General features: G+C 63.4%; 43 protein-coding genes (1 of these 43 only partly in view). 18 read left to right on the forward strand and 25 right to left on the reverse strand.

From position 1 onward, the window contains the following. The 4 genes from phoR to IG627_RS05285 all read right to left on the reverse strand — a co-directional run. Positions 1–773: the 5' portion of a phosphate regulon sensor histidine kinase PhoR gene (gene phoR / locus IG627_RS05270; protein ID WP_193190695.1), read on the reverse strand. It extends 523 nt beyond the left edge of the window; 773 of the gene's 1296 nt are visible here — the first part of the coding sequence; its start codon is at positions 771–773; its stop codon lies off the left edge, out of view. Positions 774–858: 85 nt separating this feature from the next. Then, positions 859–1563, reverse strand: a complete 705-nt coding sequence (gene phoB, locus IG627_RS05275; protein WP_193190697.1) for a phosphate regulon transcriptional regulator PhoB — start codon at positions 1561–1563, stop codon at positions 859–861. A gap of 112 nt (positions 1564–1675) precedes the next feature. Continuing rightward, the gene (gene ubiA, locus IG627_RS05280) at positions 1676–2563 is read right to left on the reverse strand and encodes a 4-hydroxybenzoate octaprenyltransferase (protein ID WP_226864741.1); all 888 of its coding nucleotides are present in this window, start codon (positions 2561–2563) and stop codon (positions 1676–1678) included. Between the two features lie 21 nt (positions 2564–2584). Next, the gene (locus IG627_RS05285; RefSeq protein WP_226864742.1) at positions 2585–3193 is read right to left on the reverse strand and encodes a chorismate--pyruvate lyase family protein; all 609 of its coding nucleotides are present in this window, start codon (positions 3191–3193) and stop codon (positions 2585–2587) included. 153 nt (positions 3194–3346) lie between these two features. Between IG627_RS05285 and IG627_RS05290 the strand changes: the two genes are divergently transcribed. Next, a complete protein-coding gene (locus tag IG627_RS05290; RefSeq protein ID WP_193190704.1) occupies positions 3347–4651 on the forward strand; it encodes a dicarboxylate/amino acid:cation symporter in 1305 nt (434 codons plus the stop codon). Positions 4652–4720: 69 nt separating this feature from the next. Here the strand turns inward: IG627_RS05290 and IG627_RS05295 are convergent, their stop codons facing one another. The 4 genes from IG627_RS05295 to IG627_RS05310 form a co-directional block, all read right to left on the reverse strand. Beyond that, complete coding sequence (locus tag IG627_RS05295) at positions 4721–5407, reverse strand: hypothetical protein (RefSeq protein ID WP_193190706.1); 687 nt, start codon at positions 5405–5407, stop codon at positions 4721–4723. A gap of 191 nt (positions 5408–5598) precedes the next feature. Next, positions 5599–6285 (reverse strand): hypothetical protein, encoded by a 687-nt coding sequence (locus IG627_RS05300; protein ID WP_193190708.1) that lies wholly within the window; start codon positions 6283–6285, stop codon positions 5599–5601. 159 nt (positions 6286–6444) lie between these two features. Continuing rightward, positions 6445–8547: an ATP-dependent DNA helicase RecG gene (recG, locus tag IG627_RS05305; RefSeq protein ID WP_193190711.1), complete on the reverse strand. Its 2103-nt coding sequence runs from the start codon at positions 8545–8547 to the stop codon at positions 6445–6447. A gap of 66 nt (positions 8548–8613) precedes the next feature. Beyond that, on the reverse strand, positions 8614–9537 hold the full coding sequence (locus tag IG627_RS05310; RefSeq protein WP_193190713.1) for a hydrogen peroxide-inducible genes activator: 924 nt from the start codon (positions 9535–9537) through the stop codon (positions 8614–8616). Between the two features lie 188 nt (positions 9538–9725). Between IG627_RS05310 and IG627_RS05315 the strand changes: the two genes are divergently transcribed. The 3 genes from IG627_RS05315 to IG627_RS05325 all read left to right on the forward strand — a co-directional run bounded on the left by IG627_RS05315 (position 9726) and on the right by IG627_RS05325 (position 12441). Next, positions 9726–9986 carry a GlsB/YeaQ/YmgE family stress response membrane protein gene (locus tag IG627_RS05315; RefSeq protein WP_193190715.1) on the forward strand — a complete coding sequence of 87 codons (261 nt, stop codon included), beginning with the start codon at positions 9726–9728 and terminating at the stop codon, positions 9984–9986. A gap of 253 nt (positions 9987–10239) precedes the next feature. Continuing rightward, complete coding sequence (locus IG627_RS05320) at positions 10240–11121, forward strand: NAD-dependent epimerase/dehydratase family protein (RefSeq protein WP_193190717.1); 882 nt, start codon at positions 10240–10242, stop codon at positions 11119–11121. Positions 11122–11376: 255 nt separating this feature from the next. Further along, positions 11377–12441, forward strand: a complete 1065-nt coding sequence (locus tag IG627_RS05325; protein ID WP_193190719.1) for a zinc-binding dehydrogenase — start codon at positions 11377–11379, stop codon at positions 12439–12441. 112 nt (positions 12442–12553) lie between these two features. Here the strand turns inward: IG627_RS05325 and IG627_RS05330 are convergent, their stop codons facing one another. The 8 genes from IG627_RS05330 to IG627_RS05365 all read right to left on the reverse strand — a co-directional run bounded on the left by IG627_RS05330 (position 12554) and on the right by IG627_RS05365 (position 22892). Further along, positions 12554–12937 carry a RidA family protein gene (locus IG627_RS05330; protein WP_193190721.1) on the reverse strand — a complete coding sequence of 128 codons (384 nt, stop codon included), beginning with the start codon at positions 12935–12937 and terminating at the stop codon, positions 12554–12556. A 160-nt stretch (positions 12938–13097) separates the two neighbouring features. After that, entirely contained in the window at positions 13098–15215 is a 2118-nt protein-coding gene (gene spoT, locus IG627_RS05335) for a bifunctional GTP diphosphokinase/guanosine-3',5'-bis pyrophosphate 3'-pyrophosphohydrolase (protein WP_193190723.1), read from the reverse strand. Between the two features lie 67 nt (positions 15216–15282). Continuing rightward, positions 15283–15546 (reverse strand): DNA-directed RNA polymerase subunit omega, encoded by a 264-nt coding sequence (gene rpoZ, locus IG627_RS05340; protein ID WP_193190725.1) that lies wholly within the window; start codon positions 15544–15546, stop codon positions 15283–15285. A 131-nt stretch (positions 15547–15677) separates the two neighbouring features. Beyond that, entirely contained in the window at positions 15678–16301 is a 624-nt protein-coding gene (gene gmk / locus IG627_RS05345; protein WP_193190726.1) for a guanylate kinase, read from the reverse strand. A gap of 239 nt (positions 16302–16540) precedes the next feature. Continuing rightward, positions 16541–17785 carry a sterol desaturase family protein gene (locus tag IG627_RS05350; protein WP_193190728.1) on the reverse strand — a complete coding sequence of 415 codons (1245 nt, stop codon included), beginning with the start codon at positions 17783–17785 and terminating at the stop codon, positions 16541–16543. Between the two features lie 166 nt (positions 17786–17951). Further along, positions 17952–20015: a S8 family peptidase gene (locus IG627_RS05355; protein ID WP_193190730.1), complete on the reverse strand. Its 2064-nt coding sequence runs from the start codon at positions 20013–20015 to the stop codon at positions 17952–17954. A gap of 631 nt (positions 20016–20646) precedes the next feature. Continuing rightward, on the reverse strand, positions 20647–21876 hold the full coding sequence (locus IG627_RS05360; protein WP_193190732.1) for a glycosyltransferase: 1230 nt from the start codon (positions 21874–21876) through the stop codon (positions 20647–20649). 134 nt (positions 21877–22010) lie between these two features. After that, positions 22011–22892, reverse strand: a complete 882-nt coding sequence (locus tag IG627_RS05365) for a YicC/YloC family endoribonuclease (RefSeq protein ID WP_193190734.1) — start codon at positions 22890–22892, stop codon at positions 22011–22013. A 137-nt stretch (positions 22893–23029) separates the two neighbouring features. On the opposite strand from IG627_RS05365, the gene rph reads away from it, so the two are divergent. Further along, positions 23030–23749, forward strand: coding sequence for a ribonuclease PH (gene rph / locus IG627_RS05370; RefSeq protein ID WP_193190736.1), 720 nt, complete (start codon positions 23030–23032; stop codon positions 23747–23749). A gap of 118 nt (positions 23750–23867) precedes the next feature. Here the strand turns inward: rph and IG627_RS05375 are convergent, their stop codons facing one another. Continuing rightward, positions 23868–24635, reverse strand: a complete 768-nt coding sequence (locus IG627_RS05375; RefSeq protein WP_193190738.1) for an exodeoxyribonuclease III — start codon at positions 24633–24635, stop codon at positions 23868–23870. Positions 24636–24749: 114 nt separating this feature from the next. Between IG627_RS05375 and pyrE the strand changes: the two genes are divergently transcribed. Both pyrE and IG627_RS05385 read left to right on the forward strand, forming a co-directional pair. Further along, positions 24750–25403 carry an orotate phosphoribosyltransferase gene (gene pyrE / locus IG627_RS05380; protein ID WP_193190740.1) on the forward strand — a complete coding sequence of 218 codons (654 nt, stop codon included), beginning with the start codon at positions 24750–24752 and terminating at the stop codon, positions 25401–25403. A 43-nt stretch (positions 25404–25446) separates the two neighbouring features. Beyond that, a complete protein-coding gene (locus IG627_RS05385) occupies positions 25447–26061 on the forward strand; it encodes a hypothetical protein (RefSeq protein ID WP_193190742.1) in 615 nt (204 codons plus the stop codon). A gap of 53 nt (positions 26062–26114) precedes the next feature. Here the strand turns inward: IG627_RS05385 and slmA are convergent, their stop codons facing one another. The 4 genes from slmA to coaBC form a co-directional block, all read right to left on the reverse strand. Continuing rightward, positions 26115–26720, reverse strand: coding sequence for a nucleoid occlusion factor SlmA (gene slmA / locus IG627_RS05390; protein WP_193190744.1), 606 nt, complete (start codon positions 26718–26720; stop codon positions 26115–26117). Between the two features lie 93 nt (positions 26721–26813). Next, entirely contained in the window at positions 26814–27743 is a 930-nt protein-coding gene (gene argB, locus IG627_RS05395) for an acetylglutamate kinase (RefSeq protein ID WP_193190745.1), read from the reverse strand. Between the two features lie 54 nt (positions 27744–27797). Then, entirely contained in the window at positions 27798–30185 is a 2388-nt protein-coding gene (locus IG627_RS05400; protein ID WP_193190747.1) for a phosphomannomutase/phosphoglucomutase, read from the reverse strand. A gap of 39 nt (positions 30186–30224) precedes the next feature. Beyond that, complete coding sequence (gene coaBC / locus IG627_RS05405; protein ID WP_193190749.1) at positions 30225–31436, reverse strand: bifunctional phosphopantothenoylcysteine decarboxylase/phosphopantothenate--cysteine ligase CoaBC; 1212 nt, start codon at positions 31434–31436, stop codon at positions 30225–30227. Positions 31437–31553: 117 nt separating this feature from the next. Here coaBC and radC point away from each other — a divergent pair, with 117 nt between their 5' ends. The 7 genes from radC to IG627_RS05440 all read left to right on the forward strand — a co-directional run bounded on the left by radC (position 31554) and on the right by IG627_RS05440 (position 35483). Continuing rightward, positions 31554–32228, forward strand: coding sequence for a RadC family protein (radC, locus tag IG627_RS05410; RefSeq protein ID WP_193190751.1), 675 nt, complete (start codon positions 31554–31556; stop codon positions 32226–32228). A 295-nt stretch (positions 32229–32523) separates the two neighbouring features. Further along, a complete protein-coding gene (gene rpmB, locus IG627_RS05415; RefSeq protein WP_067083837.1) occupies positions 32524–32760 on the forward strand; it encodes a 50S ribosomal protein L28 in 237 nt (78 codons plus the stop codon). A 50-nt stretch (positions 32761–32810) separates the two neighbouring features. Next, positions 32811–32966, forward strand: coding sequence for a 50S ribosomal protein L33 (gene rpmG / locus IG627_RS05420; protein WP_183460242.1), 156 nt, complete (start codon positions 32811–32813; stop codon positions 32964–32966). Positions 32967–33176: 210 nt separating this feature from the next. After that, positions 33177–33992 (forward strand): bifunctional DNA-formamidopyrimidine glycosylase/DNA-(apurinic or apyrimidinic site) lyase, encoded by an 816-nt coding sequence (gene mutM, locus IG627_RS05425; RefSeq protein ID WP_193190753.1) that lies wholly within the window; start codon positions 33177–33179, stop codon positions 33990–33992. 116 nt (positions 33993–34108) lie between these two features. Further along, entirely contained in the window at positions 34109–34261 is a 153-nt protein-coding gene (locus tag IG627_RS05430; protein WP_226864751.1) for a DUF5993 family protein, read from the forward strand. A 9-nt stretch (positions 34262–34270) separates the two neighbouring features. Then, positions 34271–34822 (forward strand): disulfide bond formation protein B, encoded by a 552-nt coding sequence (locus IG627_RS05435; protein WP_193190756.1) that lies wholly within the window; start codon positions 34271–34273, stop codon positions 34820–34822. Between the two features lie 61 nt (positions 34823–34883). Beyond that, on the forward strand, positions 34884–35483 hold the full coding sequence (locus tag IG627_RS05440; protein ID WP_193190758.1) for an amidohydrolase family protein: 600 nt from the start codon (positions 34884–34886) through the stop codon (positions 35481–35483). On the opposite strand, the gene sugE is transcribed toward IG627_RS05440, so the two are convergent. From sugE to rsmD, 4 genes are all read right to left on the reverse strand, one after another. Then, positions 35424–35747 (reverse strand): quaternary ammonium compound efflux SMR transporter SugE, encoded by a 324-nt coding sequence (gene sugE, locus IG627_RS05445; protein ID WP_193190760.1) that lies wholly within the window; start codon positions 35745–35747, stop codon positions 35424–35426. The genes IG627_RS05440 and sugE overlap by 60 nt on opposite strands. A 12-nt stretch (positions 35748–35759) precedes the next feature. Further along, positions 35760–37502, reverse strand: a complete 1743-nt coding sequence (gene ggt / locus IG627_RS05450) for a gamma-glutamyltransferase (protein WP_319024505.1) — start codon at positions 37500–37502, stop codon at positions 35760–35762. Between the two features lie 57 nt (positions 37503–37559). After that, complete coding sequence (gene coaD, locus IG627_RS05455; protein ID WP_193190762.1) at positions 37560–38039, reverse strand: pantetheine-phosphate adenylyltransferase; 480 nt, start codon at positions 38037–38039, stop codon at positions 37560–37562. 100 nt (positions 38040–38139) lie between these two features. Then, complete coding sequence (gene rsmD / locus IG627_RS05460) at positions 38140–38721, reverse strand: 16S rRNA (guanine(966)-N(2))-methyltransferase RsmD (protein ID WP_193190764.1); 582 nt, start codon at positions 38719–38721, stop codon at positions 38140–38142. 74 nt (positions 38722–38795) lie between these two features. Here rsmD and ftsY point away from each other — a divergent pair, with 74 nt between their 5' ends. From ftsY to rpoH, 4 genes are all read left to right on the forward strand, one after another. Then, positions 38796–39962, forward strand: coding sequence for a signal recognition particle-docking protein FtsY (ftsY, locus tag IG627_RS05465; protein WP_193190766.1), 1167 nt, complete (start codon positions 38796–38798; stop codon positions 39960–39962). Positions 39963–40077: 115 nt separating this feature from the next. After that, complete coding sequence (ftsE, locus tag IG627_RS05470; protein WP_193190787.1) at positions 40078–40761, forward strand: cell division ATP-binding protein FtsE; 684 nt, start codon at positions 40078–40080, stop codon at positions 40759–40761. Continuing rightward, the gene (gene ftsX / locus IG627_RS05475) at positions 40758–41777 is read left to right on the forward strand and encodes a permease-like cell division protein FtsX (RefSeq protein WP_193190775.1); all 1020 of its coding nucleotides are present in this window, start codon (positions 40758–40760) and stop codon (positions 41775–41777) included. Before ftsE ends, ftsX begins: the two co-directional genes overlap by 4 nt. A gap of 259 nt (positions 41778–42036) precedes the next feature. Continuing rightward, the gene (rpoH, locus tag IG627_RS05480) at positions 42037–42891 is read left to right on the forward strand and encodes an RNA polymerase sigma factor RpoH (RefSeq protein WP_193190777.1); all 855 of its coding nucleotides are present in this window, start codon (positions 42037–42039) and stop codon (positions 42889–42891) included. Positions 42892–43039 lie beyond the last annotated feature (148 nt).

Consider the following 43039-nt stretch of genomic DNA (forward strand, 5'->3'; position numbering starts at 1 on the left):
TCGTTCACCAGTGTGGTCATGCGCGCTGTCTGCTCGCACATCTGCGTCAGCGGTCGCTGCCAGCCCTTTGGCGCCTGGCCACTGCCGTCGAGCGTCTCCAGATAGCCGGCGATCACCGTCAGCGGTGTGCGCAACTCGTGGGATACATTGGCGACGAAATCGCGGCGCATCTGTTCCAGGTTGTGCAGTCGGGTGATGTCGCGAACTATGACGAGAGCCTCGTCGCGACCGTAGCGGGTCACTTCCAGCTGCAGTATGCGCGCATCGTTGCGCGGCGCCGGCAGGGTCAGTGGCCCGCTGGCGTCCTGGTTGTGCATATAGCGGACGAAACCGGGATCGCGTACGAAGTTGACCAGTGGCTGGCCGGCGTCGCTCGACTGCAACCCCAGCAGCTCGCCGGCGGCCGGGTTCCACCAGGCCAGGTTGCCGTCGTCCTCCAGTGCCACTATGCCTTCGCGCAGGGCGCTGGTGCTGTCCTGTACGCGGCGCAGCATCGCGTGCAGCTTCTGCTTCTCGCGTCGGTGGCGGCGCTGCAGGCGATAGAAGTCATCGGAGATGTCGCCCCAGATACCGAAGACGGTGGGGGCGGGGCCGCGGCGGCCATTGGCCAGCCAGCGATTGAAACGGCTCTGCTGCCAGAGTATCCAGCCCAGGTAGACTGCCAGGCCGATCGCGACGGACAGCAGCCACTGCCCACTGGCAAAACCGAAAATGGTGCAGCCGAGGGCGATTACCAGAAAGCGCGAAAACTCGCCGATACTGCGATCCAGCATAGAAGTGCCGTTTTATCTCACGGGTCGCAGGCGGGAATTGTGTCCCGGACCTGCGCCTTGGTGGAGTGCGGGTTTGCGCGGAATCTTACACTTTTTCCGCGGTTTGCACAGAAAAGCGGTAGCCGGTGCCGCGCACCGTCTGGATATAGCGATCGTGGCCGTCTACGGCCAGCGCCTTGCGCAGGCGGCGGATATGCACGTCCACGGTGCGCTCCTCCACATAGACGTTGCCGCCCCAGACGTGGTCCAGCAGCTGGGTGCGGGTGTAGGCGCGTTCCTGGTGGGAGAGGAAAAAAGTCAGCAGGCGGAATTCGGTCGGTCCCATATCCACCGCCTGGCCGCTGATGGTGACTCTGTGGCTGAGGGGATCCAGCACCAGGCCGCCGGCGCTCAGCGGCTCCTCCGGCGTCGAGGGCCCGGCGCGGCGCAGTACCGCCTTCAGGCGCGCGACCAGTTCGCGCGGCGAGAAGGGCTTGGTGATGTAGTCGTCGGCGCCGGTTTCCAGGCCCTTGATCTTGTGGTCTTCCTCGCCCTTGGCGGTGAGCATGATGATCGGCAGGGCCGAGGTCAGTTCGTCGCGCTTCAGGCGGCGGGCCAGTTCGACTCCGGACACGTCCGGCAGCATCCAGTCCAGCAGTATCAGGTCGGGCTTCTCGTCGATGACCAGTGCGTGGGCCTCCTGGGCGTTCTCCGCCTCGATAACGCGGTAGTCCGCCATTTCCAGTGCCACGCGCAACATGTCGCGCACCGGTGCTTCGTCGTCGACTATCAGGATCGTTTTGCTGTGCATCTGCCCGCCATACCCGCTACTTGTGTCAGTTTTTAGCCATTTATGGGTCGAGGATTAAACGGCATTTTCATGACAAATATATGACGGGTGTAAAGGGATCCCCAACGCGCTCTCACTTGAGCAGGTAGTGGAAGAAAATTCCGGCAAAGATCGACGCGCCGACCCAGTTGTTATTCAGGAAGGCGCGAAAGCAGGCGTTTCTTTCCCTATCCCGCACCAGCCACTGTTGATAGGCGAAGAGTGCGGCGGCGCCGACCAGCCCGGTGTGGAAGGCCGCGGCCAACTCGAAGCGCTGGCCGACCAGCAGCAGTGCGAACAGCACCAGCAACTGCAGGGTGCCGGTCATGGCCCTGTCCAGTTCGCCGAACAGAATCGCGGTGGACTTGACCCCTATCTTGAGGTCGTCATCCCTGTCCACCATCGCGTAGAAGGTGTCGTATGCGACTGTCCACAGCAGGTTGGCCGTGTACAGCAGCCAGGCCAGGGGCGGCACCTCGCCGGTTGTGGCGGCGAAGGCCATGGGGATACCCATGCTGAAGGCGGCCCCCAGTACCAGCTGCGGCAGGTGGGTGTAGCGCTTGGCAAACGGGTAGCAGAAGGCGAGCGCCAGCGCCCCCAGGGACAGCAGGATCGTCGGGCGGTTGGTGGTCAGCACCAGTGCGAAGGCGACCAGGCTGAGGCCGGCGAAGAGCGCCAGCGCACCGCGGGGGGTGACGCTGCCAGTGGCCAGCGGCCGCGCCGCGGTGCGCTTTACGTGGCCGTCGATATGGCGGTCGGCATAGTCGTTGACGGCGCAGCCGGCGGCGCGCATCAGCAGTACGCCGAGGGTGAATACCGCAAACAGGTGCAGCCCCGGCCAGCCGCCGGCTGCCAGCCACAGGGCCCACCAGGTGGGCCACAACAGCAGCAGCGAGCCTATGGGTCTGTCCAGGCGCGCCAGTTGCCAGTAGGGCAGTGCGGCGGGCCAGCGCTGGGATAGTTGTTGGCTGATCACGGGCAACTCTCTCCTGTCGTTTCGCTTCTACTCTGTCTCGGCGCAGGTCTCGGCTTTCGCCAGCGGTGCCCGCTCGGGTCGGAAGTCGCTGAGAAAGGTCTCGGATACCAGCAGTGGCTTGTCCCGCAGCCAGAAGGTGGAGCGGCGCCCCCAGGCGCTGTCGCCCTCCCCGGCCAGCTCAGCCAGCCGGCAGTGTGGGTTGCGGCGCAGCTGGTTCAGCACTATGGGCCCGCGGCGGATATCCGGCTCGCCGAACAGCAGTTCTCCCAATGGCCGGCTGTCGAGGCTGCGCAGGTAGCGCGACCTGCCCTGCAGACTGCGCATCGGCAATACGCTGCGGGCGTAGACCCAGGGCAGGCCACAGCCGAACAGCAGCACCTCCCGCACCAGGGCGCGGCTGCGATCGCGCAGCTCCAGTGCCCGGCGCTCCTCCAGTCGCGGCTGCTGCCAGCTCTGGCTCAGCACCTGCACGCGAAAATCGCCGGCGGAGAGCTGTTTCAGTGCCGCCGTCAGCGAGCCGGGGTGCAGCAGCCAGGGCAAGAGCGCGGCCGGTGGTTGTCGGTGCAGGGATTCCAGGGGCTGTGCCAGCCAGTCGCCGCTCGGCTCGAAGGGAGATTCAAAGGGAGATTGGTACAACGGCAGCTCCGCGATTTCGCAAAGGGGCATTGTACAGTGGTCAGTGGCCAGTGGTCAGTGGCTGTTGACCACTGGCCACTCATCACTGACCACGGCATTTGCTATAGTGCTCGGCTGCAACGAAAACAACGAATTCAATCGAGAAGCTGTCCCATGGGTCTTACCACCAGAATCCTGATCGCAATGCTGGCCGGCATTGTGTTCGGTGCACTGCTCAATTTCCTCAATGCCAGCCAGCTGCTCGGCAGCGGCGCCACCGGCGCCATCAACAGCTACCTGACCGGGGGCCTGTTCGATATCGTCGGCCGCATCTTTATCGCCTCGCTGAAACTGATGGTGGTGCCGCTGGTGCTGGTGTCTCTGGTGTGCGGCGCCTGCGCCCTGTCCGAGGGCAGCCGCATAGGCCCTCTGGCAGGCAAGACGGTGCTTCTCTACCTGCTCACCACCGCGGTGGCCATTACCCTGGCGCTGTGTATGGCGCTGATCATTCAGCCGGGCGTGGGTGTGGATGTGGCGCCGGGCGGGGCCTTCGTGCCCAAGGAGTCCCCGCCGCTGTCCGATGTGCTGGTGAATATCTTCCCCACCAACCCGGTGGCGGCGATGGCCCAGGGTAATATGCTGCAGATCATCGTCTTCGCGCTGCTGATGGGCTACGCGATTTCCCGCTGCGGCGAGCCGGGCGAGCGCATCGCCGCCTTCTTCAATGACCTCAATGAAGTGGTACTGCGCATGGTGGGGGTGCTGATGGTGTTTGCCCCCTACGGCGTCTTTGCGCTGCTGGCAAAGACTTTCGCCGAGCTGGGCATGGAATTCATACTGGATCTGGGCAAGTACTTCCTGGTGGTGCTGGCGACCCTGTTGCTGCACGCGTTCGGCGTCTACTCGCTGCTGTTGAAACTCTTGTCTGGGTTGAGCCCGATAGAGTTGTTCAAGAAGATGCGCCCGGCGCAGGTGTTTGCATTCAGCACCGCCTCCTCCGCTGCCACCATTCCGGTGACCCTGTCCACGGTGGAAAAGCGCATCGGCGTGGATAACAAGGTGGCAGCCTTTACGGTGCCCCTGGGAGCCACCATCAATATGGACGGCACCGCGATCATGCAGGGGGTGGCCACGGCCTTTATCGCGCAGATGTACGGTATCGAAATCGGGGTGATGGGATACCTGACCGTGATACTGACCGCGACCCTGGCCTCGGTGGGCACTGCCGGTGTACCCGGCGTCGGCCTGATTATGCTGGCGATGGTACTGCAGCAGGTGGGGCTGCCGCTGGAGGGTATCGCCATAGTGATGGGCGTCGACCGACTGCTGGACATGGTGCGCACCGCAGTGAACATCACCGGCGATTCGGTGGTGAGCGCTGTTGTGGCAAAGAGCGAGGGCGCCCTTTCCGAGGAAATCTTCTACGACCGCAATTACGACAGCGTGGCCAATGGCGGTGCGGTTACTGCAAGCAGTTAGTGCCAACAGGCCCTTGCGGCTTGGGGGCAGCGGCGAGTGGTCGGGCAACCGACCGCTCGCCTCTTATCACTAACCACTCAATAGATCGCGCAGCTCGCCTGCCTCCAGGTCGTCCTCGATCTCTTCGAGAACTTCCTCCACCATTTTCGACAGCGCCAGCTTGATGGCGTCCTCGGTCGTGTCCTCGGCAGAGTCGCCGTTCTTTGGCGATTTGACCAGGTATTTTTCCCGGATCTTCAGCTCGGTGATATCCAGGCTGCGCTCGCGCAGGGCGCGGTCGGCAAGGCTCCTGATCTGGTAGTGAAAATTGCCGGACAGCTCGATAGTGCCCCGCTCCAGATCGTAAGTATCTCCGGCCCGCAGGTCGCTGAAATGCTTGACCACGGTGATTTCAAGCCGGTTTTGCAGGGTCAGCAGCCCCTCCGTGTCCACCAGGGGAATCTCCTCCTCGATAAAGAATTCCCGCAGCTGGGCGCCGAGTGCCTGCTCCAGGTGCTGGCGGTATTTGCTCAGCGCTGCCTCCTTCATCGCACTGAGACCGCCGCCCTCGCCCGCCTGGGCCAGCAGCAGTGCCAGGTTGGCGCTGTTGACCGGCATGGGTACATCGAGTTGAATTTCGGTGGGGGTGATATGGAGGCTGGGATTCTGTTCGTCGCCGCCAATGCCGAGGAAACCGCCCTGGGCGTGCACGATGGAACCGGTGGAAAACAGCAGCAGGCCGGCCAGCGCCAGCCCGTGGGTAGTGGATCTCATCACCTGACTCTCCCTGAGTTCTTATAGTTGATCAAAGCGGCGAATGTATTTCGCTCTTTTACTTCTCTCTGGAACCCAAGGCTGCCACTACCGCGAGGCAGTGGCAAAAAATTCGGTGACTGATTGGTCGGATTTGTGCTTCTGTGATATCTGCCGCAGATCCCGGAGGCGATGTCTGCTGGACGGCGACTGCCTCAGAGTGCGGCCAGCTCGCGCAGTGTATCCGCCTCCAGCTGGTCCTCGATGCGATCCTGCAACCGCTTCACCACCTCGGCCAGGGCCTCGGTGATGGCCTCGTCGGTGCTGTCCTCGACCTCGCCGCCGTCGTGGGGCGTTTTTACCCGGTAGTTTTCCCGCACCCGCAGCTCGCCGATATCGATGCGCCGCTCGCGCAGTGGCTGGCCGGCGGCGTTCTGCAGCTGGTAGCGAAACTCGCCGGCCAGCCCCAGGCTGCCGCGCTCCAGCTCGTAGCGGTCGGAGTTCTTGAGGTCGCTGAGCTGCTTGCTGACGGTAATATCGACAAAACTGTGCAGTGTCAGCAGGCCGCCCTCCCGCAGCAACGGCACCTCCTCGTCCGCAAAGAATTCTTCCAGCCGGCGGTGCAGTTCGCGGCGCAGCTGGTCGCTGAACTTCTGCGCCGCCTTCTCTTTTAGCGCGCTGAGGCTGTTACCGCTGCCAGCCTGGGCCAGCAGCAGGGCCAGGTTGTTGCCATGGACCGGTGTGGGCACGTCCACGGCTATCTGCGCCGGGGCCAGGGTCAGGCTGGGCGTCTGTTCGTCGCCGCCGATACCGAGAAAGCCGCCCTGGGCGCTGGCGGAGCTGTTGAAACACAGGAACAGCAGACCGATCTGGATCAGCCTGCCCGGTGATGGGTAGTGCACGAGACTCTCCCTGAGATCCCTCATAGTTATCGCTGTTATCGGAGTGCCGGCATTTTCTTGTATTGGCGCCGGTGATATCAGGCTGCCACTGGCGGCGGCACAGCGCAAAAATATTGGTGACCAGAACTCTGGATCTGGTGCTGGAGTTCGACCGGGAGGTCAGGCTTCGGCGAAGCGCGGTTTGTTCTGTAGCCAGCGCGCCACCAGCTGGCGGCGCTGGTCTTCCTGTAGCGACGGGGCGGCGGCGATTCTCTGCACCTGCGGCAGCAGCTGCGCATCCCGTTGCAGGTCGGCGATGCGGTGCTGTATCTCGCCGGTCTGGCGGGTGCCGAGTATCTCGCCGGGGCCGCGCAGGCGCAGGTCCTCCTCGGCGATGGCGAAACCGTCGCTGTGTTGGCGCAGCGCCTGCAGCCGTGCGCGACCATTCTGGGACAGGGGCGTGCCGTAGAGCAGTACGCAATGGCTGGCGATGGAGCCGCGCCCGACGCGGCCGCGCAGCTGGTGCAGCTGTGCCAGGCCGAGGCGCTCCGGATTCTCGATAATCATCAGGCTGGCGTTGGGCACGTCGACGCCCACCTCTATCACCGTGGTCGCCACCAGCAGATCCACCTCGCCGGCCTTGAAGGCACTCATGACCCGCTCCTTCTCGTCGGGTTTGAGGCGACCGTGTACCAGCGCAACGCGAACCCCGTCCAGGGCCCCGGCCAGCTCGCTGGCGGTGGACTCGGCGGCCTGGGCCTGCAGGCTCTCGGATTCCTCGATCAGGGTGCAGACCCAGTAGGTCTGGCGGCCCTCGGTGACGGCGCCCTGCACCCGCTCCACAACCTGGTCGCGGCGCTCATTGGAGATGGCCACGGTATTGATCGGCTGGCGCCCGGGGGGCAGTTCGTCGATCACGGAGCAGTCCAGGTCGGCGAAGGCCGACATGGCCAGGGTGCGCGGAATCGGCGTCGCGGTCATGATCAGCTGGTGCGGCTGCAGCCTGCCGGTCGCACCGCTGGCGGCGCCCTTTTCCCGCAGTTCGAGGCGCTGGCGCACGCCGAAGCGGTGCTGCTCGTCGATGATAACCAGGGCCAGATTGTGAAAGATCACCTCGGGCTGGAAGAGTGCGTGCGTGCCCACTACCAGTTGCGCCTCGCCGCCGGCGACGGCGGCAAGCTGGGTGCGGCGCTCGGCGGCCTTGAGGCTGCCGGTCAACTGGGCCACCCGGATACCGAGGGGTTCCAGCCAGCCGCAGAAATTGCGCCTGTGCTGTTCGGCGAGAATCTCCGTTGGCGCCATCACCGCCACCTGGGCGCCGGCACCTATGGCTTTCAGGGCCGCCATGGCCGCCACCAGTGTCTTGCCGGCACCCACATCTCCCTGCAGCAGCCGCATCATCGGCCGCGAACGGGCGAGATCCTGCGCTATCTCCCCACAGACCCGCTGCTGTGCGCCGGTCAGTGCGAACGGCAGCCGCGCAAGGAAATCCCGCTCCAGGGCCTCGTTGGCCGGCAGCGGCGGTGCGGAAATGGCCGAGTTGCTGCGCCGCAGCTCCAGCAGACTCAGGTGGTGGGCCAGCAGCTCCTCCAGCGCCAGCCGTTGCTGCGCCGGGTGCATGCCCTCGGCCAGCTGCGCCAGGTCGGCGCCGGCCGGTGGCGAGTGCAGGTATTGCAGTGCGCCGGCGAGCGGATAGCGCATCGATTCCGGCAGCAGCTCAACGGGCAGCAGCTCGGTCACGCCGTCGGACTCCAGCATGGCCAGCGCCTGCTGCACCAGGCCGCGCAATCGCCCCTGGCTGACACCCTCGGTCAGCGGGTAGACAGGCGTCAATGTATCGGGCCTGTCCGGCGCCTCGGTGCCGACGATCTCCGTTTCCGGGTGGTACAGTTCCAGACCGGCAGCGCCGCGGCGCGCCTCGCCGTAGCAGCGCAGGCAGGCGCCGCGGGCGAAGCGATTTTTCTGCGCGGCGGTGAAATGAAAGAAACGCAGGGTAATGGTGCCGCTGCCGTCCTGCAGCCGCACCACAAGGCTGCGGCGGCGACCGAACACCACATCGGCAGCGCGCACCTCGCCCTCGATCACCGCGTCCACACCGGGCATCAGCGCGGCGATTGGAGTCACGCGGGTGCGATCCTGGTAGCGCAACGGCAGGTGGAACAGCAGGTCCTGCACCGTGGCGATATGCAGCTTCGCCAGCACCTGGGCGAACTTGTCGCCCACGCCCTTGAGGGTGGTGATCGACAGATCCGCCAGTTGCTTTACCGGTTGCTCAGTTGGCACTGGTCTCTGTTCCTCGCTCAATTGGCACTGGGCTTTTTATTCGTCGCTCAACTGGCACTGGCCTCTCTATTCCTCGCTCAACTGGCACTGGCCTATGGCCTCGCGCAGTATGTCGATGGCGCGGTGGCGCGGGAAGCTGGCGCGCCAGGCCAGGGCCACGGTGCGCCTGGGACTCGGCGGCGCAAAGGGGCGGGTCTCCAGCAATCCGCTGGCGTACTGTGAGGCGGTGGCGGCGGACAGCGGCAGCACGGTGATGCCGAGGCCGGAGGCGACCATATGGCGCAGCGTCTCCAGGGAGCTGCCGTCGGCGGCGGTGCGGATATGGCCGTTGCCGGCCTCCTTTTCGATCGACTGCTGCAGTTGCGGGCAGGCCTCCAGCACCTGGTCGCGAAAGCAGTGGCCCTCGCCGAGCAGCAGCACATTGTCCTGGGACAGCTGCTCCGGGGAGATACTCTGCTGCTCCGCCAGCGGATGGCCGGCCGGCATCAGCACCACGAAGGGCTCGTCGTATAGCGGCTGGGTGACCACATCCGGCTCGGTAAACGGCAGCGCGATGATGATCGCGTCCAGCTCGCCCTTGCGCAGCCGCTGGCGCAATGTGGCGGTATAGCCCTCCTCCACGTAGAGTGGCATATCCGGGGCCAGCCGCTGCAACTGTGGGATAAAGTGCGGGAACAGGTAGGGGCCGATGGTAAATATTGCGCCGACCGACAGCGGGCTGGCCAGCTGGTCCTTGCCGGCGCTGGCGATATCCTTGATCGCCGCCGACTGCTCCAGTACCAGCTGCGCCTGGGCGACGATGCGCTCGCCCAGCGGCGTCGCCTGAACCCGGGTCTTGGAGCGCTCGAACAGCGCCACACCCAGCTCCTTTTCCAGTTTTTTGACCGCGATGGACAGGGTCGGCTGGCTGACATAGCAGCGCTCGGCGGCGCGGCCGAAATGCTGCTCCTGGGCCAGGGTCACTATGTAGCGCAATTCATTGAGTGTCATGGTATAGACAATTAGCTGCTTGCAGGTAATAGCAATTATTCATAAATAATAGCCGCTGGCCAATGGGACGGGTGACTGCGTATACCGCCGCCAGCGATTAGGAAATTTTGCTATTAATGGGATGATTTCTGCGATAAAGGCGCAAAATTTTGCTATATGTGTAAGGACACATTGAGCGGAGTATCGCCATGGGTATTTTCTCCTGGATTATTCTCGGTCTGATCGCCGGCGCGCTGGCGAAATGGATAATGCCGGGGCCGGATCCCGGCGGTTGGATAGTCACCATGGTCATCGGCATAGTCGGTGCCTTTATCGGCGGCTGGCTGGGTTCCCTGGTCGGCATCGGTGGGCCAGTCACCGGCTTTGCACTCGGAGACATAGTGACCGCCACCGTCGGTGCCATCATATTGTTGTTCATCTATCGCATGCTGAAGCGGCGCGGTAATTAGTGTGGTTTTCAAGCCCGATACGGGGCCCAGGCCCCGTATCGGTGCCTGCAAAGCAGAATACCCGCACGAAAAAGCGGGATTAATTTTGTCGGGGATGCGGAGTTTCCGCGGACTATACTGTTGGAGTTTTTTCCTCGGGACTGTGTAACTCTACGAGGTTGAAGACTTTTTCAGCGGGGTTAATCAGGAAAAAAATAAAGGGGAATATGGCAAGGGGAGGCTGTTGCGGTTGGCACCCCCTGCCCTGACTGTTATGGCAAAAGAAAAACTTTGGATCTTTGGTTGCGGTGATCTGGGGGCGCGTCTGGCGCTGCAGCTGAATCGGCAGGAGTATGCCGTTTACGGTGTGCGGCGCAACCCGCTGGTAGCGCTGGCGAGCAAACGTCGCGCGGATGTAGTCAACTGGCGCCGCGGCGACGCCACCAAGAAGGAAGATATAGAGCGACTGCTGGGCGACGGCGCCGACGTGGTGCTCGCCACCTTCACCCCGGACGAACACACCCAGAGCGGTTACCACCGCGCCTATATCGATACCGCTACCGCACTGGCCGAGGCCCTGCCCAATTTAGCGCGACCGCCGCGCCTGCTGATCTGGGTGTCGTCGACCCGCGTTTACGGCCAGAGTGGCGACCAGTTTCTCGACGAGCAGACGCCGGCCATTCCCAGCGGTTTCCAGGGCGACATACTGCTGGCGGCGGAGGAAATTATCCGCAGCGCCGTACCGGGAACCTGCGTGGTGCGCTTCGCCGGTATCTACGGGCCGGGCCGCGACCGCCTGCTGTCACAGGTGCGCGCCGGCCGCTGCGCACCGCCGCAGCCGCCCCAGTTCAGCAATCGCATCCATGTGGACGACAGTATCGGTTTCCTGATTCACCTGATGGAAAAGCACAAGGCGGGCTGGTCTCCGGAACAGCTGTATATCGGCGCTGACAGCCTGCCGGTACCCATGTACGAACTGCAACGCTGGCTGGTCAAAGCCATGGGCTACACCGGCGCCCACCTGCGGGAAATCGTCGAGACCAGCGAGCGCCGTTCGAAGAAACTCAGCAACAGGCGCATGCTGGAGAGTGGCTACGAACTGAAGTACCCGGATTACAAGGTCGGTTACAGCGCCCTGCTGGAATCGGAGGGCTGAGTCGTGCGTTTAGCGAGCACCGCTCGCTGCGCGACTCAGCGACCGGCCAGGACGGCCGGGCCGGGGTGAGCTCCAGGGACGGCTGCTTGCGAAGAATCATCCCGCGCGCATAGCGAGCACCGCTCGCTGTGCGATTCAGCGACCGGCCAAGGACGGCCGGGGTGAGCTCCAGGGAGGGCTGCTTGCGAAGAATTATCCCGCGCGGGGAGAAGCTCTGCCCATCGAAATCCTGTTCCGCCCTTCGACCGTCTTTCCATGACTGCAAACAATCGCACCATCTGGCAAACCCCCAGGGCCGGCAATATCGCCAGGCTCAGCCAAAAAACCGAACCCCTGGGCTCCCTGGCCGCCGGCCGCATCCGCGTCGGCGTGCGTGCGGTGGGGCTCAATTTCGCCGATATCTTTGCCCTCACCGGGCTCTACTCCGCCACCCCGAGCGGTGCCTTTATTCCGGGGCTGGAGTTCGCCGGCACAGTGCTGGAAGCGGGTGCGAACACCGCCGGCTTTTCACCCGGAGATCGGGTGATGGGGGTGACCCGCTTCGGCGGCTACGCCTCTGTGATCGATAGTGAACCCGACTACCTGATACCGCTGCCGCACGGCTGGGATTTTGCCCGGGGTGCGGCCTGGCCGGCGCAGACGCTGACGGCCTGGTATGCGCTGACACGGCTCGGCGCCCTGCAGTCGGGCCAGAGAGTCCTGATCCACAGTGCCGCCGGCGGCGTGGGGTTGCAGGCGATGAAACTGGTCCGGGCACTGGGGGCAGAGCCGGTGGGCACCGTGGGTAGTGCGGACAAGGTCTCCCTACTCGGTGAACTGGGATTCGATTCAGTGCTGGTGCGGGAGAAGAGCTTTGCCCGGCAGTTGCGGCGCGAGGGTCTGAGATTCGATCTGGTCCTGGATGGGATAGGCGGAGCGGTGCAGAAAGCCAGCTTCGACGCGCTCAATCCGATGGGGCGGCTGGTGGTCTTCGGCGCGGCCGAGTTTACCCCGAAGGGGAATCGCCCCAACTACCTGAAGGCGGCCTGGCGCTACCTGCGCCGGCCGCGCTATGACGCCATGGAGATGATCAGCAGCAACCGCTCGCTGCTGGCTTTCAACCTGATCTGGCTGTGGGAGCAAAAGGCCCAGCTGAAAGTGTTGCTCACCGAATTGGGCGAGGTGCCGCTTTCGCCGCCGCTGGTCGGGCACCGCTTTTTATTCGATGATGCCCACGCGGCGCTGGAGCTGCTGCGCTCTGGGCGGTCGGTAGGCAAGGTGGTGTTGGACGTGCCTCATCAATGCGAAATAAGGCGTGGCCGGATCTCAGTAAATGGCTAAGCTCGTTGCCATCCGATAGTCAGATCGCGGCCACCGGCGAATGGCCGCCCCGCCGCTCCTACTTGAAGACGCCCGATCGCGTATTCCGCACTCCGCATTCCGCGTTCATCATTTAAATGACCATCACCCCTTCCGCCTCAAACAGCGCACCCTTCGGCAGCTCTTTTACACCCACCGCCGCACGCGCCGGGTAGGGTTTCTGGAAGAATTCCGCCATCACTTCATTCACTGTGGCGAAGTCGCTGAGGTCGGTCAGGTAGAGGTTCAGCTTGACGATATCATTCAGGGATCCGTTGGCCGCCTCGCACACGGCCTGCAGGTTTGTGAAGACCTGGCGGGCCTGGGCGGCGAAATCGCCGGCAATGATTTCCATGCTCTGCGGATCCAGCGGTATCTGCCCGGACAGGTAAACGGTGTTGTCGACCTTGACCGCCTGGGAATAGCTGCCGATTGCGGCCGGGGCCCTGTCTGTCTTGATCACGGCGCGGTTGGGCATGAGTCACTCCGGTACTTTCCTAAAAGACTGAAAACGGGTTTGCTGAAAAAGAAAGCCGGCAAATATAGCGCGCTTCGCCGGGGAATGGGAGCGGGGCGATTCGAGAAAGTGTCACTTTTGCTTGTTCCGAGAAAACAGGCAGGGGTTTGTCACGTTTTCGTTATGGTCGCGCTATGCGAATCACCGATGGCAGGTTGCGCAGCCGCTTCATTACCCGGGCCAGGTGTACACGGCTGCCGACTTCGAGGGTCATGGCGATCACACTATTGTGGGCATCCTTCTCGTCCACGTGTATCTGCTCGATGCTGGCGCCCTCCTCGGTGATGCGGGTGGCGAGTCGCGCGATGATGCCGCGCTCGGATTCCACTTCCACGCGCACATCGCCGAGGAACTCGCCCTTCACATCCGGCGACCAGTTCACCAGCATGATGTTTTCCGGGTGCTCGCGGAATTCATTGGTATTGCGGCAGGTATCCCTGTGCACCACCACACCCTTGCCGGAACTGATATGGCCGATGATGGTGTCGCCGGGAATCGGGCGGCAGCAGCGCGCGAAACTGATCAGCATGCCCTCCTGGGCGTCGATGGTCAGCGGTGAGGAGATATGGCTGGCCTCTGTTTCCTCGCTGCCCTCCGGGGCCAGCAGCTTGGCCGCGGAGAAGGCCACCTTGTTGCCGAGACCAATTTCCTCCAGCAGCTTCTCCAGAGTCGCGCACTTGGTCTCCTGCAGGCCCTTTTCCAGCTGCTCCGCGGTCAGGTCCTCGAGACGGGTATTGAATTTGCCCAGGGCCTTTTCCAGCAGGCGCCGGCCCAGGGCCACGGAATCGTGGTGGCGCTGGTGCTTCAAATAGTGGCGTATTGCACTCCTGGCCTTGGCGGTGACGACGAAATTGAGCCAGTTGGGATTCGGCTGCGCATTCTTGCGCGTGAGAATCTCCACCTTCTGCCCGCTCTCCAGCGGCTGTGACAGCGGTGCCAGGCGCTGGTTGATGCGCACCGCGACACAGGAGTTGCCTATGTCCGTATGCACCGAATAGGCGAAGTCCACCGCGGTGGCGCCGGCGGGCAGGTCGACGATCTTGCCCTTGGGCGTGAAGACGTAGACCTCGTCCGGGAAGAGGTCGATCTTGACGTTCTCGATAAACTCCAGCGAGTCGCCGGCGCGCTGCTGCATCTCCAGCAGGCCCTGTACCCAGCGGCGTGCGCGCACCTGGCTGGTGCCGCCGGTATTGATCACCTCGTCGCCGGAGGCCTTGTACAGCCAGTGGGCGGCGATGCCGCTGTTGGCCATCTCGTCCATTTCCTTGGTGCGCACCTGCACTTCGATGGGCACGCCGTGCATGCCCAGCAGCACCGTGTGCAGCGACTGGTAGCCGTTGGATTTGGGGATGGCGATATAGTCCTTGAACTCGCTGATCACCGGTTTGTAGAGGTTGTGCATCACACCCAGCACCCGGTAGCAGGCGTCCACACTGTCGACGATGATGCGGAAGGCGTAGACGTCCATGATTTCCTTGAACGACTTCTTCTTCGCGCGCATCTTCTGGTAGATGCTGTAGAGGTGTTTCTCGCGGCCGATCACCAGTGCGTCAATGCCCTCCCGCTGCAGGCGCAGCTCTATCGCGTTCTGGATCTTCTCCAGGAGTTCCTTGCGGTTGCCGCGCGCCGCTACCAATGCTGCGCGCAGGCGGCTGGCGCGCAGTGGGTATATGGCGAAGAAGGCGCGGTCCTCGAACTCGATGCGCACGTCGTTCATGCCCAGGCGATTGGCGATGGGGGCGTAGATCTCCAGGGTCTCGCGGGCGATGCGCGCGCGCTTCTGCGGCTTCAGTGCGCCCAGGGTGCGCATGTTGTGCAGCCGGTCCGCCAGCTTGACCAGTATCACGCGGATATCCCGCGCCATGGCCAGGGCCATCTTCTGGAAGTTTTCCGCCTGTTTCTCCGCCGGGCTGTCGGTCTCGAACTGGGTCAGCTTGGAGACGCCGTCCACCAGGTCCGCCACCTCGTCGCCGAACTGTTCCGCCAGCGCCGCCCGCGGAATACCGGTGTCTTCGATCACGTCGTGGAGCATGGCCGCGGCCAGGCTCTGGTGATCCATATGCATGCCCGCCAGTATGGTGGCGACCGCTAGGGGATGAGTGACATAGGGTTCGCCGGAGCGGCGCTGCTGGCCGTCGTGGGCCTGTTCCGCATAGAAATAGGCGCGGCGGACACTCTGGATCTGGTCGGGGGGGAGATAGGAAGAGAGGCGGTGGGCCAGACTATCGATGGTGTGCAAAACCGCGCGCGCCTCTCTATAGGATTCCCGTCAATGGATTCCGGTCGGTGGATAACTCAGGGGATATTCAGATTTCCTGGTCGGACAGGTAAACCGGGGCTGCGGACTGTACCGGCGCCTCTTCCTCTTCCGGCTCGTCGAGGATGCCGGCGTCTACCAGGCCCTCTTCAATCTCGCGCAGGGCGATTACCGTGGGCTTGTCGTTTTCTTCGGGAACCAGGGGATCCCTGCCGCCGGTGGCAATCTGGCGGGCGCGCTTGCTGCCCACGATTACGAGTTCGAAGCGGTTGTCGACGTGCTCGAGGCAATCTTCAACAGTAATACGTGCCATAAACTTTCGGTTCCATCATTAACAGTGCCCGGCTGGGCGAATTCGGTACCGGCCTGAAGGCCGCGGGACCGGGGATTCTACCGCACCGCGGAGTGTACGTAAATCGATCAGCCGGTGCCGGGGCGCCCGGATTACGCGCGCTTCAACAGCGCCTGCAGCAAGTCCCCGCAACGCTCCTGCTGGTGTTTCAGGCGCTGGCGCTGGGCGATCACGATGGCACGCAGCTCGTGCAGCGCCTGGTCGAAGTTGTCGTTGATCACCAGGTAGTCCGCCTCCACATAGTGGGACATTTCGTCGATGGCCTGTTCCATGCGCCGCTCGATGACGCTCTGTTCATCCTGGCCGCGACCGGTCAAGCGCTCGCGCAGTGCTTCCTGGGACGGCGGCAGTATGAAAATGCCCACCGTGCCCGGCATCAGCCGGCGCACCTGGGCGGCGCCCTGCCAGTCGATCTCGAGAATCACGTCGCGGCCGCTGGCCAGCGTCTCCTCGACCCACTCCTTGGAGGTGCCGTAATAATTGTCGCCATACACCTGCGCGTGCTCGAGGAAGGCGTCCCGGTCGAGCATCTGCAGGAATTCATCGCGGTCGACAAAGTGGTAGTTGACACCATGCTGCTCGCCCGGGCGCATGGATCTGGTGGTGTGGGACACCGACACGGTGACCTGGCTGTCGCCGTCCACCAGCGCCTTTACCAGGCTGGTCTTACCCGCACCGGAAGGTGCGGACACGGTATAGAGAGTTCCTGTTTGCACAACTGATCCTGCTGTTCCTATATCTGGCGGGCAAAGCGGGCATTATAACGGATGCAGTTGGGCGGGCGGGCAAAAGGCTGAACCCCGGCCGGGATGGGGGGGGAAGTGTTGGGAGTTTTCAGGAACGCCTACACCAAAAACCGCTTGGTGGCGGCGCCCCTGAGCCCGGCCGGGATCGCCCGGCGGAAGCTTTCCCCGACCACCACTTACCCCCTGTGATCGGGTTCACCTTCCTGTTGCTAATCGCTAACGACAGCGACTGTATCTTCTTTGTCAATAAAAGCCAACCACCACCAGATGAGCGCGCTGAGCAAAATATAGCCGGCCAGGGCGATGGAAAGTCCTGCCGATACCAGCGGTACGGCGGCCAGTGTCAGTGCCAGTCGCGCCAGTTCCGCGTAGCCGGCCAGGCGGTGGCCGTCGAGAATGCGGCCGTTGACGATCAGGCCGCACGCCAGCAGCGCCACCGCCGCCAGCTGTTGTCCATAGCTCATCTGTGCCGCATTCCACAGCAGCGCCAGGGTCGCACCCGAGTAGATCAGGTGCTGCAGCAGTGCATAGGCCCGCAGGCCGCGGCTTATCTGCGGGTCGAAGCGCTGGAAATTATCCAGGTCGCAGGAGGGCACCGGCATGGCCGCTTCCGCGTCCGCCGGGCGGTAGCCAGTGCGGCGGAACCAGAGGGTGAGCCTGTCCCACCAGCTTTTCGTGTGCCAGGCATCCAGGGCCATGCGCTTGTAGTGCTGCAGGTTGGCCGCCAGCGGGTCGAAGCTGTTCAGCGGCTTGCGCACGCCGTAGATGCAGGGCTCGTCTTCCAGTTCTTCCTGGTAGCTGCCGAACAGGCGGTCCCAGATGATAAAGACACCGCCGTAGTTGCGGTCCACATAGACCTTGTTCTGGGCGTGGTGTACGCGGTGGTTTGAGGGGGTGACGAATATCCACTCCATCCAGCGCACCTTGGGGAATTTCTGCGTGTGCACCCAGAACTGGTAGATCAGGTCGATGGCGCCGGCGGTGATCAACAATTCCGCTGGCAGGCCGATCAGCAACAGCGGCATATAGAAGATCCAGCCGATCGGCAGGCCGCCGCTGGGCTGGCGCAGCGCGGTGGTCAGGTTGTAGTCCTCGCTCTGGTGGTGCACCAGGTGGTCGGCCCAGAAGATATTGATCTCGTGGGCGATACGGTGCTTCCAGTAGTAGCAGAAGTCGTAGGCCACCACCGCCAGCAGCAGGTGCCAGCCGTTGTCCAGCGACCAGTTGAAACCCACCGTCTCATAGTAGGGCTGCAGCAGTTGATACAGCGGGATATAGATGACCAGTAACAGGCCTGTGCGCACCAGGCCGGTGATGCGGCTCAGTACGCCGGCACTCAGGCTGCCGATTGCATCGTTCAGCCGATACAGGCCCCAGCCGCGCCAGCGGTCCAGTGCCAGCTCCACCAGTACTGAAATCAGGAAGAAGGGAATGGCGAGGGTGACGAGACTCACGGGCACCTCATTTATTGTTATCAGGTCGAATTCTGGTCACTTTGCCACAGGCCCCTGACGGCGCCTAGGCGATGAAGGGTGTAATTTTAAAATCCGTTAGGCATTTTTCCGGCACATACAAAAAGGGGCGGCCAATTGGCCGCCCCTTCTGTCTTTCAGCAGGTCGCTACTGGCTGGCCTGCGCGTCCAGGGTCACTCCGGAGTATGAGGAATAGCCGCGGATGCTGATATACCAGGTACCCGCAGATGGATTGCTGAAGCTGCAGGTCTCGTTGTTGCCGTTCCGGTAGGGTCGACAGTCGTAGCTGCCGGTAGTGGGCTGGCTGCCGAAACGCACATAGAGGTCGCCGTCGCCGCTGCCGCCGGACATCTGCACGTCCAGGGAGGACATTCCGGCATTCACGTCCAGGGTGAAATGCTGCCAGGAGCCCTGGCTGCCGGACAGGTTGCTTTCGGTCCAGCCTGTCTCACCGCCGCTGCCGCCCTCGTCGAAGCTGCCCACCAGGCTGACGCCGGAGAAGCTGCTATAGGCGCGCACCATCACATGGTAGGTGCCGGCCTGCACATTGGAGATGCTGCAGGTCTCGTTGTTGCCGTTCAGATAGGGGCGGCACTCATAGCTGGAGGTGGTCGGCGCCGAGCCGAATTGCACATAGAGGTCTGCATCGCCGCTGCCGCCGGAAATCTGGAACTCCAGGTTGGAGGCGCCGGCAGGCACTTCCAGGGTGAAGTGGAGCTCCTGGCCGCTGCTGGCGGACAGGCCGGTCTCGGCCACGCCGTTTTCCAGCTCGCCGTCGCCCGGACCGGGATCACCGCCACCGTCACCGGCCGCGGCCACGGCCGCGGCGGCATCGACGATGCCGGAACCGCACTGGCTGCAGGAAGCCGGGAAGCTGCGCGCGGTGCTGGTCAGGATCGATTCGATCTCGGTCGGGGTCAGTGTGCCATCCACCGCGTAGAGCAGCGCCGCGGCGCCGGCCACATGGGGGGTGGCCATGCTGGTGCCCTGGTAGAAGGCATAGTTGTCGCTGCCCGGTCCCTGGGAGCCACTGTTCAGGGTTGAGAGCACACCATTGCTGGAGACGGAAGTGTCGCCGCCGGGTGCCGCTACATCCACCACGCTACCGTAGTTGGAATACCAGGCGCGGCCGCCCGAGCGGTCTACGGAAGCGACGGTCACGACACCGGAGCAGTTGGCCGGGGTGGCGTTGCTGGCGTTGGTGTTGGAGTTGCCCGCGGCCACCACCACGGTAGCGCCCAGGTTGCGCGCAGTATTGATCGCGTTCTGGGTGGTGCTGCCGCAGCTACCGCTGCCGCCGAGGCTCAGGTTCAGCACCTGGGCCGGGTTGGCGTTGGCGGGCACACCGCTGACAGAGCCACCGGCGCCCCAGATGATGGCATCGGCGATGTCGGAGGTGTAGCCACCACAGCGACCCAGTACCCGAATGGGCACTACCTTGGCCTTGTAGGCCACACCGGCGATGCCGATGCCATTGTTGGTGGCAGCGGCAACGGTACCGGCCACGTGGGTGCCGTGCCAGCTGCTGTTGCTGGCCGGTGAACCGGAGTAACAGGCGCCGGCCGGGGCCCAGTCGCCCGGGTCACTGGCATCGCTGTCGCGACCGTTGCCGTCCTGTGCCACGGTGGTGTCGGAGATCATGTCGTAGCCGGGCAGCAGGTTGTCTACCAGGTCCTCGTGGGGGCGGTAGCCGGTGTCGATGACGGCGACCACCACGCCCTCACCCTGGGTGGTGTCCCAGGCGGTCGGCAGGTTGAGTCCGCCGGTGGACTCGAAATAGTGCCACTGCTGGTTGTAGCTGGGATCGGTGGGGGTGGCCATCGGCTGCAGCAGCAGATCCGGCTCGGCGTACTCGACGTTGGGATCCTGCTGCAGGCGGCTGATTATCGCCGCCAGGTCGGCATTGCCCCGTCGTCTGTCCAGGCGCATCAGTTGCGCGCCTGTGGCCAGGCGACGCATATGACGCATCTCGGCTCCGGCGACGCGCGAGGCTTGTGCCATGGCCGACTGCGACATACTGGCCGCCGCAGCCATCTGGGTGGTGTTTTTGTACTTGACGATGATGCGGTCGGTTACCGGCTGTGCACTGGCGGGCATCGCCGCCGGGTTGCTGGTTTCCACGGCGTGAGTTGCGAGCGGTGCCGCGCACAACAGGGAAACTGCGCTCAGCAGGGCTGATTTATGCAGCAGGTTTCTGATTGGAAATTTCATTGTTGCTAGGATCTCCGTAATTATTTTTATCGGTCGCGCCGGTTCGATATGCCGTCGCGCCTTGCTACCTCTGATACCTCGCTAAACAGGCTCGCCCGCCGGTGCCTGGCGAAAATTTTCCGCCAGAGCTTCCGGCGTGGCACCGCCCGCAGTTGCACCTGCGGCACTGTTTGCCGCAGATAGAGTGCTGGTGCGGCACAAAAGACGCGCCTTACAAAAGGATAAATATCCTAATGTATGTCTATAACGGAGACATAACTCTTTACCTCAGTTGCTGGACGGGACAATATTTTGAATTAGGCGCCAAACGCCAATTTTATAGGGTACTGTCGTGCCAGTCTGAATTCTGGTGAGAAGTGGGTCGCGGCCGCGTTGCGAAACAGGGACTGCCGTGCACCTTTGCGGTGCGCGCAGAGGGTGAGAAAAAGCAGCGGGGAAACAGTTCCTCTGGGGGCCTGTCGTGAAGGAAGGAAGTGCGACGAAGCAGAATGCTCAGGGAAATCAATCGAAATTAATTCGATTCTCTGCGACGGGAGTTGTCAAGTTTTAACGCCGGCGCTGCGGTCATCGCTCTATGAATTCACCGCTGCGAATCTGCACCGGGTGCAGAGGGGGGCGCCCGCAACCTGCCCTAGGTGTCTGTCCCCCGGTTTTTGGCTTCAATCCAGCGACTCATAAATTCCTCGGCGCGGTACTCGGTGCGCCTGAGGATGCGCCCCCAGATCTGTCGGTTGCGATGTGCCTCCAGGTTTGCGGCGATACTTTCCAGGCGCTCGATAAACGCCGCGGCATGTTGCCGATAGGAAAACCCGGTTTCGAGCGCCTGGTTGCCGGCGTCGCGGGCACTGAACCAGGCAACCCTGTCTTGATATAGGTGTGCGGTGGTTGCCGCAAACTGTTCCGGGTCATCGCTCAGTGGATAGCCCCAGGTCTCCTCGGCAGCCATGGACTCGGCGCCGACAGGGGTGGTGACCGCGGGCGTGCCGACGAGCCAGCCGTCCAATATCTTGCCTTTCTGTCCGGCCCCGAAGCGCAGCGGTGCCAGGTTCAGCCGATAGCGCGCCAGTGTGGCCAGCGCATCCTCGGTGCGCCCATACACCCGCAGCCCCGCCGCCGGATCATTCAGGCGCTGCATGGCGTGATCGGCGTAGGCGCCATAGAGGTGGCACTCCACACCGGGCAGCAGCGGATGCAGCTGCGGCCAGATCTCCCGGGCAAACCAGGTGGCGGCATCGCGGTTGGGCGCGTGTTTGAAACCCCCGATCATGACCAGGTGTCGACGCTCGTCGAAGCCTGGCAGGGCCTTGGGGTCGGGCAGATCCCGCACCAGAAATGGCAGGTAGTGCAGCTGCCAGTCAGGCAGGCAAAAGTGCTGCTTCAGCAGTGCGACTTCGACCTGGGAGATCATCACGGTGAGGTCGCAGCGCGCCATGGCAGCGACTTCGCGTTCGGCGGTGGGGTGGAACAGGTTTACCGGCTGGCCGCTTTTGAGCGCCTGGTGACGGGCCTCGCGCAGGCTGTGAAAGTCGCTGGTGTCGAGCAGTGTCAGTGCGCCCGGGCAGTGCTCTCGCACCCGCCAGCCGAACTGCTCCTCCATCACGAAGCGATCGTAGATCACCAGTGTGGGATTCAGTGCGCGCACCCATTGATCGAAGCTGGCGTCATTGACCGCTATGCGGTGCTCGCCGTAGCCGGTCCTGGCCTGAAAGGGCGTCGGCTGGGCCGGGCTTGCGATCTCCACGCGATAGCCGGCCTCGGCGAGCAGGTCGAGAATATCCAGCGTGCGCCGGCCCGCGGCGGTCGAGGCGGGCTCGGGCCACTGCTTGGCCAGCAGTAGCGCGCTTTTTACCGGTGCGCTCACGGTCTGGTCGCGCCATCTGGCCGCGCTGCGTGCAAAAGAGAAAGGCGGGCGGCCGGGATTGTTCCGGGGGGCATGGCGGGCGAAGAGCTTATGCCGGGCGCGTTGCAGTACATCTGTTGCGGTTTACCTAGAGGCTACTCGATATTCTGTACCTGCTCGCGCATCTGCTCGATCAGTACCTTCAGCTCCACTGCCGCCTGGGTGGTATCGGTAACCACGGACTTGGACGACAGGGTGTTGGCCTCGCGGTTGAACTCCTGCATCAGGAAATCCAGCCGCCGCCCTATGGCGCCGCCGCCGGCGAGTACGCGACGGGTCTCAGCGACGTGGGCGTCGAGGCGGTCCAGCTCCTCGTCCACGTCGGCTTTCTGCGCCAGCAGTACGATTTCCTGTTCCAGCCGGTCCCGATCCAGCTCGCCGAGCAGTTCCTCCAGGCGCGTGCGCAGTTTCTCCCGCTGGGCCTGCAGTATCTGCGGCAGCAATTCGCGTACCTGTTTTACCTGCATCTCGATGCCTTCCAGGCGCGCCTCGATAAATTTGCGCAGCTCCGCTCCCTCGCGTCCGCGATTGGCACAGAGTTGCTCCAGTGCCTCGCCGAAGGCCTGCATTGTCGCGGCGGACTGCTGTTCGGCATCCGTCTCCGGTTCTGCGATTACGCCCGGCCACTGCAGGATCTGCAGCGGGTTGAGGGGCGCGGTGTCCAGGCCGGGCGCCACCTGCCCGGCCGCCTGGACCAGCGCCTGTGCCAGTGGTTGGTTGATCTCCAGGCCGGTGGTTTCCACGTTGCTCGGCTTCAGGGTCAGGGTGAGTTCCAGCTTGCCGCGGGACAGGGTTTTGCGCAGGGTGTCACGCAGCTGGGTTTCCAGCGGACGTGCGGCTTCGGGCAGGCGGAAGTGGGGTTCCAGGTAGCGGTGATTGACCGAGCGCAGCTCCCAGATGGCCGTGCCGGTAGCGTAGGGCGCCTCGGCGCGGCCGAATGCCGTCATACTGCGCACTTTGTTTTCAACCCTGGCCATAGTCGCTCCCCTGCAGGCGTATTCTGTCAATCGGCTGATGTTCGGTATCGGCGGCCGGGCATCATAGCACAGCCGATCGGCCTGCCCGGATGGGGTATATAATGCAGCGCTTTGAGCAGAAAAAACTGAGGTGAACCATGCAGCGTCCCAGCGGCCGCGCGCCAGCGCAACTTCGCTCCATCCGAATTACCCGCAACTACACCCGCCACGCGGAGGGTTCGGTACTGGTGGAGTTCGGCGATACCAAGGTGTTGTGTAACGCATCTGTGGCCAGCGAAGTGCCGCGCTTCCTGCGCGGCCAGGGCAGTGGCTGGATTACCGCGGAGTACGGTATGTTGCCCCGTTCGACCGGATCGCGCATGCCGCGTGAGGCGGCCAAGGGCAAGCAGAGCGGCCGCACCGTGGAAATCCAGCGCCTGATCGGCCGCTCCCTGCGCGCAGCGGTGGACCTGGAACTGCTGGGGGAAAACCAGATCACCCTCGACTGCGATGTGATCCAGGCGGACGGCGGCACCCGCACCGCGGCCATCACCGGTGCCTGCGTGGCCCTGGTCGACGCGCTGCGCGTCATGCAGCGGGACAAGGCCCTCACCACCGACCCGCTGAAGAACCTGGTTGCGGCTGTTTCGGTGGGTATCTATGACGGCGAGCCGGTGCTGGACCTGGATTACCCGGAGGACAGCAGTGCCGATACCGACATGAACCTGGTGATGGCCGCAGACGGCGGCATGATTGAGGTTCAGGGCACCGCCGAGGGCGCGCCCTTTACCGAAAAGCAATTCGCGCAGATGCTGGCGCTGGGCAAGGCGGGGATTGAGGAGCTGGTCGCGCTGCAGAGGAAGGCGCTGGAGGAATAGTATTGAATGCGGAGTGCGGAATGGCATCTCTGCGCTTCAGGGCTTCCGCCGCCGCTCCGATCGCGGCCAGCGGTCGTCCAGGTGGCGATCAGCTAGATCGCGTATTCAGCATTCCGCATTAGACTTCCAGGTCGTAATCCATAATCACCGGCAGGTGGCTGGAGAAATCGACGTTCTTGTTGATGGCGCCGTACTCGATGCGGTTTTTCAGCGTGTGTGACACTATCTGCATGTCCGTGCGCCAGCCATCGCCCTCGCCCGCATTGCCGCTCGGCCACCAGGTGAATTCGTCCGCGTCCTTGACCACTTTGCGGAAGGCGTCGACGTAACCGATCTCGTTGAACAACTGGTCCAGCCAGCGCTGCTCGTGGCGCATAAAGCCGGGTGTGTCCTGGTGATCCTGCCAGTTCTGCACGTCGGCGCGGCGGTGCGCCATGCCCCAGTTGCCACAGAAGATGAAGTCGCGGCGTTTGCGGCTGATCTTGTGCAGGTGCGCCTGCATGTCGTCGAAGAACTGCACCTTCTTCTCCAGGGTGGGCTCGTCGCCGGCCGTCGGCGCCAGCAGCGAGCCGACGCTGAGGCGCTCGAAATCCGCCTGCAGGTAGCGCCCGTACATATCTTCGCCGTTGGCGAAGCCCATGCCGAAGATGATCGCCTTGGGCTGGCTGCGGGTATAGATGGCCACGCCATTCTCATGCGGCGTACCGGAATCGAAGAAGTAGCTGTAATAGCCGTCGGGGTGAAAGATCGGGTGGTCCAGCTCCGGCTCCAGGGAGCGCAGATCCTGCAGACAGATGATATCCGCGTCCTGATCCGCCAACCAATCGTAGAGGCCGCGCTGTGCCGCCTGATGAACGCCGTCTACCGACAGACTCACTATTCGCATTATTAGCCCCTTACCAGCGGACTGTGTATGATTACTAGCATTATTACTGTCACTCTCCGACAGATCTCTGCGGAGAAGTCTCCCTTCACCTTAGCCAATAGTTAACAATTTTCCATGCAGCAGTATCAGCGCAATTTTATCCAACTGGCCCTCGACCATCAGGTATTGTGTTTCGGCGATTTCACCCTGAAATCTGGCCGCCAGAGCCCCTATTTCTTCAATGCCGGCCGTTTCCACACCGGTGCGGCACTGGCAGCGCTGGGTCAGGCCTACGCCGAGGCGATACTCGCTTCTGGGGTGGAGTTTGATGTCATTTTCGGGCCGGCCTACAAGGGTATACCGCTGGGCGCGGTAACTGCCGTGGCGCTGGCGCAGAAAGGCGTGGATAAGCCCTTCTGCTACAACCGCAAAGAGGCCAAGGATCACGGCGAAGGCGGAACCTTAGTGGGTGCGCCGCTTGTTGGCAAGGTTTTGATCATTGACGATGTGATTACGGCGGGAACCGCGGTGCGCGAAGTGATGCAGATCATCGAGGCGCACGGTGCAGAGGCCGCGGGCGTGGTGATCGGCCTGAACCGCCAGGAGAAGGCCGGCGAGGATTGTGAACTCTCCGCTATTCAGGAAGTGGAGCGCCAGTACAATATCCCGGTCATCAGTATTGTGCAGCTGGACCATATCATCAGCTATCTCAAGGAAGAGTCGCAGGACGGCGGTACAGTACAAAAAATCGTCGATTACCGGCAGCGTTACGGTGTCTCCGGGCAGTAAAGCCGGGACCCGCAAGGCGCTCCATTATTCAGTGAGAAGAGCGATGAAAGTCGCCCCCCTACCAACAGTCCTGCTGCTCTCCGTTGCCCTGGTCATCCCCTGGACCAGTGTCCAGGCGCAAAAGCGCGACGAAATCACCGGCAAGGTTCTCTACCGCTACACCGATGAAAAGGGCATCCAGGTGCTGGACGATCAGGTGCCTCCGCGCTTTGTGGCAAAGGGGTACGAGATACTGAGCCTCTCCGGCCAGGTCCTCAAGGTAGTGCCGCCGCCGCCGACCGGTGAAGAGCTGGCCGAGCAGCGACGTCGCGCGGCCCAGCGGGAGCAGGACCACCGGCTGCTCAAGCGCTTCAATAGCGTCGCCGATATCGAGAGCGCCCGCGCGCGCAAGCTGGCGACCGTCGAGCAGGATATGGCGATCATGCGCTCCAATATCAGCAGCCTGGGCCGGCAGATAGAACAGGAGGAGTCGGTTGCCGCGCGCACCCAGCGGGCCGGGCGCGAGGTGGCGCCCGAGCTGTTGCAGCGTATCGCCGACCTGCGCGAAGAGGTGGCCGTTTTGAATGAGCGCCTGGGTCGGCGCGAGGCGGAGGCGGTGGCGATCAACGAGGAATACGACAGGGCCGCGGCGCGCTATGCGGAGATCGCCGGAAAATAGCTACCATCTGGCCGCCTCTTCAACTCAATCGGTGCGCGCGGCGCACCTCCCCATCACTGCGCCAGCGCCGTCTCGCGAAAGAATCCCGCCATCAGCACCGGCCACTGTTCCGCCCAGTACTCGGTGGGCTTGCGCTTGAAACCGCTGCGCACGTACTGGACGATGCGCCCTTCCGCGCTGGCCAGCAGCAGGTTGGCGGCGGCACCCAGGGGGATGGCAGGGCGTAGCTGCTCGCGGAGTTCCGCTTCGCGCAGAATCTGTTTCAGCTGGGTTTCCAGGCGGTCGAAGAACTGCAGTATGCGTCCGTGCAGCCGCTCTGTTTCACCAGTCAGGGCGTCGCCGGTGAGCAGGCGGGTGATACCCGGGTTGCGCTCGCAGAAGGCCAGCAGCAATTGCAGGATTTTCTGGCAGCGCCCGAGTGCCGACGGCTCGTCCTGCAGTATCAGCGATACGCGGCTGAACACCGTCTCCTCGATAAACTCGATCAACCCCTCGAACATCTTCGACTTGCTGGGGAAGTGGCGGTAGAGCGCCGCCTCGGAAAAGCCCACCTCCTTGGCCAGGGCCGCGGTGGTGATGCGCGCACCGGGACTGGCCTCGAGCATATGCGCCAGGGCCTGGAGTATCTGTTGACGGCGGTTGATTTTTTCGCTGCTCATTCGCTGCCTTGTTGTTATACCTTGTAGCGCAACAGGAAAAGGGTGCGCACTATGTAGAAAGCGCGGGAATCCTACCGATTCGCCGGTCCCGCTTCAATTACTATCCGGTGAGGCCGCTGTTGGTTGGCCATTATTGGTGATCAGGGTGCCCACTCCGCTATCGGTGAAGATTTCCAGCAGCACCGCGTGGGGTACGCGACCGTCGATGATGTGCGCCGAGGTCACGCCGGCCTTCACCGCGTCCAGCGCGCAGGCGATCTTGGGCAGCATGCCGCCGTAGATGGTGCCGTCGGCGATCAGGCCGTCCACCTGCAGGGTGCTGAGCCCGGTCAGCACCTCGCCGTTCTTGTCCTGCAGGCCGGCGACGTTGGTCAGCAACATCAATTTTTCTGCCTTCAGGTATTCTGCGATCTTGCCGGCCACCAGGTCGGCGTTGATATTGTAGGAGGCGCCGTCCTCGCCCACGCCGATGGGGGCGATCACCGGGATAAAGTCGCCGTGGAGCAGCATGTCGATCACATCGGTGTTGACGCTCTCCACCTCGCCCACATGGCCGATATCAATGATTTCCGACGCGTGCAGCCCGGCGGCCTCGCTCTGCATTTTCAGCTTCTTCGCCTTGATCAGCAGGCCATCCTTGCCGGTCACGCCCACGGCGCGGCCGCCATTCTTGTTGATCAGGTTGACGATCTGCTTGTTCACGGTGCCGCCGAGGACCATTTCCACCACATCCATGGTCTCGCTGTCGGTGACCCGCATGCCGTCGACAAAGCGGGATTCGATGCTGAGCTTCTCCAGCAGCTGGCCGATCTGTGGGCCACCGCCATGGACTACCACCGGGTTCATGCCCACCAGTTTCATCAGGATGATGTCGCGGGCGAAGCTGTTTTGCAGCTTCTCGTCCACCATCGCATTACCGCCGAACTTCACCACTATGGTTTTGTCGGTAAAGCGTTGGATGTAGGGCAGCGCTTCATTCAATACCTGGGCGACGCGCAGGGCGGATTTGCTATCCAGTGACATATGGGAATTCCTATCCGTGGGGGTGCGCCACGCGCACCGGTAATGCTTGAGTCGTTATACGAGCTGCCAGTCTGGCACTGTGAGCTTCGGGTCTACTTTCTTCAGCTGTGCCATCACCTGCTGGCGGATGCGCTCCAGCGCCTCGTCGCTGTCCGCCTCGAAGCGCAGTGTCAGTGCCGCGCCAGTGTTGGAGGCGCGCACCAGCCCCCAGCCGTCGCTGTACTCTATGCGCAGGCCGTCGATGGTGTTGATATCGGCATCACCGAAATCCGCCTGCTTTTTCAGTTTTTCTATGATTGCGAATTTCTCTTTCTCATCCGCGGGCAGCAGAATTTCCGGTGTGCTGATCATCTGTGGCAGCGAGTCCAGCAGTTCGTCGAGGCTCTGTTCGCGTAGCGCCATGATTTCGAGGACGCGCGCGGCAGCGTAGATGCCGTCGTCGAAACCGAACCAGCGATCCTTGATAAAGATGTGTCCGGAAAGCTCGCCGCCGAGTATCGCGCCCGTTTCCAGCATCTTGGTTTTCATCGGCGCGTGACCGGTTTTCCACATGATCGGGCGGCCGCCGTACTGGTTGACCAGTTGTCCCAGCGCGCGGCTGCTCTTCACATCGAAGACGATGCCCTCACCGGGATTGCGCGCCAGAATGTCACGGGCCAGCAGCATCACCAGCTGGTCCGCCCAGGCAATGCGGCCGGAAGCGGATATCAGGGTGACGCGGTCACCGTCGCCGTCCAGGGCCACGCCCAGGTCGGCCCCGGTTTCCGCGACCTTCTCGATCAGTGCTTTCAGGTTTTCCGGGCGGGAAGGATCCGGCGCGTGGTTGGGGAAGTTGCCGTCAATCTCGCAGAAGAGTGGCGTCACTGCGCAGCCAAGCTGTTCGAACAGTCGTGGCGCCAGCACGGAAGTGGCGCCGTTGCCGGCATCCACCACCAGGTGTGGCTGCCCGGCCAGGGCCACGTCATTGAAGATCTCGTCGATGTAATTCTCTTTGATGTCCTGCTCGCGGTTGCTGCCCTGTCCGCTCTTGAAGGGGCCCTTCTGCATCAGCTGGTGCAGGCGCTGCAATTTGTCCTCCGCCAGCGGCCGGCCCTTCAGGACAATCTTGAAGCCGTTGTATTCCGCCGGGTTGTGACTCGCGGTCACCATCACGCCGCTACTGGTATTCTTGCCTTTGGCACAGGCGTAATAGAGCAACGGTGATGGCACTAGGCCCAGGTTTACGGCGTTGCAGCCACTGTCGAGAATACCCTCTACCAGGCAATTGCTGAGCAGCTCACTGCTGTTGCGGCCGTCGCGCCCCACCAGCAGGATTTCCTCACCGGTGTGTTGCGCCAGTGTGCCGAGGGCGCGACCCAGTTGATAGGCGAAGGGTTCATTGATCTCGCTACCGGCGATACCGCGAATATCGTAGGCGCGGAACACCTGGCGGGGAAAGTCCGTACTGACCTGCAACTCGGATTTTGCCGGTGTCTCGCTGCCGGGCTCGGGCGTTCGATTGGCTTCCGGTGCCGCGGGGGCGGCCTGGGTTACCGGCTCGCTGTCGCCGCTGGTTGGGGGGTTGGCTTGCCCGGGCGTCAGCTCTGGATAATCTGAGTTGCCGCGGTCTTTTCTGTCGCTGCGTTGCCCACTCCTGTCGCTGCGCTCCCAGGGCGCCACAGTGTTGCGGGGCAGGAAGCGCAGCAGTAAAAGCAGCGAAACCACCAGGCCGACGGCTGCGCCTATATAGACCCAGCGCGCAGAAATTCCGTGCGCTTCGGCAAAAGTTGCCGAGGGCGAGAAGGCCACCGTCAGGTAACTGCCATCCACCGGCGCATTGGCCCGCCCACCGTTGCCCTGCCCGCTCGTCCAGAGAGGCTGTGCCGGACCGTCCGGAAACTTCTGCAGCAACTGAATTTGACCGCTGCCGCTGTCAAGTTTTTTCAGTTCTGCTTCAAAGGCGGCGAAGGATTGCGTCACCAGCAACAGCTTTCCCTGCAGTGCCACGGAGGTGTGCAGCTGCCAGCTGTTGTCGCTGCCGGTGCGCAGGAATTCAATCGGTTGTTGCGCGTCGGTTCCGCTGCGCTTGAGCAGATCCACCAGGGCAAAATTGAGTGCGGGAGTTGCGCCGGCGCCGACGCGCACCTGGTCGATCGCGAACAGCTGTGCCGAAGAATTTTCCGGAAGTGCAGCGGCCTGCAGCAGCGTTTCGGTGGATTGGTCGCCGGCGTCGATACTGCGCAGCTGCTGTGTGCGCCTGGCCAGGTATTGCTGCAGTTTACCGGCATAGGCGTCCGCCTCTTGCTGCGCGGCCTGTTCCACCTGCGCCGCGCTGCGCGGGGCGACTATATTGCGCTCTACGTAGTAGGCGCCACCCAGCCAGGCGGTGGCGGCGAGAAGTGCCGGCAGCAGCTGGCCGCTGTGAAAGAACGACAGGAGGTTGGTGCTGGTTCGAGAAGCCACGGAAATTTCCACTAACGCAATTAGTTATTGTGCCAATTTTTATGGTGCCAGTGCCCTGGTGGCGATGCGAGCTATCAGTTGTTCTGCGAGTTCGGTTTTCAGTGCCGATGGCAGCATCTCGCTACCGGCGGCATCGATCACGGTGACGGCATTGCGGTCGCTGTCGAAGCCGCCGTCGGCGACGCTGACGTCGTTGGCGACAATCATGTCGAGTTTCTTGCGCGTCAGTTTCCCGCGGGCGTGCTCCAGTACTTTTTCCGTTTCCGCGGCAAAGCCGACGGTAAAGGGCCGCCGTTCGGTGCGCGCGGCGATGCCGGCGACTATGTCGGGATTCTTGACCAGTGCCACCGTTTCCTCGTTGTTGTCTTCCCGCTTCTTGATTTTCTGCTCGGCAAATTTCGCGGGGCGGAAATCGGCCACCGCGGCCGCGCCGATAAAGATGTCGCACAGGTCTGCGGCGCGCTCGGCGGCATCGCGCATTTCCAGGGCCCCGGTCACGTCTACCCGCTTCACGCCCGACGGAGTAGGGAGATTGACCGGGCCGGCGATCAGTGTCACCTCGGCGCCGGCGCGCTGCGCCGCGGCCGCCAGGGCGAAGCCCATCTTGCCGGAACTGTGATTGCTGAGGAATCGCACCGGATCCAGCGCCTCGCGGGTGGGGCCGGCGGTAATGGCCACCTTCCTGCCGGCCAGAGACTGGCGCGGCGCGAACAGTGATTGCGCTTCGGCGACCAGTGTGTCCGGCTCCAGCATGCGCCCGGGACCCACGTCGCCGCAGGCCTGGCTACCGGCAGCGGGCCCCCAGATGAAGGCACCGCGCTCGCGCAGCGTCTGCACATTGGCCGCGGTGGCCGGGTGGCGCCACATGGCCTGGTTCATCGCCGGCGCCAGGGCCAGCCTGGCTTCGCTGGCGAGACACAGGGTGCTGAGCAGGTCGTCGGCCATGCCGGTAGCGAGCTTGGCCAGCACCTGGGCGCTGGCGGGTGCTATCAGAATCAGATGAGCCCACTTGGCCAGCTCTATATGGCCCATGGCCGCCTCGGCGGCCGGATCCAGCAGGTCCGTATGCACCGGATTGCCGGACAGCGCCTGGTAGGTCAGCGGCTGCACAAACTCCCGCGCGCCGGCAGTCATCACCACCCGCACCTCGGCGCCGTGCTCCTTGAGGCGGCGCACCAGGTCGGCGCTCTTGTAGGCGGCGATACCGCCGCTGATGCCCAGCAGTATGCGTTTGTCGGCAAGGGAGGACATAGGCGCTGTACTCGAGATAAGAGTTTCCGAAATCGGGGGAGCGGGTAAGATTAGCATTTCTGCGCCTTTTCAATAAGGCAAAGAGGCTGTCACCACAGAAACTTCAGGGAGGAAGGGATGCGGATCACGGACTGGCCTGCGGCGGAGCGGCCGCGGGAGAAGCTGCTGGAGCGGGGCGCGGGGGCGCTCTCGGACGCGGAGCTGCTGGCGATCTTCCTGCGCACCGGTGTGACCGGGATGTCGGCGGTGGACCTGGCGCGCCAGCTGTTGGCGGATTTCGGCGGCCTGCGCCCGCTGCTGGAGGCACACCGGGAGGAGTTTTGCCGCGGCAAGGGCCTCGGTGATGCCAAGTACGTGCAGCTGCAGGCAGTACTGGAAATGGCGCGGCGCCACCTGGCGGAGTCGCTGCAGCGCACCGATGCCCTGTGTAGCCCCGGCGCAGTGCGCGACTATCTTTCCGCCCAGTTGCGCCACCGCAGGCGCGAGGTCTTCTGCTGCCTCTACCTGGACAGCCAGCATCGGGTGATCGCCTTCGAGGAGCTGTTCGAGGGCACCCTCAACGCGGCCAGCGTCTATCCCCGTGAGGTAGTGCAGGCGGCCCTGCAGAGGAGTGCCGCCGCGGTCATCCTGGCCCACAACCACCCCTCCGGCGTCAGCGAGCCCAGCCAGGCGGATATCTGGATCACCGAGCGCCTGACCCAGGCGCTGGAACTGGTGGATATCAAGGTGCTCGACCATATGATCGTCGGCGAGGGAGAAGCGCTGTCGTTTGCCGAGCAGGGGCTGCTGTAGAATGGGACAAATCTGCCTGGAGCAGATTTGCACAGTCGAAGGCTGCCCGCGAAGCGGGTGAGGCGCAGGGATGCGCCTCATGAGTGCGGAATGCCCGTGAACCGTCTGTGGAGTCCAGATTTGTGCTGTACAAAACTTGCTCCCCCAGGGCTCTTCTGGTATAAAACGCCGCTCTTTGCGGCCGGGCCAGATTCTGAACAGTTTCCGCCGCCGCCCAGGAACCGGATTAGAATCCCGAATTGATGTCCCCGCATCCCCTGACGCGGGCACGAGAGAGTTTTGAAGAGGCCAACAGATGTCCAAGGTATGTCAGGTAACCGGTAAGCGCCCGGTCACCGGAAACAATGTATCCCACGCCAAGAACCGCACCAAGCGTCGCTTTGTGCCCAACCTGCACAGCCACCGTTTCTGGGTAGAGTCCGAGAAGCGCTTCGTGAAGCTGCGGGTTTCCGCCAAAGGTATGCGCGTTATCGATAAGAAAGGTATCGATACCGTGCTGAGCGAGCTGCGCGCCCGCGGCGAAAAAGTCTAAGCCAGAAAATACAGGCGGCGGCAGGCCGCTGAGAGATCGGAGACAGAACAATGCGTGAGAAAATTCGCCTGAACAGCAGTGCCGGTACCGGCCACTTCTACACCACTGACAAGAACAAGCGCAACATGCCGGAAAAAATGGAGATCAAAAAGTACGATCCCGTTGTCCGCAAGCATGTGATGTACAAGGAAGGCAAAATCAAGTAATTGCCTGCCCTGCACAGTTCGAAAAGCCCGGTTTTTACCGGGCTTTTTTTTGGTTGAATGATCGGGACTCGGGACTCGGGACTCGGGACTCGGGACTCGGGACTCGGGACTCGGGACTCGGGACTCGGGACTCGGCAAACAACTACCGGTAGCAGGGCCGCCACGGATCTAGCTACAGGCCCCAAAGTACTGAACGCCGGGAAAAGACAAATGCCGGAATTACCAGAAGTAGAAACCACCCGCCGCGGCCTGGCCCCACACCTGGAGGGGCATGTCGTGCGCTCGGCCAAAGTGCGCCAGCGCCGGCTGCGCTGGCCGGTGGAGAATGACTTCGAGAAGCGTATCGCCGGCGCCAAGGTCCTGCGCCTGGAGCGTCGCGCCAAGTACCTGCTGGTGCACACGGATCGCGGCTGCGCCATCTGGCATTTGGGCATGTCCGGCAGCCTGCGTCTGGTCGGCCCGGAAGTTGCGGCTGAAAAACACGACCATATCGACTGGGAACTGGATAGCGGCCTGATCCTGCGCTACCGGGATCCCCGTCGCTTCGGCGCCCTGCTGTGGACAGATGCCGACCCGGTCGCCCACGACCTGCTGGCCCATCTGGGCCCCGAACCCCTGTCGGGCGAATTCAGCGGCGACTACCTGTTCGAGACCTCCCGCGGTCGCCGCCAGTCGGTTAAGACCTTGATCATGGATGGTCGTATCGTCGTGGGCGTCGGCAATATCTACGCCAGCGAGTCCCTGTTTCTCGCCGGTATTCGCCCGGACAAGGCTGCCGGCTCCATCTCCCGCGTCCGCTACCAGCGCTTGGTTGATGCCATCAAGCAGGTGCTGGCGCGCTCCATCGAGCAGGGGGGCACCACGCTGCGCGACTTTATCGGCGGCGACGGCCAGCCCGGTTATTTCGCCCAGCAGCTCAATGTCTACGGCCGCAGCGGCGAGCCCTGCCCGACCTGCGGGCGCCCGGTGCGCGATATGGTCCTCGGCCAGCGCAACACCTTTTTTTGCAGCAACTGTCAGCGCTGAGGGCTCTTACTGCAAAAACTGCCAGCGCCAAGTTCGACCCGCCTGGGATTGGCCCCGGCGCCACACTAACATCCGCGTGTCGTCAGCCCCGCAAAGTGAGGAGCCGACCCGTGATCATGATGCTGCCTTTCGTTACCAGCCTGTTGTCGGCCTGGTTCGCCTGGCGCGGTCGCCGCGACGCCAGTATCGGTTGGTGGTTTGTCACCCTGGCCATTTATATCGCCTGGTGCTTCTACCACATGACGAGCTCGCTCAATATTTCCCTCTAGGAGACTCCGGTGAAGATTTCCGTCCTAGGCCGCAACGCCCGCTGGCTGGACGCCCTGGCTCTGCTGGCAGTCAGCGCCACACTCTGGTTTGCCTTCGGCTGGCAGCTGCTAGTGAAGGAGCTTCCCTGCCCCCTGTGCCTGCTGCAGCGCGTCGCCTTCATCATGGTCGGCATCGGCCTGCTGATGAACCTGCGCTTCGGCAACCGCCCCTTGCACCAGGGCATAGTGGTGTTGTCCGCCCTGGCGGGTGTGGTGGCGTCGGCGCGCCAGGTGCTGCTGCATATAGCCCCGGGCGATCCGGGATTCGGTTCCCCGTTTCTGGGTCTGCACTTCTATACCTGGGCGCTGCTGATCTTCCTCGCACTCCTGGTCTACTGCGGGCTGATGCTGATGAGCGATGCTGCAGGCAGCGACACGGCGCCGCGCAAGCTGACGCCCCTGGCCCGCTACGCCGCCCTGGTGTTTCTTGCCATTCTGGTAGTCAACGTTGTCTCCACGACACTGGAGTGTGGCCTGGGCCCCTGCCCTGACAACCCCACGCGCTACCAGTGGCTGCCCTAGCCCTCGTCGACGCCCTTTCTATACTTCCCCAATAGCCTGGACCTGTGCCGCGGAGGAAAAGATGAAAACTGTCTGGCTGGTCTGCCTGGCCGCACTGCTAGTTGCCTGCGGCCGCCCGGAGGCGCCGCGGAGTGGGAGCGGAGATTCCGGGCCCACTGCCAACGGGGCGGCGTTGTCGCCCGCCGAGCCGCGGCCGGCCGCGCCGGAACAGGAGCCACTGAGTGTGCCCGGCGTCGAGCGGCTGGTGGATCTGCGCGGGGGGCGCAGTGCGGCGGACTATGTGCAGGCGGTGGAAAAATTTATGCGCGACAACCCGGAACTGCAGGTGATTGTGGGCAAGGGTTGGGATGCGACCGCCTTCGGCGCGGTGCCACCGCACAAGGCACAGCTGGACCAGGTCAGCGACTTTGTGCCGATAGTGCTTATTTCCCGCGACCATCAAAGTGTCTGGACCAATTCCGAGGGCCTCGCCGCGGCCGGTATCAACAGCGATACGCCCGACCCCGAGGGCGGCGTGATCGAGAAGGACGAGAATGGTCTCGCCATCGGCGTGCTGCGCGGACAGGGGGCCGTGAAGCTGCTGGAAAAAACTATCTCGCCATCAGGCGGAGGTCAGCTTCAGACCGATGATGCCCGCCACGATCAGCCCGATGCACGCTAACCGCGGCAGCGCTGTGGATTCGGAAAACAGCACTATGCCGAGGATTGCCGTCCCCACCGCGCCGATTCCGGTCCAGACCGCGTAGCCGGTGCCCACCGGGATCACTTTCAGCGCCTGGGCGAGGAAATAGAAGCTGGCGATCATCGCCAGCACCGTCAGGCTGCTGGCGAGTGGCCGGGTAAAACCCTGGGTGTACTTGAGACCTATGGCCCAGCCGATTTCCAGCAGGCCGGCGATCAACAGGAAAAACCACGGGCTTGTCATGGTGGATACTCCTCAATTGCCGAGCGCACTGCCCTCGCGCCGCGGGTCGGCGCCGCCGAACAGCCGGCCGTTCCTGAGAGCAATGGCATGTATACCGCTGTTGAGATCGCGCTGTACTATTTTGTGCCCGAGCTTTTCCAGGTTTCTTACCGTGTCCGTGCTGAAAAAGCCCGGTTCCAGCTCCACACGGCCGCCGATAGCACCGATATTGCCGGCGGCAATGGCGTCGGCGATGGGCATGTCCAGCCCCAGATGGTAGAGGATGGTGCGCGCCGTGTAGTCGATGATTCGCGAGCCGCCGGGGGAGCCCACCAGCAGGCGCAGGCTGCCGTCCCTGTTGAATACGACGGTCGGTGACATGGAGGAGCGGGGGCGCTTGCCGGGCTGTATGCGATTGGCCACCAGCGCGCCCTGCCCGTTCTTCGGAGTAAAGGAGAAGTCGGTCAGCTGGTTGTTGAGCAGGAAGCCCTTTACCAGCAGGCGCGAGCCGAACCCGGTTTCGATGCTGGTGGTCATGCTGACGCCGTTGCCGTACTGGTCCACGATCACCAGGTGACTGGTATTGGGCAGTTCCGGCGATTGTGCCGTCAGTCGCTTCTGCTCGAAGGCGACCGGATCGCCCGGCACCGCCTCGGTCGCCGTTTCCGGATCTATCAGCTGCGCGCGTTCGGCCAGATAGCCGGATGCCACCAGTGACTGGCTGGGCACGCTGACAAAGTCCGCATCCCCCAGATAGGTATTGCGGTCGGCAAATGCCAGCTCGGACGCCTCGATGAACAGGTGCGTGAGCTCGCTGCTGCCGACTTCATATTCCTGTAGCGGGAACTGTCCCAGCTTGCCCAGGATAGCGCCGACGGTGGTGCCCCCGGAAGACGGCGCATCGGCGCCGCAGACGCGGTATTCGAGAAAGGACGAGCACAGCGGATCGCGCACTTTGGCCCGGTAAGCGGCCATGTCTTCCATCGTTAGCAGGCCGGGGTTGACCGGGTCCTCGGCCACCGCGCTTACGATTGTCTCGGCGATTTCCCCGCGGTAGAAAGCGTCGGCGCCGCCCTTGGCGATGGCGCGCAGTGTCTGTGCGTAATCCGGGTTGGTCAGGCGGTGACCCACCGGCAGCGGCTCGCCGCGCTCGTCGAAGAAGTAGTTGCGGATCGCCGGGCGCGCCGCCACCTGGGGCAGCTTCGCCAACAGCTGGTGCAGGCGCGGTGAAATGGCGAAACCGGATTCGGCGAGTTCGATGGCCGGCTGGAACAGCGAGGCCCAGGGCAGTTTGCCGTCCCGTTGGTGCGCCAGCTCCAGCATGCGCACCACGCCGGGTACGCCCACCGAGTAGCCGCCGATCACCGCCTGCAGGAAGGGGCGCGGGCGGCCGTCGACCACAAAGTAGTTTTCGTCCACGCCCGCGGGGGCCGTCTCGCGGCCATCGTAGTACTGCAGCTCCTTGCGCGCGGCATCGTAGCTCAGCATAAAGGCGCCGCCACCGATACCGGAGGACTGGGGTTCCACCAGTCCCAGCACCAATTGCGCGGCGATGGCCGCATCCACGGCCGTGCCGCCGCGGGAAAGTATCTGCAGGGCGGCGCGACTGGCATGGGGGTTGGCGGTCACCGCCATATACTCACTGGCAGTGGCAGACTTGACCTCACTGCGACCGGTGGCGATTTCCGGCTGGGCCTCGTGTATGGCCGCGGCGCTCGGCGCGGCCTCGGCCGTAAGAGCAGTGAACAGAAGAAGGGCGAGAGTCAGGTAGCGCACATAACACTCCGCGGACTGTGTAAAATCCGCCCGAGTGTAACAGATATCGCCGATTGTCTATTTAGTAAACTTCTGCAGCAGGGCTTCCTGCACGGCTGGCGGCACGAATTTGGTCACGTCGCCGCCGAGGGAGGCGATCTCGCGCACCAGTGATGAGGATATGTAGGAGAGGTGCTCCGCCGGGGTCAGGAACAGGCTCTCCATATTCGGCGCCAGCTGGCGGTTCATATTGGCGAGCTGGAATTCGTACTCGAAGTCGGATACCGCGCGCAGACCGCGCAGTACGCCGTAGGCGTCCACCTGGCGCACCAGGTCGGCGAGCAGGATATCGAAGCCGATCACCTCCACATTGGGCAGATGCCCCAGTACCCGCTGGGCCAGTTCCACCCGCTCGTCCAGCGTGAACAGCGGATTCTTGCGGCTGCTCGCGGCCACCGCGACGATCACATGGTCAAACAGGCGACAGGCCCGCTCTACCAGGTCCATATGACCATTGGTGATGGGGTCGAAGGTTCCGGGGTAAACGACTTTCTTCATAGCCAGGTTTCATTGCGGGTCAAATGGGAGGCGCATGGTAAACAATTTGCCCCCGAGCCTCAAAACAGGGGCTCAAACGGAGGAACGCAGAATCTGCGATCTAGCCGCCAGCGCGCAACAATCGCAAGCACACCTGCCCCGCCCGCTTCTCCTTTTCGATCTGCCAGTCCGCCGGTAGGGCGATGGCCTTTTCACGGGGCGTCTCCACATAGACCAGGGCGCCTTCCGCCAGGTGCCCTGTCAGCGCAGCCAGGGTCTGTTGCCACAGGTCGCCGGCAAAGGGCGGATCCATGAAGACGATATCGTAGCTGGCCGCAGTGCCGGCGAGAAAGTCTGCCGCGCTGGCGTGGTGCACCCGGCCATTGTCGGCCCCTAGCAGTTTCAGTTGATCCCCCAGGGTCTGCGCCGCACTGCGGTTCAGTTCGACAAAGTCCACTTCCGCCGCGCCGCGGGACAGCGCCTCCAGTCCCAGGGCGCCGGAGCCGGCGAACAGGTCCAGGCAGCGGGCATCGGGCAGGTGGAACTGCAGCCAGTTGAACAGGGTTTCGCGCAGTCGGTCGCCGGTGGGTCTCAGTCCCTCCACCGGGGCGAACTGCAGTTTGCGCCCGCGCCAGCGGCCGCCGATGATGCGCAGCTGGGACAGGGTTTGCGGGGAAGTTTTGCGCTGGGGGCGTCTGGACAAGGTAACTCTCTACTGGGGGCTTGAGCGGTGCTAAGATTAGCGCCTTTCCGCAAGCGGTACACCCGGACCCACGAATGATCTTTGACTTCCTGCGCAAAAAGAAATCCAAGCCCGACGAAACGGAGACGCCGGCGGCCCCCGAATCGGTGACCGAGACCCCAGTAGCTGAGCCAGCGGCCCCGGAATCGATCGAAGAAACCGTCGCCTCCGGGCCCGAAGCTGTCGAGACCGAAGTCGAAGCGGTTGACGAGCGTGCGCCCGAGCCCGCCGCCGCGGAGCCGGCTCCGGCAGAGCCGGAAAAGCCGGCCAGGAAAGAGGGTTTCTTCGCCCGTATCCGCCGCGGCCTCAGCCGCACCAGCAGCCAGTTCGCCGAGGGCATGGGCAACCTCTTCCTCGGCGCCAAGGAGATAGACGAGGAACTGCTGGAGGAGCTGGAGACCCAGCTGCTGATGGCGGACGTGGGCGTCGAGGCCACCAGCGAAATCGTCGACCGTCTCACCGACCGGGTCTCCCGCCGCGAGCTGGCGGACGGCGAGGCGCTGTACCGGGCGCTGCAGCAGGAGCTGGCGCAACTGCTGGACAAGGTCGAGGCGCCGCTGGCCGTCGACAGCGGAAAAACCCCCTTCGTCATTCTGGTCGTCGGCGTCAACGGCGTCGGCAAGACCACCACCATTGGCAAGCTGGCGCACCGCTACCTGGGCGAGGGCAAGTCGGTGATGCTGGCCGCGGGCGATACCTTCCGCGCGGCGGCGGTGGAGCAACTGCAGGTCTGGGGCCAGCGCCACAATGTGCCGGTGGTGGCCCAGCACACGGGCGCTGACAGCGCCTCTGTCATCTTCGATGCGGTACAGTCTGCCCAGGCCAGGGGCGTCGATGTGGTAATCGCCGATACCGCCGGCCGCCTGCACACCAAGTCCAATCTGATGGAGGAACTGACCAAGGTGCGCCGGGTCATGGGCAAGCTGGACCCAAGCGCGCCCCACGAGGTGTTGCTGGTGCTGGATGCCGGCACCGGCCAGAACGCCCTCAGCCAGGCGGAACAGTTCCGCGACGCTGCCGGTGTCACCGGGCTGGTACTGACCAAACTGGACGGTACCGCCAAGGGCGGTGTGATCTTTGCCCTGGCGCGCAGGTTCGGCATTCCGGTACGCTTTATCGGTGTCGGTGAACAGGCGGAAGATCTGCAGCCGTTTGTGGCGAAGGAATTTGTCGCTGCGCTGTTCGGCAGGGAGCCGGCCTGATTTTTTTACCTGTAGAAGCGCTATCGTCATTCCGGCCTTCGCCGGTATGACGAGCCAATGAACGCTTGTTTTGCAGCAGAGCACCTACAACCAGAACAAAAACCATATTGCCCCGATGATCACCTTTGACAGTGTCAACAAACGCTACGAATCCGGCCAGGACGCCCTGGTGCGCGTCAGCCTGGAGATAGAGCGCGGCGATATGGTGTTCCTGACCGGGCACTCGGGCGCCGGCAAGAGCACACTGCTGAGACTGCTCACCGCCATAGAGAGGCCCACCCGCGGCAGCATCCTGGTGGCCGGGCAGAACCTGAACCGGCTGCGCAACGGCCAGATCCCCTACTACCGCCGCAACCTCGGAATCGTCTTCCAGAACCACCAGCTGCTGTTCGACCGCAGCGTCTTCGATAATGTGGCTCTGCCGCTGTCGGTGGCCGGTTGCAGCAAGCGCGAGCTCGGTCGCCGGGTGCGCGCGGCGCTGGACAAGGTGGGCCTGCTGCACAAGGAGAAGCAGAACCCGATAGTGTTGTCCGGTGGCGAGCAGCAGCGCGTCGGTATCGCCCGCGCGGTGGTGAACAAGCCGGCCATTCTGGTGGCGGACGAGCCCACCGGCAACCTGGACCCGCAGCTGTCGGCGGAGATCATGCAGCTTTTCGCCGACTTCAATGCCGTGGGTGTCACCGTCATGGTGGCCAGCCACGATCTGGAACTGGTTGCGCGCATGAAACGCCGGGTGCTCACGCTGCAGGCCGGCCAGTTGATCTACGACGCCTATTTAGGACGAAGGGCCCAGCCGTGAAGCAGCCTACCCCTAACGTCAAGAAGAATACCCGCCGGCAGGCGCCGGAAACCAGACCTCAGCGCTCCGCCGGTGCGGTGACTGCGCGCACCGGTGTCAGCGACCGCTGGCACAGCTGGCTGGGACACCACCGCGAAATGGCTGTCGAGTCCCTGCGCCGTTTCTTCGCCACACCACTCGCCAGCGCCATGACCGCGCTGGTGATCGCCATTGCCCTGGCCCTGCCGGCGGCACTGCAACTGGGGCTGGTCAATTTCCAGCGCGCGGTGGCGGGCTGGGATGGCCAGCCGCAGATCTCGGTATTCCTGCACAAGAGCGCGCGCGAGGCCGCGGTGCGATCCTACACGGAAGGGCTGCGCGCGGATCCGGCCATCGTCGAAGTCACCTATATTTCCCCCGAAGGCGCCTTGGCGGAGTTCCAGGAGGCCTCGGGACTCGGTGATGCCCTCGCCGGCCTCGACGCCAATCCCCTGCCGGCGGTGCTGCTGCTGCGTCCGCGGAATACGGACAGCGGCGAGCTGGAAGCGCTTGCAGAGAAGCTGCGCGACAGCGCCCTGACCGATGCTGTCGTGCTGGATATGGCCTGGGTGCAGCGGCTGGCGCAACTGACCGAGCTGGGGCGGCGACTGTCCGCCGGCCTGGCGCTGCTGCTGGCACTGGGGGTGCTGCTGGTGGTGGTCAACACCATCCGCCTGCATATCGAGAATCGCCGTGAGGAGATACTGGTGGTGAAGCTGGTGGGTGCCACCGATGCCTTCGTGCGTCGCCCCTTCCTGTACAGCGGTCTCTGCTACGGTTTTTTCGGCGGGTTGCTGGCCTGGTTGCTGGTGGCCGGCGGCGTGGCGCTGCTGTCCGGGCCGGTAGCGGGACTTTCCTCCTCTTATGGCAGTGGCTATGTGTTGCACGGCCCCGGCTTTCCCTATCTGCTGGGCTTGACGGCCGGCGCTGCACTGCTCGGCCTGGTCGGCGCCTGGCTGGCAGTGGCGCGGCATATCCGGGCCATAGAACCCCGCTGATCACTTGTAGACCGATTGGTCAGGTCAAGAAGCGTAAAGACGGCTGCGGGTGCGGAACCCGCCCTGTGGATAACCCCTCTAAGAGCCCGGTTTTTCGGGGTTTGGGGATGGATCGAGGCGCCGCCAGCCGGGCTTCCTAAGGCGGTCGCGCTAGTGCTACACTCCTAACCAATTTGCCGCTGGGGTCAGTTTGTGGCCCGATCTACTGCAAGCGGCAGCCGGAAAGACCGGCACACGAGATTTCAGAGGAGAGACCTGAATGGGAACCAGCCTGCAGCCAGTACATACGCTGTCTCCGGGCGCCAACCTGGGCGCCTATATCCAGACGGTCAGCAGCTTCGAGGTGCTGTCCGCCGAGGAGGAGAAGCGGCTGGCCGAAGACCTCTACTACCGCGAAGACCTGGATGCGGCGCGTCAGCTGGTGATGTCGCACCTGCGCTTCGTGGTGCATATCGCCAAATCCTACTCCGGCTACGGCCTGAACCAGGGCGACCTGATCCAGGAGGGCAATGTCGGCCTGATGAAGGCGGTCAAGCGCTTCAACCCGGAGAAGGGCGTGCGCCTGGTATCGTTTGCGGTGCACTGGATCAAGGCCGAGATACACGAATTCATCCTGCGCAACTGGCGCATCGTCAAGATTGCCACCACCAAGGCGCAGCGCAAGCTGTTCTTCAACCTGCGCGGGCAGAAGAAGAAACTGGCCTGGCTGACCAACGACGAGGCCAAGGCGGTGGCCGCCGACCTGAATGTCGATGTGGCCCACGTGCACGAGATGGAGGGCCGCCTGGCCGCCCACGATGCTGCCTTCGATGCCGGTGTTGATGACGATGACGACAGCGCCTGGCAGGCGCCGGCCCACTACCTGGAGGACCGCCGCTTCGACCCGGCCGCCCAGCTGGAGCGGGACAACTGGCAGGAGACCAACCTCAGCAGCCTGGCCGCCGCGCTGGAGCAGCTGGACGAGCGCAGCCGCGATATCATCCAGGCGCGCTGGCTGTCCGAGGAGAAATCCACCCTGCACGAACTGGCGGACAAGTACGGCGTCTCCGCCGAGCGCATCCGCCAGCTGGAAAAGAACGCGATGAAGAAAGTGCGCGTGGCTATGGAAGCCTGATAGAGCGCACTTTTCTCCAGCCGAAAAACCGCGCAACAGCGCGGTTTTTTGTTTGTGTGCCCTTGTAGGAACGGGGGGGGGGGCCCCCCCCCCCCCCGCCCCCCCCCCCCCCCCCCCAAAAGGAGGGAAAGGGAAAAAACTAATCACT

Origin of the sequence: Microbulbifer taiwanensis (genome assembly GCF_014904815.1) — a bacterium.
GTDB classification, from domain to species: domain Bacteria; phylum Pseudomonadota; class Gammaproteobacteria; order Pseudomonadales; family Cellvibrionaceae; genus Microbulbifer; species Microbulbifer taiwanensis.

Bases quoted from the DNA above. Each gene is read 5' to 3' on its own strand.
- coaBC (WP_193190749.1), bottom strand. From the start codon at position 31,436: ATGTCCTCCCTTGCCGACAAACGCATACTGCTGGGCATCAGCGGCGGT.
- radC (WP_193190751.1), top strand. From the start codon at position 31,554: ATGCGGATCACGGACTGGCCTGCGGCGGAGCGGCCGCGGGAGAAGCTG.
- IG627_RS05440 (WP_193190758.1), top strand. From the start codon at position 34,884: ATGAAAACTGTCTGGCTGGTCTGCCTGGCCGCACTGCTAGTTGCCTGC.
- rpoZ (WP_193190725.1), bottom strand. From the start codon at position 15,546: ATGGCACGTATTACTGTTGAAGATTGCCTCGAGCACGTCGACAACCGC.
- IG627_RS05330 (WP_193190721.1), bottom strand. From the start codon at position 12,937: ATGCCCAACCGCGCCGTGATCAAGACAGACAGGGCCCCGGCCGCAATC.
- ftsY (WP_193190766.1), top strand. From the start codon at position 38,796: ATGATCTTTGACTTCCTGCGCAAAAAGAAATCCAAGCCCGACGAAACG.
- IG627_RS05430 (WP_226864751.1), top strand. From the start codon at position 34,109: ATGATGCTGCCTTTCGTTACCAGCCTGTTGTCGGCCTGGTTCGCCTGG.
- IG627_RS05320 (WP_193190717.1), top strand. From the start codon at position 10,240: ATGGCAAAAGAAAAACTTTGGATCTTTGGTTGCGGTGATCTGGGGGCG.
- IG627_RS05310 (WP_193190713.1), bottom strand. From the start codon at position 9,537: ATGACACTCAATGAATTGCGCTACATAGTGACCCTGGCCCAGGAGCAG.
- ftsE (WP_193190787.1), top strand. From the start codon at position 40,078: ATGATCACCTTTGACAGTGTCAACAAACGCTACGAATCCGGCCAGGAC.
- rpmG (WP_183460242.1), top strand. From the start codon at position 32,811: ATGCGTGAGAAAATTCGCCTGAACAGCAGTGCCGGTACCGGCCACTTC.
- slmA (WP_193190744.1), bottom strand. From the start codon at position 26,720: ATGAGCAGCGAAAAAATCAACCGCCGTCAACAGATACTCCAGGCCCTG.
- rph (WP_193190736.1), top strand. From the start codon at position 23,030: ATGCAGCGTCCCAGCGGCCGCGCGCCAGCGCAACTTCGCTCCATCCGA.
- IG627_RS05385 (WP_193190742.1), top strand. From the start codon at position 25,447: ATGAAAGTCGCCCCCCTACCAACAGTCCTGCTGCTCTCCGTTGCCCTG.
- mutM (WP_193190753.1), top strand. From the start codon at position 33,177: ATGCCGGAATTACCAGAAGTAGAAACCACCCGCCGCGGCCTGGCCCCA.
- IG627_RS05375 (WP_193190738.1), bottom strand. From the start codon at position 24,635: ATGCGAATAGTGAGTCTGTCGGTAGACGGCGTTCATCAGGCGGCACAG.
- phoB (WP_193190697.1), bottom strand. From the start codon at position 1,563: ATGCACAGCAAAACGATCCTGATAGTCGACGACGAAGCACCGGTGCGC.
- sugE (WP_193190760.1), bottom strand. From the start codon at position 35,747: ATGACAAGCCCGTGGTTTTTCCTGTTGATCGCCGGCCTGCTGGAAATC.
- argB (WP_193190745.1), bottom strand. From the start codon at position 27,743: ATGTCACTGGATAGCAAATCCGCCCTGCGCGTCGCCCAGGTATTGAAT.
- IG627_RS05355 (WP_193190730.1), bottom strand. From the start codon at position 20,015: ATGAAATTTCCAATCAGAAACCTGCTGCATAAATCAGCCCTGCTGAGC.
- IG627_RS05325 (WP_193190719.1), top strand. From the start codon at position 11,377: ATGACTGCAAACAATCGCACCATCTGGCAAACCCCCAGGGCCGGCAAT.
- coaD (WP_193190762.1), bottom strand. From the start codon at position 38,039: ATGAAGAAAGTCGTTTACCCCGGAACCTTCGACCCCATCACCAATGGT.
- IG627_RS05290 (WP_193190704.1), top strand. From the start codon at position 3,347: ATGGGTCTTACCACCAGAATCCTGATCGCAATGCTGGCCGGCATTGTG.
- IG627_RS05365 (WP_193190734.1), bottom strand. From the start codon at position 22,892: ATGGCCAGGGTTGAAAACAAAGTGCGCAGTATGACGGCATTCGGCCGC.
- IG627_RS05315 (WP_193190715.1), top strand. From the start codon at position 9,726: ATGGGTATTTTCTCCTGGATTATTCTCGGTCTGATCGCCGGCGCGCTG.
- pyrE (WP_193190740.1), top strand. From the start codon at position 24,750: ATGCAGCAGTATCAGCGCAATTTTATCCAACTGGCCCTCGACCATCAG.
- rpoH (WP_193190777.1), top strand. From the start codon at position 42,037: ATGGGAACCAGCCTGCAGCCAGTACATACGCTGTCTCCGGGCGCCAAC.
- rpmB (WP_067083837.1), top strand. From the start codon at position 32,524: ATGTCCAAGGTATGTCAGGTAACCGGTAAGCGCCCGGTCACCGGAAAC.